36 protein-coding genes and 3 pseudogenes (1 of these 39 running past the window's edge) are annotated in these 57,671 nt (G+C 68.8%); 25 read left to right on the top strand and 14 right to left on the bottom strand.

What is annotated here, in order from left to right; all coding sequences use genetic code 11:
• From ABD481_RS21350 to ABD481_RS21340, 3 genes are all read right to left on the bottom strand, one after another.
• Positions 1-1,500, bottom strand: partial view of an IPT/TIG domain-containing protein gene (locus ABD481_RS21350; RefSeq protein WP_344667481.1) — the 5' portion only. The gene continues 1,092 nt to the left of window position 1, outside the view; the window shows 1,500 of its 2,592 coding nt (coding positions 1-1,500); it begins with the start codon at positions 1,498-1,500; its stop codon lies off the left edge, out of view.
• A 209-nt stretch (positions 1,501-1,709) separates the two neighbouring features.
• Positions 1,710-2,246 (bottom strand): hypothetical protein, encoded by a 537-nt coding sequence (locus tag ABD481_RS21345; RefSeq protein WP_344667480.1) that lies wholly within the window; start codon positions 2,244-2,246, stop codon positions 1,710-1,712.
• A 275-nt stretch (positions 2,247-2,521) separates the two neighbouring features.
• Positions 2,522-4,126: a YVTN family beta-propeller repeat protein gene (locus ABD481_RS21340; protein ID WP_344667479.1), complete on the bottom strand. Its 1,605-nt coding sequence runs from the start codon at positions 4,124-4,126 to the stop codon at positions 2,522-2,524.
• Between the two features lie 790 nt (positions 4,127-4,916).
• Between ABD481_RS21340 and ABD481_RS21335 the strand changes: the two genes are divergently transcribed.
• The 3 genes from ABD481_RS21335 (at position 4,917) to ABD481_RS21325 (ending at position 6,675) form a co-directional block, all read left to right on the top strand.
• Complete coding sequence (locus ABD481_RS21335) at positions 4,917-5,480, top strand: hypothetical protein (protein WP_344667478.1); 564 nt, start codon at positions 4,917-4,919, stop codon at positions 5,478-5,480.
• An 81-nt stretch (positions 5,481-5,561) separates the two neighbouring features.
• A complete protein-coding gene (locus tag ABD481_RS21330) occupies positions 5,562-5,849 on the top strand; it encodes a hypothetical protein (protein ID WP_344667477.1) in 288 nt (95 codons plus the stop codon).
• 256 nt (positions 5,850-6,105) lie between these two features.
• Complete coding sequence (locus ABD481_RS21325; RefSeq protein ID WP_344667476.1) at positions 6,106-6,675, top strand: hypothetical protein; 570 nt, start codon at positions 6,106-6,108, stop codon at positions 6,673-6,675.
• On the opposite strand, the gene ABD481_RS47415 is transcribed toward ABD481_RS21325, so the two are convergent.
• Positions 6,588-6,986 carry a transposase gene (locus ABD481_RS47415; protein ID WP_425559243.1) on the bottom strand — a complete coding sequence of 133 codons (399 nt, stop codon included), beginning with the start codon at positions 6,984-6,986 and terminating at the stop codon, positions 6,588-6,590. The genes ABD481_RS21325 and ABD481_RS47415 overlap by 88 nt on opposite strands.
• Positions 6,987-7,669: 683 nt before the next feature.
• On the opposite strand from ABD481_RS47415, the gene ABD481_RS21320 reads away from it, so the two are divergent.
• The 8 genes and pseudogenes from ABD481_RS21320 (at position 7,670) to ABD481_RS21285 (ending at position 23,081) form a co-directional block, all read left to right on the top strand.
• Positions 7,670-17,389, top strand: a complete 9,720-nt coding sequence (locus tag ABD481_RS21320) for a LamG-like jellyroll fold domain-containing protein (protein WP_344667475.1) — start codon at positions 7,670-7,672, stop codon at positions 17,387-17,389.
• Positions 17,390-17,391: 2 nt separating this feature from the next.
• The gene (locus ABD481_RS21315; RefSeq protein WP_344667474.1) at positions 17,392-17,865 is read left to right on the top strand and encodes a hypothetical protein; all 474 of its coding nucleotides are present in this window, start codon (positions 17,392-17,394) and stop codon (positions 17,863-17,865) included.
• A gap of 197 nt (positions 17,866-18,062) precedes the next feature.
• Positions 18,063-18,829 (top strand): annotated as a pseudogene (locus ABD481_RS21310) (integrase core domain-containing protein).
• 87 nt (positions 18,830-18,916) lie between these two features.
• Entirely contained in the window at positions 18,917-20,386 is a 1,470-nt protein-coding gene (locus ABD481_RS21305) for a hypothetical protein (RefSeq protein WP_344667473.1), read from the top strand.
• A gap of 122 nt (positions 20,387-20,508) precedes the next feature.
• The gene (locus tag ABD481_RS21300; RefSeq protein ID WP_344667472.1) at positions 20,509-21,279 is read left to right on the top strand and encodes a transposase; all 771 of its coding nucleotides are present in this window, start codon (positions 20,509-20,511) and stop codon (positions 21,277-21,279) included.
• A complete protein-coding gene (locus ABD481_RS21295) occupies positions 21,264-21,515 on the top strand; it encodes a transposase (RefSeq protein WP_344667471.1) in 252 nt (83 codons plus the stop codon). Before ABD481_RS21300 ends, ABD481_RS21295 begins: the two co-directional genes overlap by 16 nt.
• Before the next feature lie 478 nt (positions 21,516-21,993).
• A complete protein-coding gene (locus ABD481_RS21290) occupies positions 21,994-22,191 on the top strand; it encodes a hypothetical protein (protein WP_344667470.1) in 198 nt (65 codons plus the stop codon).
• A 47-nt stretch (positions 22,192-22,238) separates the two neighbouring features.
• On the top strand, positions 22,239-23,081 hold the full coding sequence (locus tag ABD481_RS21285) for a hypothetical protein (protein ID WP_344667469.1): 843 nt from the start codon (positions 22,239-22,241) through the stop codon (positions 23,079-23,081).
• Positions 23,082-23,351: 270 nt separating this feature from the next.
• On the opposite strand, the pseudogene ABD481_RS21280 reads toward ABD481_RS21285, so the two are convergent.
• Positions 23,352-24,334: pseudogene (locus ABD481_RS21280) on the bottom strand (transposase).
• A gap of 331 nt (positions 24,335-24,665) precedes the next feature.
• Here ABD481_RS21280 and ABD481_RS21275 point away from each other — a divergent pair.
• The 6 genes and pseudogenes from ABD481_RS21275 (at position 24,666) to ABD481_RS21250 (ending at position 31,924) form a co-directional block, all read left to right on the top strand.
• A complete protein-coding gene (locus tag ABD481_RS21275; RefSeq protein WP_344667468.1) occupies positions 24,666-26,345 on the top strand; it encodes a DUF7507 domain-containing protein in 1,680 nt (559 codons plus the stop codon).
• A gap of 174 nt (positions 26,346-26,519) precedes the next feature.
• Positions 26,520-26,951 (top strand): DUF7507 domain-containing protein, encoded by a 432-nt coding sequence (locus tag ABD481_RS21270; RefSeq protein WP_344667467.1) that lies wholly within the window; start codon positions 26,520-26,522, stop codon positions 26,949-26,951.
• Between the two features lie 12 nt (positions 26,952-26,963).
• Positions 26,964-27,356 (top strand): annotated as a pseudogene (locus ABD481_RS21265) (DUF7507 domain-containing protein); the annotation flags it as partial.
• 694 nt (positions 27,357-28,050) lie between these two features.
• Positions 28,051-29,184 (top strand): substrate-binding domain-containing protein, encoded by a 1,134-nt coding sequence (locus ABD481_RS21260; RefSeq protein WP_344667465.1) that lies wholly within the window; start codon positions 28,051-28,053, stop codon positions 29,182-29,184.
• Positions 29,181-30,821 carry a sugar ABC transporter ATP-binding protein gene (locus ABD481_RS21255; RefSeq protein WP_344667464.1) on the top strand — a complete coding sequence of 547 codons (1,641 nt, stop codon included), beginning with the start codon at positions 29,181-29,183 and terminating at the stop codon, positions 30,819-30,821. Before ABD481_RS21260 ends, ABD481_RS21255 begins: the two co-directional genes overlap by 4 nt.
• Positions 30,818-31,924: an ABC transporter permease gene (locus ABD481_RS21250; RefSeq protein ID WP_344667463.1), complete on the top strand. Its 1,107-nt coding sequence runs from the start codon at positions 30,818-30,820 to the stop codon at positions 31,922-31,924. Before ABD481_RS21255 ends, ABD481_RS21250 begins: the two co-directional genes overlap by 4 nt.
• Positions 31,925-32,093: 169 nt before the next feature.
• Here the strand turns inward: ABD481_RS21250 and ABD481_RS21245 are convergent, their stop codons facing one another.
• On the bottom strand, positions 32,094-32,588 hold the full coding sequence (locus tag ABD481_RS21245; protein ID WP_344667462.1) for an Lrp/AsnC family transcriptional regulator: 495 nt from the start codon (positions 32,586-32,588) through the stop codon (positions 32,094-32,096).
• 203 nt (positions 32,589-32,791) lie between these two features.
• On the opposite strand from ABD481_RS21245, the gene ABD481_RS21240 reads away from it, so the two are divergent.
• Positions 32,792-35,161 (top strand): transketolase-like TK C-terminal-containing protein, encoded by a 2,370-nt coding sequence (locus ABD481_RS21240; protein WP_344667461.1) that lies wholly within the window; start codon positions 32,792-32,794, stop codon positions 35,159-35,161.
• A gap of 295 nt (positions 35,162-35,456) precedes the next feature.
• Here ABD481_RS21240 and ABD481_RS21235 read toward each other — a convergent pair whose 3' ends face one another.
• The 4 genes from ABD481_RS21235 to ABD481_RS21220 all read right to left on the bottom strand — a co-directional run bounded on the left by ABD481_RS21235 (position 35,457) and on the right by ABD481_RS21220 (position 39,107).
• Entirely contained in the window at positions 35,457-36,452 is a 996-nt protein-coding gene (locus tag ABD481_RS21235) for an amidohydrolase family protein (protein WP_344667460.1), read from the bottom strand.
• Positions 36,453-36,542: 90 nt separating this feature from the next.
• Complete coding sequence (locus tag ABD481_RS21230) at positions 36,543-38,003, bottom strand: aldehyde dehydrogenase family protein (RefSeq protein ID WP_344667459.1); 1,461 nt, start codon at positions 38,001-38,003, stop codon at positions 36,543-36,545.
• 52 nt (positions 38,004-38,055) lie between these two features.
• Positions 38,056-38,625 (bottom strand): VOC family protein, encoded by a 570-nt coding sequence (locus ABD481_RS21225; protein WP_344667458.1) that lies wholly within the window; start codon positions 38,623-38,625, stop codon positions 38,056-38,058.
• A 50-nt stretch (positions 38,626-38,675) separates the two neighbouring features.
• Positions 38,676-39,107, bottom strand: coding sequence for an HIT family protein (locus tag ABD481_RS21220; protein WP_344667457.1), 432 nt, complete (start codon positions 39,105-39,107; stop codon positions 38,676-38,678).
• 189 nt (positions 39,108-39,296) lie between these two features.
• Between ABD481_RS21220 and ABD481_RS21215 the strand changes: the two genes are divergently transcribed.
• The 3 genes from ABD481_RS21215 to ABD481_RS21205 all read left to right on the top strand — a co-directional run bounded on the left by ABD481_RS21215 (position 39,297) and on the right by ABD481_RS21205 (position 42,136).
• Positions 39,297-39,956, top strand: a complete 660-nt coding sequence (locus tag ABD481_RS21215) for a GntR family transcriptional regulator (protein WP_344667535.1) — start codon at positions 39,297-39,299, stop codon at positions 39,954-39,956.
• Positions 39,957-40,083: 127 nt separating this feature from the next.
• On the top strand, positions 40,084-41,259 hold the full coding sequence (locus tag ABD481_RS21210; protein WP_344667456.1) for an amidohydrolase family protein: 1,176 nt from the start codon (positions 40,084-40,086) through the stop codon (positions 41,257-41,259).
• A gap of 34 nt (positions 41,260-41,293) precedes the next feature.
• Positions 41,294-42,136, top strand: coding sequence for a fumarylacetoacetate hydrolase family protein (locus ABD481_RS21205; protein ID WP_344667455.1), 843 nt, complete (start codon positions 41,294-41,296; stop codon positions 42,134-42,136).
• 66 nt (positions 42,137-42,202) lie between these two features.
• Here ABD481_RS21205 and ABD481_RS21200 read toward each other — a convergent pair whose 3' ends face one another.
• The 4 genes from ABD481_RS21200 to ABD481_RS21185 form a co-directional block, all read right to left on the bottom strand.
• On the bottom strand, positions 42,203-43,792 hold the full coding sequence (locus ABD481_RS21200; protein WP_344667454.1) for an FAD-dependent monooxygenase: 1,590 nt from the start codon (positions 43,790-43,792) through the stop codon (positions 42,203-42,205).
• Positions 43,762-44,661, bottom strand: a complete 900-nt coding sequence (locus ABD481_RS21195) for an alpha/beta hydrolase (protein ID WP_344667453.1) — start codon at positions 44,659-44,661, stop codon at positions 43,762-43,764. The genes ABD481_RS21200 and ABD481_RS21195 overlap by 31 nt, the downstream gene beginning before the upstream one ends.
• Before the next feature lie 172 nt (positions 44,662-44,833).
• Positions 44,834-45,634 (bottom strand): IclR family transcriptional regulator, encoded by an 801-nt coding sequence (locus ABD481_RS21190; protein ID WP_344667452.1) that lies wholly within the window; start codon positions 45,632-45,634, stop codon positions 44,834-44,836.
• A 9-nt stretch (positions 45,635-45,643) separates the two neighbouring features.
• Complete coding sequence (locus ABD481_RS21185) at positions 45,644-47,164, bottom strand: bifunctional 3-(3-hydroxy-phenyl)propionate/3-hydroxycinnamic acid hydroxylase (RefSeq protein WP_344667451.1); 1,521 nt, start codon at positions 47,162-47,164, stop codon at positions 45,644-45,646.
• 134 nt (positions 47,165-47,298) lie between these two features.
• Here ABD481_RS21185 and ABD481_RS21180 point away from each other — a divergent pair, with 134 nt between their 5' ends.
• The 4 genes from ABD481_RS21180 to ABD481_RS21165 form a co-directional block, all read left to right on the top strand.
• Positions 47,299-48,258, top strand: a complete 960-nt coding sequence (locus ABD481_RS21180; RefSeq protein ID WP_344667450.1) for an amidohydrolase family protein — start codon at positions 47,299-47,301, stop codon at positions 48,256-48,258.
• A gap of 802 nt (positions 48,259-49,060) precedes the next feature.
• On the top strand, positions 49,061-52,264 hold the full coding sequence (locus ABD481_RS21175; RefSeq protein WP_344667449.1) for a glycoside hydrolase family 3 C-terminal domain-containing protein: 3,204 nt from the start codon (positions 49,061-49,063) through the stop codon (positions 52,262-52,264).
• 129 nt (positions 52,265-52,393) lie between these two features.
• Complete coding sequence (locus tag ABD481_RS21170; protein ID WP_344667448.1) at positions 52,394-55,528, top strand: TIM-barrel domain-containing protein; 3,135 nt, start codon at positions 52,394-52,396, stop codon at positions 55,526-55,528.
• 1,224 nt (positions 55,529-56,752) lie between these two features.
• Positions 56,753-57,671, top strand: a 919-nt coding sequence (locus ABD481_RS21165; protein WP_344667447.1) for an AAA family ATPase, incomplete at its 3' end; no start/stop codon positions are given.

Genomic DNA, 57,671 nt, shown 5'->3' with positions numbered 1-57,671 from the left:
CACGGTGCCGGCGCTGTGCGCGGGAGCGGTGGCGGTGATGGAGGTGCTGGAGACCACGGTGTACGAGGTGGCCGCGGTGCCGCCGAAGCTGACTGCCGTGGCGCCGGTGAACCCGGTACCGGTGATCGTGACGCTGGCGCCGCCGGCCGCAGGGCCGTGATTCGGGCTGAGCCCGGTGACCGCTGGAGCGGGCACATCATAGGTGTAGTGATCTGCGGATCCTGTGGGACTGGTGCCGCCGGCGGTGGCGACCGTGACGTCCACGGTGCCGGAGCTGTGCGCGGGGGCGGTGGCGGTGATCGAGGTGTCGGACACCACAGTGAACGAGGTAGCAGCGGTGCCACCGAAGCTGACCGCCGTGGCGCCGGTGAACCCGGTACCGGTGATCGTGACACTGGTGCCACCGGCCGCCGGGCCGTGGGTCGGGCTGAGCCCGGTGACCGCCGGAACCGGCATACTGGCCGGCAGCGCAGCGATCGCCACCCCGGTCGGGACGTTGCCGACCGGCACAGTCGCGGTGACGGTGTTGGTCGCGCTGTCGATCACCGACACCGTGTTGTCACTGATATTGGTCACGTACACGCCGGCACCATCCGGGGTGATCGCTGTCCAGTATGCCGAGGTGCCTACGGCGACGGTCGCGGTGACGGTGTTGCTCGTGGTGTCGATCACCGACACCGAGCCGTCACCGTAGTTGGCCACGTACACGGCGGCGCCGTTGGGTGTGATCGCCACACCGTAGGGGCTGTTGCCGACCGGGAGGTTCGCGGTGACCGTGTTGCTCGCGATGTCGATCACCGACACCACGTTAGAGCCGTAGTCGGTCACGTAGGCAGTGGCTCCATTCGGGGTGATCGCCACCCCGGACGGGCCGGCACCGAGTCCGATGGTCGCGGTGACGGTGTTGCTCGCGGTATTGATCACCGACACCGTGTTGTCGCCGCTGTCGGTCACGTACACGGCGGCGCCGCTTGGAGTGACGGCCGCCGCGACCGGTTGGTTGCCGACGGGGATGGTCGCGGTGACGCTGTTGGTCGCGGTGTCGATCACCGACACCGACTGGCCCAACAGGTTGGCCACATAGACGGCGGAACCGTCCGGGGTGACCGCCATCTGCTCCGGAGCGTTACCGACGGGGATTGTCGCGGTGACGCTGTTGCTCGAGGTGTCGATCACCGACACCGTGTTCGCCAGATTGTTGGCCACGTACGCGGCAGTGCCGTTCGGGTTCGACGCCACCGCTATCGGGCCGCCGCCGACTCCGATGGTCGCGGTGACGGTGTTGGTCGCGGTGTCGATCACCGAGACGGTAGCGGCGCCGGTATTGGCGACGTAGGCCAAGGTCGTGGTGGTGGAGGCCGACGCCGGTGCGGCGGGTGCCGTGACGGCCAGGGCGCCGAGCAGCGCGCCGGTGGTGAGCGCCGCCAGCCTGCGCCGGGCACGATGCCGCAGGCGCGTGCGCGGGCGTGGCGTGCCCGCCTGAGCAAGGTCGGATGGCATGGGGAATTCCCTCCCTGATCTAGCTGTGTGGTGCTCCGGGTTTCGACGGCACGGCCCGGTAGGACGTGCCCGGCGCGCCGCGGTGCGTTCGGTACTGGCGCGCGGTCCCGCGTACTGGCGCGCAGTCCCGCGACGGGGCCTGGCGCGCATGCGGCTGAAACAGTGCCTCGCAATCAGCCGAATCCCGCCCGAGCGGGACAGCTGGCAGCTCAGGAGGTGATCTCCAGGAGCAGCGTGGTCGTGAGCCCGGGAACGGTCCCGAGGCCGAGATCGCAGGTGAGGATCGAGGTCGCCGGACCGACCTCCGTGTCGACCACGGAGTCCCCGGCGAACAGCCCGGCCGTCACCTGACCGGTGATGACCGTGGTGGTGGTGGCGCCGGCGACGCTGGAGACGCGCTGGCCCGTGATGGCCGAGGTCTGTCCGGTGTTCCAGGTGATGGTCTTGTGGACCGTTCCGCTGCCGAGCAGATCCAGGCAGGAGAAGCCGGGTGCCGTGTAGGAGAAGGAGACACCGCCGGAGGTCAGTGCCGGGACGCTGGTGGACACGCAGGGTTCGTAGTCGAAGCTGCGCGACGTGGTGACCGTCTGGGAAGTCGCGGTCAACGCGGGGGAGTAGGTGGCGTTCGCGCTGCCGGCGCAGGTGACGTCGAGGGTGCTCGCAGAAGCGGGCGCGGCGGCCGTCAACGAGGTGGCGGCGAGGATGGCGACACTGAATGACGCTGCCAGAACTGGTCGGATACGCATGCGTGCTCCATTTCCGGCTGGCGGGCCGTGGCTCGTCCAGCCTTGATCACGGTGGATGGTCGGCGGATGGCGGATGGCGGATGGGACGGGAACCGGTCACGGTGGGGCCGAGTCGGACTCGCTCAGCTCGACGGCCTGTCGCGCGTGGAGCACCGCGGGGTCGGCACCGATAGGAGCCGTTCCCGTCCAGACGGTCGAGTCGATTCCGGACGCGGCCAGGATCGGCCTGCCGAGGCCAGGTGATTTGCGTGCCTCGAACAGCCGGACCTTCCGTGTCAGAGCTTGATCAGGCTGCCGTGTGCGGTGGCCGGGGCCAGGGTGGGGGTTCCGGCGAAGGCGGCTGTGTAGGAGCCGTGGAGCAGGATCGAGGTCAGGGGGCAGGGGCCGTAGCAGGCTGCGATGCCGTGGGCGTCGGTGGTGGCGGTGCACACCACGTCATCGCCGACGGTGAAGGTGACGGGCTGCCCGGCCAGGGGCTGTCCGGTGGTGGTGTCGGTGAGGGTGGCTTGCGGGTGCAGGGTGATGGTCAGGCCGCCGGAGAGGGAGAACAGCAGCGGTCCGGCGTCAAGCGCGGTGGAGTCTGGAGTGTAGGTGTAGCGGTCGCCGGTCCCGGTGGCACTGGTGCCTGCGGTGTTGGTCACGGTGATGTCCACGGCTCCGGTGGTGGTGGAGGCCGGGGCGGTGGCGGTGATCTGGGTGTCGGACACCACGGTGAACGACGAGGCGGCTGTGGAGCCGAAGCTGACGGCGGTGGCGCCGGTGAACCCGGTGCCGGTCAGGGTGACCGAGGTGCCGCCGGCAACCGGGCCGTTGTTGGGGCTGGTGCTGGTCACGGTCGGCGGCGAGGCCAGTTTGGCGAAGGCCATCCCGTACGGGTTGTCGAACCCGGTGATGGTGCTGGTGATGGTGTTCGTCGCGGGGTCGATCACCGAGACGGTGTTGGCGTACTGGTTGGAGACGTAGACGGTGCCGTTGTCGGGGTTGACCACCACCTCGGTCGGGCCGCCACTGTCCAGGATGGTGGCGGTGGCGGTGCTCGTCGCGGTGTCGATCACCGAGATCGCGCCGCTCGATTTGTTGGCGACGTAGACGGTGCTGCCGGAGGGGCTGAGGGTGATCCCGCTGGGGCCGGCACCGACGCCGATGGTGCCGGTGACGGTGTTGGTGGCGGTGTCGATCACCGAGATGCTGGCGGAGCCGCTGTTGGCGACGTAGGCGGTGCTGCCGGTCGGGCTGATGGTGACCCCAACCGGGTGGGTGCCGACGCCGATGGTGGCGGTGACGGTGTTGGTCGCGGTGTTGATCACCGACACGGTGTTGCTGTTGAGGTTGGTGACGTAGGCGGTGGCGCCGGAGGGGCTGAACGCCACGGACTCCGGCGATGACCCGACGCCGATGGTGGCGGTGATGGTGTAGGTCGCGGTGTTGATCACCGAGACGGTGTTGCTGAAAAGGTTGGTGACGTACACGGTGGCGCCGGACGGGTTGACTGCCACGCCCCATGGTGCACGGGCGGAGTGCACCCTGCCGATGGGCATGTTCGTCGCGGTGTCGATCACCACGACCTCGTCGTTGGCGTAGCCGGTGAGGTAGGCGGTCTTGCCCGACGGGCTGACGGCCAACCCGACCGAGGAGTTGCCGCCGTAGATGGTGCCGGTGATCGCGTTCGTCGCGGTGTCGACCACCGCGATGTTGCCAGGGACGCTGTTGACCACGAGCAGCTCGGTGACGCCGGCGGCCGCGTGCGCCGGAGCGGCGGCCGTCGTCATGCCGAGCACGGTCATAGTGCTGAGCAGTGCGCCGCTGGCGAGCGTCGCCAGCCCGCGCCGGGCACGGTCCCGCCGGCGTGGCGGTGCCGCGAGGGCATGGTGGGATAACACGGTAAGTCCCCTCCCTGATAAGGATGCAGCAGGCGCTCCGGGCCACGACGCCATGGCTTGGCAAGGCGCTGCCCGAGGCGCTGCGGTGCATACGACACCCGCGCGCGGGCCGGTGATGGGCTTAGCGCACAGGCGGCTAGAACTGTGACCCCCAGTCGGCCGGGCCCGCCCAGCAGAGACCGGCCTCAGACCGGTGCACCCCGTGCGGTTCGGCGACTCAAGACCTCCCCAAGGGGCTCACGTCACTTCGTGAGTATCACGTCGCGACCACGCAGCGTCCAGTAGCGATTACGTGGCGGACTGTAACCGTTCAAGGCGGCTGACAAAGTGAACGAGGCCCGGCTCCCCGCCAGTCGCCCCGGCGCCACTGGGCATTTCATGAGACCTTGCATGGTGTTGATCAGGTGGATTGCCTGTCGGGTGCGCTGCGAACAGGGCGAATGCCTGGCGATCACCATGGATGAGACGCCCTGTGCCTCAAGCAATCCCACGCGCGCTGCTGGGCCCGTACCGCGGGAGCGCCTGGCGCACACCGCGCGCAACCAAGCAAATAAGAATACTGACTTGTCCGGACGTCGCCGGCTTGCAATGATGCCCCGCGGTACCCAAATCACCGAGGCTTCCCCCACAGCTCGGAAATGGGGCTTCACCCGCCTTCGCGCTCTGCTCGTCATCACCGCACAAGCAGGCGGCCTCGCTGCGGCCACCGCCTCGGTGACCGAGAGCCGTACGCGAGTCCCGGCCGACCCGACCACCCAGCCGTATCCGCGTCCCGAAACGGAACCTGCCGATGAGTCGCACCCCGCGCCCGCTCCGCCGTCTGCCCGCGCCCGTCGGCCGGTCGGCCACCGCAGCGGTCGTGCTCGCCGCCGCCTGGCTGCTGCCGCTCCCGACCGCACACGCCGCGAGTTCTACCACTTGCACCGGCACTAGCCAGCTCACCTACAGCCCTGGCCTCAAACTCACCCCGCGGAACGTCACCTTTACCGAGAACGACACCATCGGCACCTGCACCTCCACCGATACCACCCTCACTAGCGCCGACACCCTCACCTACAGCTACCCCATCGCAGGCGCGACCTGCGACGACATCTCAGCCGCCACCAACACCGGCGAACTGGTTATGCACTGGAACAACGGCCAGACCTCCACCCTCAACGGCCTGGTCGGCGAAGAGACCATCACCGACGGCATCCTGCAGGACACCGCCACCGGCACCGTCATCGCCGGCGAGTTCAACGGCGCCGCAGCCGTCATCAACTGGACCTACATCGTCAATCCTCTGGCGTGCCTCAGCACCGGCGGCCTCACTACCCTGAACGGCACAGTCCTCGTCCAAATCAGCGGCGCGTGACCCTGGCAGAGCGAACCCTGCAACCGCTGGACTTCACCGGCGGCGGCAACTGACCGCGCAGCACGAGCCTCAGACTCGTCGGTGCGCCACCGCACGAAGGACTTCGCGATGGCCGGCATCCGGCACGCCACCGCGTCCCGCACCCGATCGGCCCGCCGCCTAGCGGCCAGTTCGGCTGCCGCCCTGGCCTCCGCATGCAACACCCTGTTTCCCGCCGAAGCCGCGCACGCCGCGGTCGACCCCTTCACCTTCACCTTCACCTGCACCTGTACCGGCACCAGCGACCTCGCCCACAGCCTCGGCCTGACCTACACCCCGCAGACCGCGACCCACCGAGACCAACTCCTACACCTCGTGCACGTCCACTGACGGCACCAGCACCAGCGGGTACATCTCCGGCTCCTTCACCGAGACCGAGGCCACCATCGTGGGCGAATCCAGCGATTCGTCGGCACCGGGACCGTCACCTCCGGCGAGTTCACCGGCGACACCGCCGTCTTCCCCTGGGCCACCTGCCGCCCAGTTCCCTGGACTGCCTGGCCCTGGCGGCCTGACCAGCTAAGACGGCACCCGCATCAGCGACATCACCGGCGTCTGAGCACCAACAAGCCAAGGAGAACGACAAATGGACACGGCTCGACACCAGGACACGAAGCGGCCAGCACGAACCCAGGCGGCGCGCCGATCGGCGGCGGCAATCCTGCTGGCCGCGGGATGCACCTTGCTTCCCGTCCCGGCCGCTCACGCGGTCGACGCGACCACCTGCACCGGCACCTCCAGCGTCAGCTACAGCCCCGGCCTGACCCTCACCTCACAGACCGTCACCTTGGCTGAGACCGACACCTTCACGTCCTGCACCTCCACCGACCCCACCATCACCGGACTCCCCACCAGCCCCTACACCTACCCGATCCCGAACGCCTCCTGTAACAGCGTGCAGTACGCCGCCGGCAACACACTGGTCCCCCACTGGAACAACGGGCAGACCTCCACCATCAGCGGCGTGACCTACACCACGACCAACACCGCCGGCATCACCCAGACCCTCGGCACCGGCACCATCACTGCAGGGGAATTCACCGGCGACATCGCCGTCATCAGCTGGAGCTACCCCCTCGTCAACCCCCTGTTGTGCCTTCTGCCCGGCGGACTAGCCAGCCAGAACGGCACCATCATCTTCGAAGTCACCGGCTGACCAGGCAAACTCGCCGGGGATGCCCCCTTTTTGCGCGCTCCTGCCACCTGTTGATGCGCCCGCACGATTGTGGAATCCACCGACACCAACCAGTCTGAGTCCCCCTCAGCGTCGGCCTCGGCCACCAACGCCGTGAACACCTGTGCCCACGTGCTATCGATCGCCCAGTTCCGCAGCCGCGTGTACACACCCTTCCACGAGCCGAATCGTTCAGGGATGTCCATCCACGGCAGACCAGTCCGGTACCTCCACGCGATCGCGTCAATCACCTCACGATGATCCCGCCAGTGACCACCACGCTGGGAGGCCAACCACCAGCCAGCCGCATCCCCAACCTCACGCGGCAGTATAAATAGCCAGCTATGCGACGAGCCGCTTGCCTGGCTATTTGCGGCGCGGGCTGCGACAGGCTGCGATGAGATTCGCTGGGGCCCGCGACAGTGCTCTCTCGGAGGCTTGACCTGTGAATATGAAGCGTCCGCCTAAATCACCGGATCAGACCCCGTAGCCGCATTTCGAACCGGCACGCGCATCACCGAGAGCCCAGCGCACGCTTCGGTCGTTGCTAACCCGTGTGCCGTTCGGGATTCATGCCATGGACGCTCAACGGCTGAAGGATCCCCAAGATCGAGTCTGTACCAGACTGTTGAGGAGCTCGTCGGTGGCCAGGTGTGTGAAGCGGAAGCCTGTGTGGACGCGTCGTTTGGCGGTTCTTGTTGTCGCCTCGATGGTGACCACAGCGGTGCTGCAGGGCGGGCCTTCGACTGTGTCGGCCTTCGCCGCGGGTGATCGCAACACGTCGAGTGCGCCGGTGCAACGCTCCGGCTCCGCTGCGGGACTTACCCATACCGTCGACACGGTTGCGACTGCGGCGCCCCAGGGTGCCACGGTTGCTAAGGGGGGCGGTAAGAAGCCTGATACGCACAAGGCGGCCGACCCGGTCGGGCCTCCGACCACGACGCATCCCTCGGGGCCGGCCGAGACCGGTGCCGTCGTGGACGCGCCGAGTGGGGCGAAGCGTTCCGCAGCGAAGTCCAACCAGAAGCAGGCCGATGGTCGGAGTCGGTTCGACGCGGCCAAGAGCACCGAGGTCGTCGCCCAGCGGACGGAGACGTCCACCACCTTCCGGAACCCCGACGGTTCGTTCACTCTGCGCCAATATTCGCAGCCGGTCCACGTGCGTCAGGCAGACGGGTCCTGGGCGGACGTCGACACGACGCTGAAGCGGGACGCGAAGGGGCAGTTGGCGCCGAGTACCGTCGCGATGCGGGCCGAGGTGGCCGGCTCCTCGGACAGCCCGGCTTTCGAGAGCTTTACCATCGACGACGCGCACCGCGTCGACTTTGCGCTCAGCGGGGCCGCGACCGTGCCGGCCGCGGTCGACGGATCGTCGGCGACCTTCGCCGGGGTCTTCCCGCAAACCGACATTACGGTGACCGCCGGTGCGAGCTCTCTCAAGGAGACGTTGGTGCTGCGGTCGCGCGGCGCCGGCAACAGCTGGACCTTCCCGATCCACGCAGTGGGGCTGACGCCGACGATCGACGCCGACGGCAGCGTCGCTTTCACCGATGCGTCAGGAACCATCAGGGCTCTGGTGCCGCCTGGCACGATGCAGGACTCCGCGAAGACGCCGACCGCCAAGTCGTACAGCACCGCTGTCACCTATTCGCTGGTGACCCTCGACGGCGGCACCGCCTTGCGGGTGACCGCCGACCGCGCTTGGCTGGACGATCCGGCACGGGTGTTCCCGGTGTCGGTCGACCCCACCATCAACGCCCCGGTCAACGCCACGTCCGCAACCTATGTCGACAACTTCAGCAACAAGAACCATTCGTCGAACAGCACGATGATGGTGGGCAACGACGGCACCGGGAAGACCTATAACTCGTTCCTGGCGTTCAGCAACTTGGCGAGCAGTCTGCAGAACGCCTGGGTCACCAGCGCCGCCCTGCACTTGTACCAGACCTCCGCCGTCTCGGCCACACCGGTCGTCGCCTCGCCGATCACCAGCTCATGGAACGTCGCCACCCTCGCGGCGTGGCCCGGGCCCAGCCTCGGCGGCCCGATCGGAAACTACGGTGCCACCGGCCAGGGCTGGATATCGCTGGCGCTGACCCCGGACTTCTTGAACGGCTGCACCCACGGCCAGTCGGTATCCTCCTGCGGGATCGGGCTGACCGCCGAGACCGCGGACACACAGGGTTTCAAGATATTCGCCTCGGTTACCGGCAGCCAGAATCTCCCGTGGCTCGACATCAATTACACGCCGTACTCGGCGACCTATGTCGACGCCACCCCGGTCGTCATCGACCCGCCGATCACCAATGTGCAGAGCGGTGCCGTCACGGTCACGGTGACCAACCACGGTTCGGCCACGTGGAGTCCGACCAGCGGGGATCGGCTCGGCTACCACGTCTATGACCACAACGGCGCCGACCTCGGCATTGCCGGGGCCACGACGCAGATCCCCGCGACCGTGCCGCCCAATGGATCCGTCGCCGTGACCGGCATCATCGGGGCGCTTGCGCCGGCCGACTACACGGTCTGCTGGGACATGATCGATCCGGCGGGCAACTGGTATTCCGCCGACTCGGCCACCAACCCCGCCGGGTGCCTCGCGGTGACGGTGAACGACGTCGCCCCGGTCGTCGACCGTCTGTATCCGGGCTACGGCTACGTTTTCTCGACTCTGACGCCGACACTCACCGCTTCGGCGCACGACCCGGATCAGTGGCCTGACACCAACCTGCAGTACCGGTTCACGCTCTATTCGCCGCAGTGGCCTTACGGATATACCAGTCCCTTGAGCGCGAACTCCGTATGGACGGTCCCGGCAGGTGTGCTGGGGTGGGGCGACTCCTTCACCTGGTACGTCAAGGCGACTCAGAGCAACGGTGTGACCAGCGGGCAGTCGGAGACGGTCAGGAACTCGGTCCGGATCCCGCAGCCGACGATCTTGTCGCACCTGGGCGGCGGCGGCGCCGATACCTACGGGGCTGACTCTTACACCGGTAACTACACCACGTCCGCGACGGACGCCGTGGTCCCCACTGTCGGTCCGAGTCTGCAGGTCCAGCGCACTTACAACAGCCTCGACTCGCGTACCGACGCGCTGTTCGGTGAGGGCTGGTCGAGCGTGTTCGACGCCAATGTCAAGACGCTGTCAAGCGGATCGGTCCAGGTGCGGTATCCGAACGGCCAGGGCGTGGTTTTCGGGCTCAATCCGAACGGCTCCTTCAGCACTCCGCCGGGCCGGCAGGCAACTCTGACCAAAGCGTCCGACGGCTCGGGTACTTTCACTCTGGTCGACAAAGACGGATCTCGCTTCTCGTTCGGAGCTGACGGCAAGCTCAGTGCCGTGGCGGATGTGCAGGGCCGCGCGATCACGCTGGCGTACGACGAGGGGGGCACGTTCAGCACCGTCACCTCGTCGGTGTCGCACCGTGCCCTGCATTTCACGTGGGTGCAGTCGAGCAGGGGCAATTCTCATGTGTCTTCGGTGTCGACCGACCCGCTCGTCTCCGGGACGCCGTCGTCGGCGCTGACCTGGACCTACAGCTACAACCAAGACGATCTCGTCAAGGTGTGCCCGCCGACCTCGACCACGGCGTGTACCGGATACGGTTACACGGCCGGCTCGCACTTGCGCTCGGAACTGCTCGACGCCAACCCTGACAGCTATCTGCGGCTCGCTGATGCGGTCACGCCGACGAACACCGTCCTGTCCGACGAGGTTTCGCAGAACACGCTGTCGCTGTCGCAGGCGAGAGCCATCAACGTCGCCACCACCAGTGACGTTCTGTCCGGGAACGACTCGGACACCGGGTTGGCTTTCAATGGGACGAGTTCCTACGTGACGGCGCCCAACGCGTTGGGCGGAGGCAGCAGTCTGGCGACCGTCGAGCTCTGGTTCAAGACGACGACCCCCGGCGGTGTGCTGTTCGCCGACCAGGGCGGCGGTGTCACCAGCACTTTCGGGAGCGGCGACACCGTTAATCCCGCGTTGTACATCGGCCAGGACGGGCATGTGCACGGGGCGTTCACGGAGGCCGGGAGCTCCCAGATACAGATGGATAGCCACACCGTCGTCACTGATGGGAAATGGCACCACATCGCTCTGGTCGCCGAGACCGGCGACCAGGCGCTGTATCTCGACGGCCTGCAATGTGACTCCGCCGTCCCGGCCGTGACCGCGCCCACGGCCTACACGCGGGTGGTGGGAGCGGGATGGATCCGGCCCACCTACGCCTCCGCGCCGGCCACCGCGCAGGCGTGGTACTTCCGTGGTGAGATCTCGAACTTCGCATACTTCAGTCGAAGCCTGACGTATCCGGACATCATCAACCACTATGACACGAACTCTCCACGCTTCCCGGCGGCTAAGCAGCTGACTTCCATCACCTTGCCGTCCGGCAAGTCGTATGCGACGATCGGCTACGCCACGGGCCAGGACCGGGTCGGCACCTTGACCGACCAGAACGGCGGAACGTGGAAGCCTGGCAAGCCGTCCGTGTCGCGGCCGAAGATCTCCTACGCGGACCAGGTCCTCGGCAGCCACCCGATCGACTACTTTCGCCTCAACGAGGCGTCCGGAACCGTTGCCCACTCGGCCGTGTATCAGGACACGGTGGCCCGGAACGCTGCTGTGTCCAACGTTCAGTGGGGTGCGTACGGGTCGATCTATCTCAGTGGTGACAGCGCGGCTTCCTTCAACGGTTCGAACTCCTACGTGCAGCTGCCCACGGGCGAGATTCCGGGCCAGGGCCGGATCACGGTCGAGATCGGTTTCCAGACGTCGAGCGCCGGCACGCTGATCGCGATGCAGGATCGGGGCCTGACCGACGTCCAGAGTCCCGCCAACGCCACACCGCTGCTCTACGTGGGCGCCGACGGCAAGGTGCACGCGAACGTCCCGGGGTCGGGCAGCCACCCGCTGATCGGCAAGGTGTCGAACGACAACAGGTGGCATGACGTCATCTTCAGCTACGACACCACCGGTGGGTTCGCCACGCTGTACGAGGACGGGGCGAAGGTCGAGGACACCCTCGAGTACGCGACCGTTCCGGTCGTTCAGAACTACGTGTACGTCGGCGCCGGATACGTCGCCCCGTCGCTGCCGTCCGCGCCGTCCAACGCCCGTGGCTACTTCAACGGCTTGATAGGGCAGGTGTCGATCTACGGTGCCGGCGGTGACCACATCGACCCTTATCTGCGCTGGTCCGCCGTCAGCCTGGCGGATCAGACCACGCTGGAGACCACGGTCGCCGTGACCGACCCGGCGAACAACAAGGTCACCTACACCTACGATCCGGGCAACGGCGGGCGCATCACCTCCCGCACCGACCAGCTCGGCGGCTTCTCGGCCTACCAGTACGACGACCGCGGTTACCTGAACGTCATCAGCGATCCGGACGGGCACAGCACCTCGTACTCGTTCGACGAGAACGGCAATCCGGTGTCGACGACGACTTGTGCCTCACCGTCGTCCTGCCAGACGTCGACGGCTGCGTACGTCGGCGATGTCAACTCTTTGGCGATCACCGATCCGCGGTTCGGCCTGCGCGACAGTCAGACCGACGCGGCCGGGGCGAAGACCTCGTACACCTATGACGCGGCCGGCGACCTGCTGACGACCGCCGCTCCGTCCTCGAGCGCGTTCCCCAATGGCCGCACGACGCGCAGCACTTACACGGTGGCGGGCAGCACGTCCTCCTGCGCCAGCGGGACGGCCCCAGGGGGCCTGCTCGCGAGCACCACGACGCCGGGCGGGGCGAAGACCTCGTACACCTACTACGCGAACGGTGACCTATGTCAGGTCACCGACGCCACGGGGCTGGTCACCTCCTACACCTACGACGTGCTGGGCCGCTCCACCGTCCGGACCGTGACCTGGCCGACCGGCCCGGCGGGAGGCCTGACCACCCGTACCACGTACGACGGGCAGAACCGGATCTGGCTGGTTGCCGATCCGACGACGACCGACCAGGTCAGTGGGCTGACCCATATCGGCAATCACTGGACGTCCTACGATGTGGACGGCAACATCACCGGTGAGCAGATCTACGACTCCGGCGGCGGGGACGCCGGAGGAGACGCGCCTCGGATGAGCACAGCGACGTACGATGCTCACAACCACGTCGCAACAGTGACCGACGCCGTCAGCAACGTCACCAAGTACACCGCCTACGACCTGTTCGGCAACGTCACCTCGATGACCGACAGCGGTGGCAACGTCTTCACGGCAGCCTACGGTCCCACCGGTCAGCATTGGAGCACGACGCTGACCGGGTACACCGGCGATCCGGTGAGCCAGACCGCGCCGCGCGACGTCGTCATCGCCTCCTACGCCTATGACCCGGCGGGTCGGCTGGCGACGTCCACTGACGCGATGGGTCGTACCCACCACTACCGCTACTTCGACGACGGGCGGGTCGTGCAGGAGACCTTCGACGGTTTCCACAACGCCGACGGGACCACCCGCACGGTCGACATGGCCGACTTCACCTATGACTCCGCAGGGCGGGTGCTCTCGGCGGTCAAGGGCGGCGGCAAGAACTCGATGCAGTACACGTACGACGACTCCGGCCGCCTCGTCTCCACGCTGGACGGCACTGGCCTGGTCACCGAGTTCACGGATGACGCCGATGGGAACCACACCCGGATCGCCCGGCACGACCAGTCGGTTCTGAATCCCACGACCGCCAACAGCAGCATCACGGACGCGACCTACGATCCGCTCGGGCGGACCGTGTCGCAGACGTTGCACGGCGGTCTGCTCGGGAACATCGTGGAAGCCACGACCTGGACGCTGGACGCGCGCGGCCTGCCGTTGACGTCGGTCAGCCCGCGGGGCAACGACGCCGGCGCCACAGCGTCCGCGTACACCACCGACTACGTCTATGACGAGGCGGGGCGGTTGGTGAAGACCGTTGCTCCGCCGGTGTCGGCGGAGACCGGCGGCAACCCGGCCACCACGGTGCGACCGACCACGGTCGAAGGCTTCGACACCTACGGCGACCTGGTCGAGCACCGCGATCCGGACGGCCGTACCTCGGTCACCGGCTACGACCAGCTGGGCCGCCAGATCACGCGCCAGGACGCGGGGTACATCCCGCCCGGCGCCGGTGCCGCGCTGAACGCGCAGACGGTGACCGCGTACACCGCCCTCGGGCAGGTCAAGACGGTCACCGACGGGCTGAACAACGTCACCTCCTACCGCTACGACCAGCTGGGGCGCCTGGCCACGACGACGGACCCGCTGGTCGCCGGGGCGGCCGCGGCAGGGGTTTGGCACTACACGTACGACCTGGACGGCGAGCAGCTCAGCGCCATCGATCCGACCGGCGCCCAGGTCCAGGCCACGTATGACGACCTGGGGCGGATAGCCACCTCGACGTCGGTGGAACGGAGCCCGGCGGGCGCGTTCACCACGCAGTACGGGTACGACGACGCCGGGAACCCGGTGAGCATCACTGACCCGCTGCAGAACAAGACGACCGCCGTCTATGACGCCGGGAACCGCTTGACGTCGCGGACCGACCCGGCGCTGAACACGACGAAGACCGCCTACAACTACCTGTCCCTGCCGCTGTCGGTCACCGCGCCGGACGGCACGGCCAAGACCGCGAGCTACGGGCCGGACGGCCAGCAGTACGCGACCAGCCTGCTGGACTCCCACGGCACGGTGCTGAGCACGACCAGGGTCGCCTACGACTCCGCGGGCAACCAGATCGGGCAGACCGATCCGAACGGGGCGGTGTGGACGCGGTCCTTCGACGCGCTGAACCGGATCACCCAGCAGGTCGAGCCGGTCACCGACACCACGTCGATCATCAAGACGTTCGGCTATGACGCCGCGGGTAACCAGACCCGGTTCACTGACGGGCGGGGCGCGAACTTCATCACCACGTACAACGGCTGGGGGCTCCCGGAATCCGGGATCGAGCCGGCGACGTCGGCGTTCCCGAACGCGGCCGATCGGACCTGGACGACCACGTACGACGCGAACCGGCGGCCCACGATCCTGGCAGAGCCGGGCGGTGTGAAGCGGACCGAGTCGTACGACGCGCTGGGTCGACTGACCGGGGAGACCGGCACTGGCGCTGAGGCCGCCACCGCGGCGCACACCTACAAGTACGACCTGGCCGGCCGACTGCTGTCCGTCGCGGCACCGGGCGGCGACGACACCTTCGGGTACGACGATCGCGGCGACCTGACCTCGACGGCGGGGCCGTCGGGCACGTCCTCGTTCCAGTACGACGGTGACGGCCAGATGCTCTCGCGCACCGACGCCTCGGGGACGGCGACGTACCAGTACGACGCCGACGGGCGCCTCAAGACGCTGAACGAGCCGCTCACCGGAACGCAGGCGGCGTTGGGCTACGACACGGTCGGCGAGCTGACCAGTGTCAACTACGGCACCGGCGGCGCCACCCGGAAGCTGGACTACGACGGTCTCCACCGGATCACCGCGGACACGCTGAAGAACCCGGCCGGAGCGGTTGAGGCGTCGATCGGGTACGGCTACGACACCATCGGGCACCTGACATCCAAGACCACGACCGGCACCGCCGGGGCTGCGGCCAACACCTATACGTACGACTACAACGGTCGGCTGACCAGCTGGAACAACGGCGCCACCGTCACCGGCTACGGATACGACGCCTCGGGCAACCGGACGTCGGCCGGCGGCGTCACCGCGACGTTCGATGCCCGTGACCGGCTGCTGAACGCCGGCAGCACGAGCTACACCTATACCGCGCGCGGGACGCGGTCGTCGCAGACGGTCGGCGGCACCACGTCCGCCAGCACCTACGACGCGTTCGACCGGCTGATCACCGATGGTTCCACGACCAACGTCTACGACGGCCTGGACCGGCTCGTCACCAGCGGCGCCACGCATCTGGCATACAGCGGGACGGGCAACACCATCGCCTCCGACGGTACCTCGCTGTACAGCCGCGATCCGAGCGGCGGCGTGGTCGGCGTCAAGACCGGTGCCGCCGGCACGGCGGCCTTCGCGCTGACCGATCGGCACACCGACCTGGTGGCGACGTTCACCGCGACCGGCAGCACGCTGACCGGCTCGACGGCGTACGACCCGTTCGGCAAGAAGCTCGCGAGCAGCGGGACGCAGCCGTCGGTGGGCTTCCAATCCGAGTGGACGGACCCGGACAGCGGCAAGGTCAACATGGCCGCCCGCTGGTTCGACCCGGCCACCGGGGCCTTCACCAGCCGCGACACCGCGGGCGACAGCGACGCGAACCGCTACGCCTACGGCTCGCAGGATCCGCTGGACACCACCGACCCGAGCGGCCACTGCTGGGTCTGCATCGGCGCCCTGATCGGCGCGGTCGCCGGTGCGGTGATCGGCGGCATCAGCTACACGATCAGCTGGGCGACCGACGACAACGTCAAATGGTCGTGGAGCGAGTTCGGCAAGAAGGTCGCCAAGGGCGCCGTCACCGGCGCGATCTTCGGCGCCACCGCTGCGATGGGCCCGTTCGGCCAGGCGCTCGGCGGTGCGCTGTCCGAGGAAGCCGCGTTCGCCATGGACTGCGCCGCAGGCCACAAATGCACCCTGGAAGGCGCGGTCAAGGCCGCGCTGGCCGGTGGTGCGGCGGGCCTGGCCGCTTACGGCCTGGGCCGGGCCGGCGGAGCGGTGTGGCGGCTGCTGCGCGAATCGCTCGAGGTCGACGCCGAGATAACAGCCGAGCAGGTGGTCGACGCCGTCGCCCAGGACGCCGAGCACCAACTCGAAGTGGACGCCGCCACCAAGGCGGCCGAACAAGCCGCTGCGAAGGCGGCGGCGAAACACGCTACTGAAAAGGCGGCCGCGGAGGCCGCAGCCAGGGACGCCGAGGTCGTAGCAGCCAAGAAGGCTGCCGAAGCCGCCGCGGCGGAGGCCAAGCGCAAGGCCGAGGAGGCGGCCGCGAAGAAGGCCGCCGAAGAGGCCCATCAGCGCTGGCTGGCCTCGCCCGCGGGCCGCGCCACCCAAGCCGCGAGCAACGAAGGTCCCGACGTTGCCGCGGCCCAGGCCCGCCACGCCGCAGACAGCACAGTGCCGGCCTCGAGCCTGCCCACCGAGACCACCCCGTCCCTGGCCGAGAACCTCTCCAGCGCCGGCTACACCGTGGCCGACAACGCCGCCCCGGTTGTCTCCTCCGGCGCTGAGGAGTCCGCGGCCGGGGTGGCCGTCCACGACACCGCGGCCGATCCCTCCTCCGGCGGGCTCGGCGGCCCCTCCGACGTGCCCCAGGCCGGCGGAAGCTGGGCGGGCAGCGGCGGAAGGTCGGGCTTCAACCAGGCCATGGAGGGCGCTCGCAACTGGGCGAGCAACCAGGCTCTGCTCCGCAGGATGATGGGCATGCCCATGGAGGTCTGGTCGGCCAACCGTGCCCTGGCAAAGTCGCTCAACGGCGCCGCCCCGGAAGCCAACGCCACCGTCGAGACATTGAAGACAATGCGGCACGGGAACAGCGCCATGGCCTCGAAGGCGGAGGGTGCGACCGCCCTTTCGGACGAGGACTTGTTGGCGTCGGTGTTCCATCCGAAGGACAAGCAGTTCATCGCGACGAACCCGGATGTGACCGACGAACTCGGACAGGGCAACCACCGGATGGCGCAGCTTCTCGCCCGAGCAATAGCCGGAAAGAGCGACATCATCACGTGGGACACTGAGATCTTCATCCACTATGTGAAACGAGAGGGCTAGGAATGCGCTGGCGTAACCGGTTCCAGTGGCCCCGCGAAGTGGCGGGTGGCCGCATGTTCCGCAGTGATATCAAGGTGTTGGCGACCACGGATCTGGACCGCTTGACCGAGGCAGCCGTCTCGAATCCGCGATGGAGCGCAGAGGGACGTCCCGACTGGCTGCGCCGAAACCGCGACGAGATCAAGAGCATCTTCATGACCATCTACGGCTCGGAAGGCCGCAACGTCCTCCGCTGCCTGGTCATGATCAAGATGAATGACGACGCGACGTGGAAGTTCACGCTGGACCTTGACCGGGCTGACTTCGAACGACTGCCGGACGCCTCGCCGGCACAAGTCGTCAGCCTCGCCCATGCACACCTCTACACATATCCCAGCCTCGACCTCGACCCGGAGCAGCAGGCAGGATGGGACCGGGCCATGGAAGCGGCGGTTCAGAGCGCGCTGAAGCGGGAGCGACCATCAGCGGGAGAGTGATCTGAGCTTGCCGACACGGCGCGCGGGTTGTTTGCGATCGAGCATTGACGCTGTCAGTGCACAGGACATCGAGGCGGCGCCGTGGCCGATCCCTCCTCCGGTGGGGTCGGCGGCCCTGTCGAGTTCCATAACTAGCGTATAGCTGCTGACCGGGGGTGTTGCCGGTGGCAGGGGAGTAGCCGGGATGGTTGTCGATCGTGTGGTTTCGGTTGCTGTATTTGATCCTCATCCGTGTTGTCGGTTGGTTGGCTCTGCTCGCCCGATCTTCCGCGTGGAGGGACGTGGAGCTCTTGGTGCTGCGTCAGGAGAATGCGGTGTTGCTCTGCCGCAGGTGGCGCCAGCCTCGTCTGTCGGGGCGTCCGCCGATCCCCGACGATCTCGTCGCTGTGATCGTGCGGATGGCTAGGAGGATCCGGGCTGGGGTTATACGCGGATCCAGGGCGAGCTGCGCCGACTGGGCCGCCGGGTCGGCGCTTCCCCGATCCGCCGGGTACTCCGCGCGCATCGGATCCCGCCAGCTCCGAAGCGCATCAATGACGTGTCCTGGCGGAAGTTCCTGCGTGGCCAAGCCGGCACAATGCTGGCCACGGATTTCTTTCACGTGGACTGCGCGGTGACGTTGCGGCGGTTCTATGTCTTCTTCGTCATGGAGGTCGGAACCCGCAGCGTCCGCATCCTCGGGGTCACAGCGCGCCCGTAGTGCCTGCGAACCAACGCCTATGCCGAACGATTTGTGCTGACCACCCGGACTGAATGCACCGACCGGATGCTGGTCTTCGGTGAACGTCATCTGCGGGCTGTCCTGAACCGCTACGTCCAGCACTACAACACCGGCCGGCCCCACCGTAGCCTCGGCCTTCGCGCACCCGCCGACGACCCGAACGTCATCCCGTTCCCCGCTCAGCGGATACGCCGCGAACCAGTCCTCGGCGGACTGACCAACGAGTACCACAGGGCCTCGTAGCTGATCCCGAAGTCGCAGGTCAGACCATGGACAGCGTTTTGGAACCCCACAGGCAGTATATGGAAGCTCGCCTGGCATCCTGACCCCATGGACGCTGACGCCCCGCCCCCGGTCCACCTCGGCAAAGTGATGGACGGTCTGGCGACGAACCCCGCCCTGCCGGCGGCGATGGTCCGGCGCCTGTTCGCATGGCGGCGGGGAATGGGGAAGGTAGCAGGACGCCCGGACCTCACCGACGACATGATCGCCGAGATCATCGAGCTCGACGACCACTGGCTCCTGCATAGCTTGGCGCTCAACAAGGTGCTCCCGGACCGCTTCCGCATCCAACTCGCCGCACACCGAGACAAGGGGGTGCGGGCAGCGCTCGTCATCCAGGCCGCGACCGCGCCGAGGGCGATGCTGGAGCAGCTCATCGCCGACCCCGATCTGCGAGTCCGCGAGTATCTGGCCCAAGGCAGTGACATACCGCCCGACCTGCGGGCCCGCCTCGCCGCCGATCCTGACCCGGCGATCCGCGCCGAATTGGCGAAGCACTGGACCCAAGCGCCCGAACAGGTCCGGCGGATCCTGCTGACCGATCCCGAGCCCACAGTCCGTGCCGCAGCCTGTTCGACCTACTTCGCGCACGTGCCCCACCCGATACCACCCGCGGATCTGATGCCGGCGCTCTTGGCGGATCCGGTGACCCGAGCAGGCGCGGTGATCCACGCTGTTCTCGACGCGGACATGCTGCGGCAGCTCGCCGAGGATCCGGCCAGCGAGGTGCGTGCCGAACTCGCCCGGCATCCCGACCTGCCACCCTCGGTCCGCGACGTCCTCGCCGTCGATCCGGCCATGGGTGTTCGGGTGAAGGTGTTCGCCCGGCCCGACACGCCCGATCACGTGCGGGCACAGATCCACGCCTCGATCCATGACCCGTCGCGTTCGACCGCCGACTCGGACGTCGACGACGACGAAACCTTTCTACGCTGGGTCGAGGACACCTTCGCCCCCATGGAACTGCGGATCCTGCGCCTGGACTGGGTCACTGCTGATCCGCTACCGCATATCGACTCGCCCTATGTCAGCTTCCGAGCCTCCGCGGCACGCAACAAATCCCTTCCCGCCGACGCGGTCGCCCGGCTGCTCGACGACGAGCAGGAGATGGTTCGCCTCACCATGGCTCACACCGCCCCGCACCTGGTCGATCCAGCCACCGCTGAGAGCATCGAGCGTCGTTACCGCAGACGGGACAAGTTCACGTTCTGGTGGGACATGCAGGAGGTCTTGACGTTCCCCCAAGAAGTCCTGCGCCGCTTCGCCACCGACCCTGAACCCAGGCTGCGCTCCTTCGCGCCCCGCGATCCGGACCTGCCTTCGGACCTCGCCGAGAAGCTGGCCTGCGACCCCGCAGACCGTGCGCGTCGCACCGTCGCGGGCCACCGCAACCTTCCGCTCCCAGCCCTGCTCCGGCTCCTCGCAGACTCATCAGAGCACGTTGCGGAGGCTGCCGGCGCCTCACCGTTCCTGCCCGTCGAACATATGGAACGGCTGCTGGCCCTGGCGGGCCTCTAAGAGGCAGGCCGCTGCCTCAAAGCGCCCATGAACCGGCCCCGAAGACGGACGCAAGACGGCGAACCGATGCCAGTTCAAGTTGAAGGCGCTTTAGTAAGGTTTGGCTCCAGGCGCATCCCGGCGTGACGGTCGTATGCCGAGATCGCGGCGGCGCCTACGCCGACGGCGCCCGGCGCGGAGCACCCGAGGCGCTTCAGGTCGCTGACCGGTTCCGTCTGTGGAAGAACCTCGGCGAGCACGTGAAGAAGACCGTCACCGCGCACCACGGCTGCCTGCGGCAGGCCGCGGACGACGCACTGGCTGAAGCTCAGCAGGTCTGGGCGCAGCGCCCCGGCCCCGAACAGCTCACTGCTGTCGCAGCCGAGCGGCGGGTGGACGACACGGTGATCGCCCGGCGCATCAGGCGGATGCTCGCCGAGGTCCATGAGCTGAAGGCCGCCGGGATGGGGATGCGGCGGATCAAGCGCGCCACCGGGCTGGCCAAGGCCACCGTCGCCCGCTACGACAAAGCTGAGACCGTCGAGGAGTTGCTCGTCATCACGCGCACCGGCAAGTCGAGCCTGCTGGACGAGTACAAGCCTTCTATCCACGAGCGGTTCAACGCCGGTGTCACGAACGTCCGGCAGACCTGGACCGAGATCGGCGAGTTGGGCTGCAAGGCTGCCTACGGGACGCTGCGGGACTATCTGAGACCGTTCCGCGAGGTCGGCATCGCCCCGCCGGCCAGGCCCGCGGCACCGAAGATCGGCGAGGCTACGACCTGGCTGCTGACCCACCCCGACAACCTCGACGAAGACGAGACGACCAAGTCAAGCAGGTCAAGGCCGCCTGGCCGGAACTGGACGCCGTCGCCGAGCTCGTCGGACGCTTCGCGCACATGCTCACCGAGCTGAAAGGACAGAACCTCGCAGCGTGGATGACCGAGGTCGAGGCCAGCGACCTGCCGCACCTGAAGACCTTCGTCAACGGACCCCGTCACGACCACGACGCCGTCCTCAACGGCCTCACACTTGAGCACAATTCCGGCGCCGTCGAAGGCGCCGTGAACCGACTGAAGGTCTATCAGCGGCAAATGTATGGCCGTGCGAACTTCGATCTACTTCGCAAGCGCGTCCGGCTGGCCCCGTGACCAGTTCGATCACGGAATGGGCCAGATCCAGATCCACTTCAAACCGCTACAGAAAATCGACCTTGATCAGGCCCTTGTGGCCCAGTTGCGGGATGCAACTGGAATGCACCGTGGATCAATCCTGGACCATCTAGGTAACAGGCCGTCAGGGTGTGTGGACTAATGAGGTTCGGCTTCAATGAAACGACAGTTCACTGACATGGTTGACCCGACTCGCTCTGTGCCCCCGGCGGGGCTCCATGCAGATCGGTCCATGTTTCCAGCATTGCGCAAGTCGTTGACCTGTGGTCTTTCAAAATCGCGATGAGGTGGGTGTTGCCCTGATCCGCGGAGGGGGTCGGTGGAGCGACCCCCTTGGACGATCCGAAAACAAGCATCCCCTGAGGGGCTCGCGGCGCAGCGGCGTCTGCTGTCAGAGTTCTTACACAGCATCACGAGGCTGGTCACTGGTTCGCTATTCAAAAGCTGGAGACAACCCATGTCGGGTCCCCGACCCGTTCAGGTCGACTTTCAGGCCGTTGTGCGCCGGTGGGAGGAGGTCGATTTCGAGGAAATGCAGGTGGAGTTTGTTCCTGATGATCCCGAGGACCTGGCGTTCGTCGACGTGATGAGCGAGGCGGTCAGTGTCTCCAACGTCGCGGTGAAGGACATCTTCGGAGAACGGCCGTCTCAGTAGACGGGGCCTCGGTGCTGCTGAAGCGTCCCTTCACTGAGGATGCTCCTGTGAGGTGGCTGACCGTGTTTGCTCGGGAGCTGGAATCGCGGGAGTCCAGCGGCGTTATCCGACCCGTGGTGGGCGTTCGCTCGCCGTGGTCATCGCTTCGGCCTGTGCACCCGTTCCCGGCTGCCTTTATCGCGCTGGACGAGGAACTGGTCTCGGGCGGCGCCGGGCTGGCGGCGGACGTGGTTGTGAGCGGTAGTGCACTCGACTGGTGTCGGCAGGCAGCGAACTGGGTCAATGAAACCGGTGGCGACTTGAATGTCGATAGCCGGGGCCTCAACCAGCGGGTGGCTGTGGACGGCGCTGCCCGGTACATGCTGCGGGGCTTGCATGTCGATGCCAACGCTTACGTGAGCAGCGCTGATGCTGATGCCGGCCGGGCGGCACACGCGACAGTTTCACGCAACGGCCAGCTCGTGTGCCAGTTGTACAATGCAGATCCGGTTCTAGCGGCACAGCTTGAACGCGTGCGTGAGATGTTGACTGCTGACCCGGCAGTCACTCGCCTCGGATTCGTCCTCGGGACTCAGCGCCGGGTGCTCGATTGGCTCGCTCTGGAGTCGCGCTGGCCGGCGTTGGGCAGCTTGACTCCTCCGTTGTTTCGCCGCAATGACCCGATCTGGAGCAGCCAGGTGCCGGACGCCTGCGGCATCCAGCTGCTGACTCAGCGGCACCTCGACCGAGCGGCCGATCTGTCGGCATGGCAGGTCGAGGAGCTCTGCCCAGGGAGGTACCTCGTCGAAGCGGCAGACGTCGAGGGCTGGTACGGGCCGCACGGTCCTAGCGAGTCCACCCTTGCCCAAGCGAGATCCGACTTCGGCGCGATGATCGTCGACCCTGCATAGCTGGGGTGAGGCGGGCCTGGTTCGCGACGTAGTGGCTTACTCCGTTGACAGAGCGCGACCACACTGAAACTGTCGCAGTGGTCTGATTTGCTGTCTTAAGCGGGGGTTCCGATGGCCAGACGTCAGATCGTGGGCGTTGCGCTCCTGATGATCGGCGCTGTCCTTGCTGGATCGGGGCCCGCCGGGGCGGTGGTCATGCCAGCTGCCGCTGTCCGGACTTTGCAGTCCGAACGCTCAATTCTCAGCGCCCCGCAGGATGTTAGTGCCGCATCAGGCAACGTTTGCCTTGGCGTTTGCCTTGGCGACGATGTGGCGGAGGCGGAGATCGTCTGCGTGTCGGTTCCGCCAGATGATGTAGCGGCGGATCATGCTGGCCTGTTCCTTGTGGCTGGCATGATCCGTCCCGTCCAGGGCGAAGTAGCGTAGCGCGGTGAACTGGGCTTCGATGCGGTTGAGCCACGAGGAGTTGGCCGGGGTGTAGGCGATCTCGACGTTGCTGGCCTGGGCCCAGCCCGCCACCCGGCGGCAGCGCTTGGTGGTCAGGTGCGGGGAGAAGTTGTCGCAGACCATCGCGATCCGCATCTCCGGCGGGTAGAGGGTGCGCAGGCAGCGCAGGACTCCAGGAACAGGGTGCGGTTCTTGCGGCGTTTGACGTGCCCGAACAGATGGTCGCGGGTCAGGTCGTAGGCGGCGAACAGGTGCCGGACGCCGTCGTTGCGGTTGTAGGTGGCCCGGCGTCGGGGACGCGGATCCCGGTCGGGGTCTTTGTGCTTGCCGCCGATCACCGCCCAGTGCCGGCCGGGGTGCGGCATCAGGTTCAACGGCCCGAACTCGTCCAGGCAGAACACGACCACCCCCTCGGCGACCAGAAAGTCCGCGAGCTCGGACAGGCTCCAGGTCGAGAACGGCAGGCCGTGCTCGACCGGCCTGGACTTCGCGATCTTCTTGATCTCCCGGCGTTCAGGCAGATCGAACGTGCGCGGACGGCCGCCGGCATACTTCGGGTACAGCCAGTTGAAGCCGTCGGTGTTGAAGTTGTGGATGACATCACGCACCCGGTCCTCGCTGGTGAACGTGACCTCGGCGATCCTCGCCACCGGCATCTTCTGCGCTGACAGCAGCACCATCTGCGCCCGCCGCCAGGTCACCACCGACCCCGTGCCACGCCGCACTATCCGCAGCAGCCGACGACCTTCATCGTCATCGATCTCCCGAACCTGAACCCGCTCCGCCGTCGCCCAAGTCCGATACATCCACCCTGCCGGCGGCACTCACCACACCGACAGGGCGAATGTTGCCTGCTACGGCACTAGCCTGCGGTCAGACACGCGTCGTGGATAGGGGCAGCCGGGGATCATGCGGCGTTCGTCCCTGCCGTGGCCGTAGGTGTATCGCGCCGGGTACTGCCGCACTTGACCCTCGGTCAAATAGGTCAGCGCCGATGCACTGAAAGTGCAGGTCGCCGCGCCAGCGAGGACGCTTCAATAAGGATATAGACATACTGTTGGCCTTCCCGGTGCTTGTCTGCGGCGCTCCCGGAGCGCCTGGCCACCCGGGGCGAATGCGGATCGGTACCCTCGCGCCATGGCGAAGATCGTTGCTCGGGTCCTGGTGGCGTGTGCTCTCACGTGTTTCAGTGGCCTGCTACCGGCGTCCAGCGCCGTCGCGGCCCCTTCGTCAGGACACGCGGTCGCGGCCCCTGCGTCCGGGCACAAGGTCGCGGCCTCTGCGTCCGGACACGCGGTCGTGGCCCGGCGGGTGATTCCCAAGCCGCGGCAGGTGCTGGCCGGGCCGGGCTCGCCGCTGCTGACCGAGAACTTCGCCGGCTCGACTGTCGCGGACCCGGGCTTCGTGCCGCTTAACAATGCTTGCCTCACCGGTGCCTCCACGACTCCGCCGGGCGGGATGTCGAGGCTCGGCCCGTGCAGCGGGGCGGGTGAGAGCGCCGGCCCCGTGCCGCCGGCCGGTGTCACCCCGGGGTATCTGCAGCTGACCGACAGCAGCAATGACGGCCTCGGCAGTGTGCTGTACAACCGTCCGCTGCCCGGCAACGGGGGTTTGCAGGTCAGCTTCACGCAGTACCAGTACGGTGGAAACACCGGTGCCGACGGTATCGGGTTCTACCTGGTGGACGGCTCGGCCAACCTCACTTCGGCGGGCGGCTTCGGTGGCTCGCTCGGCTACGCGCAGCACAATGGCGCTCCGGGCGTGGTCGACGGATACCTCGGCGTCGGCCTCGACGCGTATGGCAATTACACCAACGACAGCGAGCAGCGCGGGACCGGGTGCCAGCCGCCGGACGTGTCGCCGGTCGTCGTCCAGCCGCTGCTCACGCCGAACGCGGTTGGTCTGCGCGGTCCGGGCAACGGCCAGAACGGGTACTGCTACCTGGCCGCGTCCATCACGCCCGACGCGTCGGCGCCCAGCAAATTCAGGTCGACCCTGCCCGGGAGCCTGCGGTCGGCCGGCACGAGCCCGGCGGCGGCGGCGCGCACGGTGCGGGTCACCGTGACCCCGGACGAGTTCCCCACGGTGACCGTGGAAATCGACTTCAGAGACGGTGCCGGTTTCCAGACCGTGTTCGCCCACCAGATGACGACCGCGGCGCCGCCCACCTATAAGTTCGGGCTGTCCGCGTCGACCGGCTTCTACAACGACGTCCACCTGATCGGTGACATGAGTGCGTCGTCGTTGGTCCCGCTCGACGAGTTGAACCTGGTCAAGACCGTCGTGAATCAGCAGTCCAGCTACCAGGTCGGCGACACGGTCCACTACCAGTTCCTGGTCACGAACACCGGAACCGACCCGCTGAACACGGTCTCGGTCGACGACCCGTCGGTGTCGAACATCTCCTGCCCCTCCACGACGCTCGGCACAGCGGGATCGGCCACCGCGTCCATGGTGTGTACGGGCAGCCACGTGGTCACCGCGGCGGACGCGTTGGCCGGGCCGACATACACGAACACCGCGCAGGCCACAGCGACATCGGCTGTCAGCGCGGAGCCGCTGACCTCGAACCAGTCCTCGGCCCAGGTCGACGTGACGAGCGCGCAGTTGCAGCTGTCGAAGTCGGCTTCACCGACGACGGTGCACCGCGGCGACAAGGTCGGCTACACGCTGACCGTGACCAACAACAGCACCTTCGCCCTGAACCCGGCCACCGCGAGCGATGACCTGAGCGGCGTGCTGAGCGGCGCGACGTACGACAACGACGTCCAAGCGAGCAGCGGATCCGCCACGGTCACCGGCTCGACGCTTGCCTGATCGGGGCCGCTGGCCGCGGGAGCTTCGGCGACCATCACGTATTCGGTCACCGCCGATGAACCGCCAGGTGCGCAGCCGGTCACACTGGCCAATGCGTTCTCCTCCACGATTCTGGGGTCGACTTGCGTTCCGGCCGGTGGGGGAACAGCTACCGCGCTGCCTTGTACGACGAACGTGACGGTGCAGCCGACCGGGCAGCTGACGGTGACGAAGTCCGCGAACCCGACGACGGTGACCGCCGCCGGCCAGCACGTGGTCTACAGCTTCGAGGTGTCCAACCCCGGGCATGTCACCATCACCGACCTCGGGGTGACCGACACGGCGTTCTCCGGCACCGGTTCCACGCCGGTGATCACTTGTCCGGTGACGACGTTGGCGCCGGGCGGGTCGACGACCTGCACCGCTTCGTACATCGTCACGCAGGCGGATGTCGATGCTGGTCAGATCGCGAATACCGCGGTGGCGCACGGATCCTCGCCGACCGGGGACGCGGTGGACAGTCCGCCGTCGTCCGCGACGGTGACGGCCAAGCACACGCCGTCGTTGACGGTGTCGAAGTCGGCGACGCCGGCGACGGTGAACGACGCCGGCGATGTGATCTCGTAGTCCTTCGAGGTCGTCAACACCGGCAACGTGACTCTGACCGGCGTGACCGTGACGGACTCGATGACCCCGCGTGCCGGTCTGAACCTGGCGGTGACCTGCCCGGCCGACATCTTGGTCCCGGGTGCCCGGATGACGTGCACCAGCGCCCCGTACACCGTCACCGAGGCCGACATCCGGGCCGGTTCGATCGGCGACCAGGCGGTGGTCGTCGGGCGCGCGCCGACGCCGCCTGGCGGGAGTGTCGAGGCCCACAGCAACCGTCTGGTCCTGCCGGTCCGGGCCACACTCCCGGGCACCGGCGCCACGCACCTGCTCGACCAGGCCGAAGCGGCCTGCGCCGCCGTCGTCCTCGGCCTGGCGATGATCGCCGCGGCCCGCCGACGCCACGCGGGACGGGCCGGCTGAGCCTGGAGCCCTTAGGCGGGGGGCGGGGAAACCCAAGCAATGAGCGGTGCCGGCTGACGCGCGCCTCAGCCGGCACCGACAGCGCTGTCAGGAGATTGCCATAAGGAATATCAGCAGACTGACGCCGTCGGCGGCGTGCGCAGGACGCGATCGCCGAGATCCACTATCTGGCTACCCAGCCGAGGACGTATCACTGGGTGCTGGAGGCCCAGCTGAATGGTCATGGCCACCTTGCCTGGGCTCGGTTGGCGTCCCGGTGACTTGGGCCAACACCCCTTTGCCGAGCACAGCGCATTGAGAAGCAGCCGAAACAAACGGCAGGGCAAGGGTCGACCAGCTGATCCGCGGCTCCGGATTCACCTCGCGCAGCGCCGTGACCCTGGCGCAGCGCCGTGACCCCTCGCGCAGCGTGAGTATCCCAACGTCCATCTCGCGCCGAGGACCGGGCCAACAACACCAGCCAAGCAAGTACTTGAAGGAAGATCAGTTACAGCAGTCGCAGAGCAGTGACTACCGATCTAGGTGCAGATCGCCCACATCGAATTCGCTGCCCGAGGAATCATGATCGCGGCGAGCCGTTGCTGTTATCACATATATTTGCTAACGTCCCCTCGCGCGGCGTGCCGGAGCTCACGACTTCCGGTGGCGCGCTGTTTGCCCGCACCACGGTCATCCGCAACCGAGGGAGTTGGACATGCGTTGTATACATTTCATCGGGGGCCGCGGAGTGCTGATTGGCCTCGCAGCCATCGCACTCACCGTGGCTGGTTGCAGTAGCGGCAAGTCGTCAGTCCCGACCGCTTCGACGGGGGGTGGCGCCGCTGCACTCGCCGCGGCGAAGGCGGCGATCGCCCCGTACACCGGGCATCCGAGCGCTTTCCCGGGGACTGCGAAGTTGGCCTCGCTGCCGAAGGCGGGCAGCACCTTCGCCTTCATGCAGTGCTCGTCCCCGGTCTGCTCGATCTTCGCCGAGTTGCTGGCCGCGCCGACCCAGAAGCTGGGCGTCAAGCTCGTGAACATCAACTCGGGCTCGTCGTCGACGACAGCGCAGGCCGCGGCCGCCAGCATCCTGGCGCTCGACCCGGCCGCCGTGCTCGTCGCCGCTTCGAATCCGCAGATCTACGGTGGCTACCTGAAGCAGATGGCTGACGCCGGTTCGGTCATCGCCGGCGGCGGGACTGTCGGCGGTAAGCCGTACGGCGTCCAGGACGCGGTCGGCGGCGAACACAGCGACGCCCTGGCCGGATCGCTGATGGCCGACTGGGTGACGGTGAACAAGGGGCCGGGCGCGAACGTGGTGTTCTTCGGGACGCCCGAACTCACTTTCTCCCCCGTCATGCAGGACGGCTTCGCCAAGGAGCTGTCGAAGAACTGCCCGAGCTGCAGGGTCGGATTCCAGCAGCTGTCGGTCACGACCTTCGGCACGACCGCGCCCAGCCAGGTGATCAGCTACTTGCAGTCCCACCCGAGCACCGACACGGTGGTGTTCGCGTCGATGGAGGGCGCCACCGGCTTGGCCGCCGCGCTGCGCAACGCGCACCTCAGTCCGGCCACACTCGGCTTCGCCCCCACCGCCAGCAATTTGCAGGACATCGCGCAGGGCGGCCTCACGGCGGGACTCGCTCTGGACTTCAACGTGCAGATATGGGCGCAGGTCAATCTGGCGGCGCGGTTGATCGCCAAGCAGACCACTCCGGAATCCGACCTCGAGCCGGACATGCAGTTCCTCTCCAAGAGCGATCTCGCCGGTGTCGACGTGTCCCACGGCTGGACCGGCTACCCCGATGTCGCCCAGCGGTACGCCGCGCTGTGGGGGCTGTCCGGGTGATCGAGGACCACGCGGCGAGCACCTCGCCGGTCCGGCCTGCCTCAGGCCGGACGCTCCTGCGGGTATCGCACCTTTCGAAGTCGTTCACCGCCACGAAGGCCCTGAACGATGTCTCGCTCGAAGTCGCGGCCGGCGAGGTACTCGCCATCGTGGGCCAGAACGGCTCCGGCAAGTCGACCCTGGTCAAGCTGCTCGCGGGCATCCATCAGCCCGACCCTGGCGGGGTCATCGAGGTGAGCGACGGATCGGGGCGGCTGGTCCCGCTCGGGCAGGAAGGGCACCGGCTGCACTTCATCCATCAGGACCTCGGGCTGCTGCCGATGCTCAGCACGACCGAGAACCTCGATCTCGGCCGTCCGCTCGGGACCCGGTGGATCCTGCCGGCCCGGCGCGGTGCGGAGCACGCTCGAGCCGCCGAACTCACCCGGCATTTCGGTGCCGCGATCGACGTCCGCGCGCCGGTGGCCCGCCTCTCCTCCGCGGAGCGGGCCATCGTGGCCATCGCCAGGGCGCTGGACGGATGGCGGCATCCGGAGAACGTGCTCGTCCTTGACGAGCCGACCACCGCCTTCCACCGCGACGAGGTGGGACGCCTGTTCGACGCGGTCCGACGGGTCGTGGCGCTCGGCGCCGGTGTCATCTTCATCTCCCACCGGCTCGACGAGGTCCGCGCGCTCGCCGACCGGGTCGTCGTCCTGCGCGACGGCCGCCACGTCGCCGAGGCGCCGGCGGGTCACCTCGACGACGCCGCGCTGGTCCGCGCGATCGTCGGCACCGACGTCCGCACCGACGTCCGCACCGACGTCCGCACCGCCGTCCGCACCGCCGTCCGCACCACCGGGCCGGCCGGATCAGCGGCCGGACCGGTGGTCCTCGCGGTCGACGGCCTGGGCGGCGAGCACGTGCACGACGTCACCTTCAGCTTGCGGGCCGGTGAGGTCGCCGGTGTCTCCGGGGTGCTCGGTTCCGGCCGCGAACACCTGAACTCGCTGATCTTCGGGGTCGACCGGCCGAGCCGCGGCCGAATCACGCTTGGCAACGACCGCATCCGCACAGGCGACGTGACGGCTGCCATCGAACAAGGTGTGGCCTTCGTGCCGGCCGATCGCCATCGGCTGGGCGCGGTGCTGCCGATGAGCGCGCGCGAGAACCTCACGTTGCCCAGGCTGCGCGGCGTCCGCCGCCGGCTGGGCGCCATCGACCGGCGCGACGAGGCGGCCGTCACGCGCCGCTGGATCGGGGAGGTCGACTTGCGGCCTGCTCTGCCGGACCGGCCGCTGGCGACGTTCAGCGGCGGCAACCAACAGAAGATCGTCCTGGCGAAATGGCTGCGGACCAACCCCCGACTGCTCCTGCTCGACGAGCCGACCCAAGGCGTCGACGTCGGGGCGAAGGCCGCCATCTACCAGCTCGTCCAGCGGGCCGCAGCGCAGGGAACCGCGGTGCTCGTCGCCTCCTCCGACGCCAAGGAACTCACGTCCCTGTGCGACCGGGTGCTGCTTATGGACCAGGGCCGGGTGGTCGGCGAGCTCAGCGGTGAGGCGCTCACCGAGACAGCACTGATCCACGCCGCGCTCGCGACCGGGGTTTCCGGCCAAGCCGCTGATTCCACGCCCGAAGGAGGTACCGCTTCATGACAACCGCCGCTCCGCGACGATTCGAGCCCGTCGCCCCTGATCCCGATCCGGCACGCCGGCCGCTTTTCGTCCGCATCCGCCGCTCGACATCGGTCCGCGACATCAGCGCGGTCTACCTGTTCGCCGCTCTGTTCGTCATCTTCGCGCTGTGGGAACCGGACACCTTCCTCACCCTGCGGACCTGGCAGGTCCTGCTGGACAACCAGGCGATCATCGGTCTGGTCGCGCTCGGGCTCGTCGTCTCGCTGTCGGCGGGGGTGGTCGACCTCGCCGTCGGCTCCGAAGCGGGGTTCGGCGGCATCGTCGTGGCCTGGCTCCTGGCCAGGCACGGCGTGCCGATCCCGCTGGCCATTCTGCTCAGCCTGCTCGCCGGTGCGCTCGTCGGAGTCGTCGTGGCCCTGCTGATCGTCCGAGCGCGGATCATCTCGCTGATCGCCACCCTGGCCATGAGCTCCATCCTGATCGCCGTGATCGACTGGATCTCCGGCAGCCAGCAGATCCTCGACCTCGGCCAGCCGTTCCAGAAGATCGCCACCGACGAGCTGTTCGGCCTGGCCTACCCGGTGTACATCCTCGCCCTCGTCGCCCTGGTCGTGTGGTACTTCCTCGAACGCACCGCACTGGGCCGCCGCATCCGCGCCACCGGCGGGAACCTCGAAGCGGCCCGGCTGGCGGGGGTGCGGACCTCACGGATCATCGTCACGTCCACCGTCGCCTGCGGCGTGATCACCGCCGGAGCCGGCGTGCTCGCCAGCTCCCAGCTGGCCACGGGCGATCCGACGATCGCGCAGTCGTATCTGCTTCCCGCCTTCGCCGCGGCCTTCCTGGGCTCCACCCAGTTCCACGGTGGTCGCTTCAACGTCGCCGGCACCCTGCTCGCAGTACTCGTACTCGCGGTCGGGGTCACGGGACTCCAGCTTGCCGGGGCACCCATCTGGCTACCGGATCTGTTCAACGGTATCGCGCTGCTGGCCGCCGTCGGCTTCGCGCAGTTCCAAAAACGGCCGACCACGCGTACGGCCGCGATCCGGCGCATCCTGAGGCCGCGCGACGGCCTCGATCAGGAGGCTGTCACGAAGCCGAGCGCCCAGGCCAGGGCGTAGTCGTGGGCGCGGTGGTGGCCGCCGGCTGCCCGTTCCCGATCCGCCACTCGCCGGTCGTGCTCTGCACGCTGTTGACGGCGAACTGCCCGCCGGCCAAGCACCGGCACGGCGCCTCAGCAGGGCTTCGGGCCATGTGGGTGAGGACACCGCCGCCGCAGCGAAGGTCATCTCATCGCTGTTTGCCCGATCGCTCGGCGGCACGTTGTAGTAGGGGAGTGACCCGGTAGTCGAGCAGCTCGCGCATGACCAGCGCGGTGTTCGACCGTTCCACGCCGGGGATGCCGAGGATCTGGCCCGCGATGCGGTACAGGTCGTCGGCGTCGGTGGCCACGACGTGGATCAGCAGGTCGGCTTCCCCCGACAGGCCGTGGACTTGCAGCACCTCGGGGACGGCGGCGAGGGCCGCGGCGACCTCGTCGAGTCGACGCTGGACGACGCGGGTGGTGATGAAGGCCGTCAGCGGATAGCCGAGTGCGGCCGGGCTGATGCGGCGTTCGAACGAGCCCACGGTCTGGGAGGTCTCCAGCGCGGTCAGGCGGGCCTGCACAGTGTTGCGGCTGAGGCCGGCTATTTCGGCGAGGGCGACGGACGTGGCTCTGGGGTGGGCATTCAAGGCGAGGAGCAGCCGGGCGTCGGCGGCGGTGATCCGGGCGGGGTTGGGCATCGTGCACACTTCCTCACGGCTTGAAGCGGCAGTTTGGGCATCCTGCACTGTTATAACACAGGTCCTTGCACGCATCACGACGTAATGGTGTGCTGTGGGGCGACAGCAGCCGGTCGGATGTCCTCGAAGCACGATCCGGTGCTGGTCCCCGTCCACCGCCCGTCCCGCTGCCGGACGGGCCGTGAGGAGAGGTGTGTCCGCGCATGACGATCGCCCCGATCCGTGCCATGCATTCCGCAGAGCAGTCCGCAGAGGAGTCCACCGTGGAGCCACGACCGGCGGATGACGCCGTTTTCGCGACCCGGCGCGACATCGAGGGCCGCCTTTTGTGGCTCTCCACCGCGATCGTGCATCACGCCAACCGGGTACGGCCCAACGCGTCCGGGATCAAGGTGGGCGGCCATCAGGCCTCGTCCGCGTCGATGGTGTCGATCATGACCGCGCTGTGGTTCGGCCGGCTCCGGGCTGAGGACCGGGTGTCGGTCAAGCCGCACGCCTCGCCGGTCCTGCACGCGATCAACTTCCTCCAGGGACGTCTGGACGCCGCCCACCTTCCGACGCTGCGCGCGTTCGGCGGACTGCAGAGCTACCCGAGCCGCTCGAAGGATCCCGACCAGGTCGACTACTCCACCGGTTCGGTCGGCATAGGGGCCACCGCGACCGTCTGGGGGGCGATCGCCCGGCGGTACGTCTCCGAAGACGCCGGCCGTCCGGCCGGACGGCAGTACGCGCTGGTCGGTGACGCCGAGCTGGACGAGGGAGCGATCTGGGAGGCCGTGCTGGACCCGCAGGTCGCCGGGCTCGGCGAACTGGTCTGGATCGTCGATCTGAACCGGCAGTCTCTGGACCGTGTCGTGCCCGGGGCCGCTGCGGACCGGTTGCAGCAGATGTTCGCTTCAGCCGGTTGGCAGGTGCTTACCGTCAAGTACGGCGCGCTGCTGGAGGGGTTGTTCGAGCGCGTGGGCGGCGCCGCGCTGCGTGAGCGCCTGGACGCGATGTCCAACCCCGAGTATCAGCGCCTGTTGCGGTGCACCGCCGGCGAGCTGCGTGAGCGGCTGCCCGGGGCGGGCCCGCAGGCCGAAGCGGTCGCTGGGCTGCTCGGTCAGCTCGACGACGCGACCCTGCTGGCGGCCTTGCGCAATCTGGGCGGTCACGACCTGGCCGCACTCGACGGCGCCCTCGCAGCGATCGACGACCGCCGCCCCACGGTGATCTTCGCCTACACGGTCAAGGGCTACGGCCTGCCCACCCAAGGTCATCCGCAGAATCACTCCGCCCTGTTGACGGACGCGCAGTACGACGAGCTGGCAGCGAGCCTGGGCATGGATCCGCGGCATCCCTGGGAGCGGTTCCCCGCCGAAACGGCGGCCGGCCGCTTGTGCGCGCAGACGGCCGCGCGGCTGGAGCGGACGGCCGTCGCCGCCGTCGCCCCGTCGCCGGTGCCTGTGGACATCGGCCGGACCCCGACCGGCAGCGCCACCACCCAGGCCGCCCTCGGCCGGGTCCTGCTGGATCTGACCAGGGCCGCGCCGGAGACGGCGCGCCGCATCGTCACGGTCAGCCCCGACGTCAGCTCGAGCACGAACATGGGCGGCTGGGTGAACAAGGTCGGGGTCTGGGCGCCGTCCGAACGGGTCGACTGGTTCCACGACGACGCCGAGACGGTGCTGCACTGGCGGGAGAAGCCCACCGGCCAGCACATCGAACTCGGCATCGCCGAGACGAACCTGGTCGGCCTGCTCGGCGAGCTCGGCGCGACCTGGAGCCGGTGGGGCCGGCCGCTGCTGCCCATCGGCGTGCTCTACGACCCGTTCGTGCAGCGTGCGCTGGAGCCCTGGTCCTTCGGCATCTACGCCGGCGGCCAGTCCATCCTCGTCGGCACGCCGTCCGGGGTGACCCTCGCCCCCGAAGGGGGAGCCCACCAGTCGATCACCACGCCCTCGCTCGGCATCGAGCAGCCGGGCTGCACGACCTGGGAACCGGCATTCGCGATCGACACCGAATGGACCCTGCTGGCCGCGCTTTCCAGGCTGGGGCGGTCCGACGGCGGATCGGCGTATCTGCGGCTGTCCACCCGGCCGGTCGACCAGTCGCTGGCGATGGTGCCGACCGACCCGGCCGCCCGTGAGCGCCGCCGCCGCCAGGCCGTCGCCGGCGCCTACCTGCTGCATCGCGCCGAAGCTCCGCAGGTCACCATCGTCGCGATGGGTGCGCTGGTCACCGAGGCGGTACAGGCCGCGCAGCGCCTCGCCCAGCAGGGCGTCCCGGCGGACGTCGTCTGCGTCACCAGCCCGGGCCTGCTGTTCCAGGCCCTGCAAGCCCGCCACGGCCAGGGGACCGGTGAGAGTTGGATCCTCGATCAGGCTTTCCCCGCCGACCGCGCCACCCCGATGGTCACCGTCCTGGACGGCCATCCGCACACCCTGGCCTTCCTCGCGGGCATCCACCAGGTCGCCTCACGCACGCTGGGTGTCAGTCGGTTCGGTCAGTCCGGGTCACTCCAGGACGTATACCGTCATCACGGCATCGACACTGACAGCATCATCAGCGCCGCGCTGGATCTCGCCCTGTGAAGGAAGACCTGTCGAGCACCGCCGGTCCTCTGCTCCAGATCCATATCGGCAGTACCCGCCCTACCCGGATCGGGCCGATCTTGAACGAGCCGCACCATCCGAAGCTGCGGAACTACACGCACCAGCACACACGCGACGTCAACATCCCGTTCGCCGCGCAGAAGCTCACCGAGGACAAGCGGGTCGCACCGGACCCCGGTCTGGACCAAGCCGCCGTGCTCATGCTCGACGAGCCGGCGCGGCTGACCGGCCTCCTACGATCCGGATTCCGGCATCAGCTGACACCCGGATTCCGTCACAGCCGCAGCAGACGCTCCGCGTTCTTGTGCGCGATCTGGTGCTTGGTCTCCTCGGAGATGTCGGCGCCCTCGAAGAACGGCAGGGCGCCCTCGTTGCCCACGAAGGGGTAGTCGACCGCGAACACGATGCGCTCGACGGGCACCGTCTCCAAGCAGAACCGGAGCTGAGCCAGACCGAACAGGCCGCTGGGAGCGATGTAGACGTTCTGCTCGAAGTATTCGCGGAAGGAGCGCTCGAGCCCGGTGGCCGCCCGCGGGAGCGCCTCATCGACGCGGTCCAGGTAGAACGGGATCATCTCGCCCCAGTGGCCGAGGATGATCTGCAGATCCGGATAGCGGTCGAACACGCCGGAATGGACCAGGTGCAGGAAGTGCACTGCGGTCTCCTGATGCCAGCCCCAGGCCGCGGTCTGCAGACGTGCGGAGACCACTGGAGAGAGCCCGCCCATGTAGTTGGCGTCGGTGACGGCTCGGGGTGGGACGCCGGGGTGCAGGAAGATCGGCACGTCCAGTGCGGCAGCCTTGGCCAGCACCGGTTCGAAGCGCGGGGCGTCCAGGAACTCGCCGTCGGTACGGCCGAAGATCATGGTGCCGACGAACCCGTGCTCGCTGACGCAGCGGTCGAGTTCGTCGGCGGCGGCCTGGGGAACGGCCGTGGGCAGGGACGCGAAGGCGGCGAACCGGTCCGGGTAGGCGCGGGTCGCGGCGGCGGTTTTGTCGTTCGCCGCGCGCACCAGGCCGGCGGCGACATCGGCCGGCAGCTGCTGCGCCCCGAGACATGAAAGCACCTGCATGCTGATCCCGCCGGCGTCCATGGCGGCGATCCGGCCCTCGGCCAGGTCCGTCAGCGCCTCGGGGGAGGGCGTATAGGGCAGGCCGCTTCCCGGTGCGAAGGCGGCGCCGAAGTCGGGGCTGAGCAGGTTGGCCGCGGGCGCGGCCGCTTTGCTGAGCGCCGGATCGGCGAAGTGCTCCTCCACCGCGATGATCTTCACTGGGGCGCACCTTTCCTTGCTGCGAGATCGCCTCGGGATGGCTGCGAGACGGTGGTCACGAGCGGCCGGCGGCGGGGCCGCCGGCCGTCATCAGTGCCCTGTTGCGATGTAGTCCTGGGTGATCTGCTTGTACTCCAGGAAGTCCTCGATGCTGGCCAGCCCGCCGAGGCGGCCGACGCCGCTGGACTTGTAGCCGCCCTCCTCGAACTCGATCGTCAGGTTCGCCCAGCTGTTGATCGAGACGAGCCCGGCGTCCAGGCGCCGCGCGACGCGCAGCGGCCGGTCGGCGTCGCGCGACCAGACGCAGGCGCTCAGGCCGTACTCGGTGTCGTTGGCCAGTGCGATTGCCTCGTCCTCGGTGGCGAACGTCTGCACCGTCTGGACCGGTCCGAACGTCTCCTCCTGCACGATGGGCAGCGTCGAGTCCGTCACCGCCAGCAGCGTCGGGTGGTAGAACGCCCCGCCGGCCAGAGCCGGGTCGGTGCTGGGCCCGCCACGGACGATGACCTCCGCGCCGGCCGCGATGGCCGCCTGCACAGCGGCGTCGACACGCGCGACCGAGGCGGCGTCGATCAGCGGGCCGATCCGGCTGGCCGGGTCGGCCGCCGGACCGGGGCGCACGTCCTGCAGCCGCTTGGCCAGAGCGGAGATGACGTCCTGCGCGACGCCCTCCTGGACCAGGACACGGCTTCCGGTCATGCAGAACTGGCCGGCGAAGACCGTCGAGGACGCCACCGCCGTGGCCACGGCCGCGTCGAGATCGGCATCGTCGAACACCAGGTGCGGGGTCTTCCCGCCGAGTTCCAGGCCGACCCGCTTGAACAACCCCGCGGCCTGCTGGGCGACCATACGACCGGTCCGGGTGCTGCCGGTGAAGCTGACCACCGGCACGGCGGGGGAGGCCACCAGCAGTCGCGCCACCTCGGACCCGGACTCGACGACGACGTTGACCGCGCCCGCCGGGATCTCCGGGACCGTACTGAGGATCCGGCACATGAGCGCGGCGGTCTGCGCGGCTTGTGCCGGCATCTTCACGACCGCGGTGCACCCGGCGGCCAGCGCCGGAGCCAGGGCCCGGATACACAGGTAAGCCGGGGAGTTCCACGGCACGATCAGCCCGGCGACGCCGACGGGCTGCCGGATCACCATGGCCTGACGCCCGGGCTGGGTGTCGGTGACGCGGCCGTGCGGCTGCACCGCCAAGCCCGCGGCGAAACGCAGGGCGCGAAGGATGAAATGGGCCTCGAAACCGGCCTCGGGCCGCAGCTTGCCGTTCTCCCGGCACAGTGTGTCGACGACCTCGTCCATCCTGGCCGCGTAGGCGTCGGCCAGATGGCTCAGGGCCGCCGCGCGCAGCATCGGGTCCCGGCTCCAGTCCGTGTGGGCGAAACAGCGGGACGCGGCGTCGATCGCCGCCTGCCCCTGCTCGGCGCCGCCGTCCGCGTAATCGCCGATCACCTGTCCGGTAGCCGGGTTCCGGCTGGTGGCGGTGCGCGCGGAGCCGACCCACGCGCCGTCTATCCAATGCTGTACCGAGATGTGCTCGCTCATGACGGCTTCCTTTGATCGCGACGCATCAGGACCGGGACATGGAGATGGATTTCTAGCCCGCGCCGAGCAGAACCTTGATGGGCGCGGGCAAGTCTGCCTGCACGGACCAGGCCCGATCGGTCAGCTCCTCGACCGACGCCCCGTCCCGGCGCGCGGCCAGCAGCGCTTCGGGGTCGAAGGCCGGACCGACGGAGTCGGCGGCGTACTCAGGCCCGTTCATGTACCCGGTGGCCTCATCCGGCTCGGCGAAGTTGTCGATCTGCATCTCGACGAAGTTGCCGTCCGGGTCCTGGTAGTACAGCGAGGTCGTCACGCCGTGCGCGATGCACACGGCCGGTGCGATCCCCTGGTCGCGGAGCAGGACGTAGCGGTCCAGCAGGTCGTCGAGACCGGAGAAGGTGTAGGCGACGTGGTGCATGCACGCGGTGTTCGGGCTCTTGCGCTCCAGCGGCCCGGGCGGATTGAGCAGCGCGATCCGGTGGTGCTCCTCGTCGAAGGTGATGAAGGTGAGTGCGTCGTCCTCATAGACGACGTGGCCGTCCAGGACGGTGCAGTACCAGTCCCGCATGGCGGCCGGCTGGCCGGTCTGGAACACGACGTGCGCGAATTTCGGGGTGGGCATCGTGGTGACCTCCTTCGATGATCTTGGTATCGGGTTCGATGAGCTTGGTATCAGGACGACTGGTAGGCGCTGCGCACCTTGGGCAGCAGCAGGGCGGCAGCCGTAGGATCGGCTATTTCCCCGCGCAGCTTGAGGATGTCGCCGTTACGCCGTTCGGGGGGTACCTGCGCGCCGCGGGCCGCGATCAACGCGTGGAAGTGGCGGTAGTTCTCCCCGAACGACAGCAGGTAGGTGGCCGGCGCGCCGGTGGCCTCGGTCACCGCTGCCACGAGGTCGCGCGCCCGCTGTCCGAAGGTGGCCAGCTCGTCCTCGTTCAGCCCAGTGATCCGCTCGGCGTGGCGCCTGGCCCGCAGGATGAACCAGCCGGGCACGTCGTAGCCGGGCACGATCTCGGCCGCCCACAGTGGGTCGCTGAACACCTGGGCTTCCTCCGGGCCCTGCTCGAGTCGGCACATCAGGCAGTCGCTGATATCGCTGGTCATGTTTCACCTTTCGCAGCGGGACCGGGTTTCGAGGCCGCGGCCCACGTCGCCGCGTTACCGGCCCTGCCAGTGTTATCACATATAGCATGCCATCGGTGGGCGTCCGAAAGCTATACTTGATATCGACTTCAGGTTCGGCCGATGAAGGGATCCCACGTGGCGCCGACGACCGGCCGGGCCGTTCAGCCCATCACATCGCGCTCGGTGGTGGAGCAGTCCACCGACGAGCTGCGCCGCGCGATCCTGGCCGGCACCCTGGCCCCGGGCTCCGAGTACTCCCTGCGCGAGCTGGCCGGGATGCTGGCCGTCAGTTTCATCCCGATCCGCGAGGCCCTGCGCAGCCTGGAGAGCGAGGGGCTGGTCATCACCCGGCCCGGCCGCAGCGTCCTGATCGCGCCGCTGGACCTGGAGGACCTGCACGGCATCTACCGGCTGCGGCGCGTCGTCGAGCCGGAGATCGCCCGCCGTTCGTGCCTGTTGCTCAGTGACGCCGACCTGGAGCGCCTGCAAGGCCAGGCGGCGGGCTTCGGCGAGGTCGGCCAGGGCATGGAGGACATCTACGACGGCCACCACGACTTCCACCTCGCGCTGCTCTCGCCGGCCGCCAGCACGTGGGACCTGCGGATGTTGATCACACTGTGGCGGGCCGCCGAGCGTTACATCCGGATCGGCTTCGGCCAGCTGGACCCCGACCCGGTCGAGCACGAGCGGCGCGGACGGGCCCACCTGGACCTGGTCGCCGCGTTCCGCACCCGGGAACCCGACGTCGTCGCCGACGCCATCGAGCAGCACCTGGCCCGCAACGAGCAGATCGCCCAGGCCGCCCTGGCCGAGCAGCCCGCTCGGTAACGCCCGGTAACGTCCGGCACCGTCCGGTGGTGCCGGGCGGTTTTCGCCTCTTGCTGTTATCAAATATCATAGCTAGGTTCTGTGCCGCACGCTCCGGTACTTCCTTCCGCGAGAGGACACCAAGACGATGTGCAGCACGGAGTGGACGAGGCGGTACTTCCTGAAGAACGCGGCCGCCGCCGCGGGCGCGGTCGCCGCGGTTCCCGGCGTGGCCTTCGCGGCCCCGCGCAGCACCCCGCCGCAGGCCCGCGTCACCCTGACCAACGTGCGCGTCTTCGACGGCCGGACGGTGGGCGCCCCGACGTCGGTCACCATCGAGAACGGCGTGATCGGGTTCAGCCCGCTGGGCACGCGAACCATCGACGCCAAGGGCGCGGTCCTGCTGCCCGGGCTGATCGACGCCCACGTACACCTGACCGACGTCACCACCTTGCAGCAGCTCACCGCGCATGGCGTGACCACCGCCATGGACATGGCCGGCTGGCCCGCCTCGCACGTCGACTCGCTGCGCCACCAGGCCGGCCTGACCGACATCCGCAGCGCCGGGGTCCCGGCCGCCGAGCCCGGCAGCATCCAGTCCCACCTGCCCGGCTTCCCGGCATCAGCGCTACTGACCAGTCCGCAGCAGGCATTGCCGTTCGTGGCCGCCCGGGTGACCGAGGGCTCGGACTACGTCAAGGTGATCGTGGACGTGCCGGGACTGAGCCCGGACATCATCGAGGCGCTGGCCCGGGCGGCCCACGCCTACGGCAGGGCCCTGATGGCGCACGCCGTCTCGGCGCAGGCCATCGACATCGCGCTGGACGCGGGTGCCGACATGGTCCACCACACCCCGCTGGACGTGGCGCTCGACCCCGGCACGGTGGCGCAGTACAAGGCAGGCGGGCGCGTGTCCGTGCCCACGCTGACGATGATGCAGGGCTTCGCCCAGCTGGGTATCCCCGGCCTGGACTACGCCGCCGCCAGCGGCAGCGTCGTCGCATTGCACCAAGCCGGCGTCACGATCCTGGCCGGTACCGACGCCAACCTCACACCGGGCATCCCGGTCCAGCCGGCCTACGGCGCCAGCCTGCACCAGGAGCTGAAGCTGCTGGTCCAAGCCGGACTGAGCAACGTCGAGGCGCTGCGCGCGGCCACCGTGGTCCCTGCCGCCGCCTTCGGCCTGTACGACCGGGGCGTCATCCGCCCCGGTGCCCGCGCCGACCTGGTCCTGATCGGCGGCGACCCGACCACCGACATCACCGCCACTGGCGACATCCAGCGGGTCTGGGCCGCCGGCGTCGAATATCCGCTCACCGCCTGACCGGTGACAAAGAACAGAGAACAAGGAGAACCTGATGCGTATCGCGAACGTGGACGGAAGACTGGCCCTTGTCCGTGGGGACCGCGCAGTGGACGTCGAGAAGGCCAGCGGCGGGGAGTTCGCCGCCGACCCGCAGGCCGTCTACGCCCACTGGGCACGGTTCCGAGCCTGGGCCGAGGGCGTCGAACTGCCGGACGGCGAGCCCTTCGCCGCCGAGGACCTCGGCTCCCCGGCCCCCGCGCCGGCGCAGGTGTTCGGCATCGGGCTCAACTATCGCGACCACGCGGGGGAATCCGGGTTCGAGGTGCCCGAGGGCCTGCCGCCGGTGTTCACCAAGTTCCGTTCGAGCATCGCCGGGCCGGTCACGCAGGTCCGCGTCCCCGAGGGCGGCAACATCGACTGGGAGGTGGAACTGGTCGTCGTGATCGGCGCCGAGGCCCGGGACGTGCCGCGGGAGCAGGGCTGGGACTACGTGGCCGGCCTGACGGTCGGGCAGGACCTGTCCGACCGCCTCGCCCAGTTCCAGGGGCCGGCGCCGCAGTTCAGCCTGGCCAAGTCGCTGCCGGGATTCGGGCCGATGGGCCCGTGGCTGGTCACCCCGGACGAGTTCAGTGACCCCGACGACCTGGCGCTGCGCTGCTCGCTGAACGGCGAGGAGATGCAGAGCAGCCGCACCAAGGAGCTGATCTTCCCGGTGTCGGCGCTGGTCGCGCGGCTGTCCTCGCTGCTGCCGCTCCACCCCGGTGACGTCATCTTCACCGGGACACCCGCCGGGGTCGGGCTCAGCCGGACCCCGCCGCGCTGGCTGGTCCCCGGTGACGTCCTGGTCAGCGAAGTCGAGGGAATCGGCACGCTGCGGCAGACCTTCGTCGCCTGATATACGTCGGTCCCGGTTCCGCCCGTGCTTGTCGGGCGGGACCGGGACTCATTCGTTGTGCCGTGGTCAGACCCCGCCGCGGACCTGGTCGATCAGCTTGCGGGCGTCCGGCACTCCGGCGCCCTGCCATGCGACGACCTGATCGGGACGCACCAGCACCAGCGGCGCGGTGGACGACGCCGCCAGATCCAGACGGGTCACCGGGACGCCGCAGGTCTCGGCGGCCTGCTCGAAGGCATCGGCCTGCGCCCGGGCGTCCGGCCCGGCCAGCAACGACAGGTCGGGGCCGAGGACGTCGAACAGGGACCGGCCGTCGGACAGCTGACGGTGCGCCAGCCGTCGGCCCACCGCTGCGGTGCCGAGGTCGCCGGGAATGACCGGCGAGCTGTCGATCCGCTGCTCCAGAACCAGCTCCAGCGAGTGGAACTCAGCTGTCTTGGTCTCCTGGATCCGCCGTCCCGCGGCCTCCCGGGCCCGGGCGCCGGCCGCGTCGGCGTCGTCGAGGTTGTCAGCGAGCAGCTCGGTCGACAGGACCCGCATGTTCGCGCTCGCCTCGGCGATCACCCGTTCCTGGATCGGACGGCGCTCGGCCTCGTAGCTGTTCAGCAGCTGCTCTCCGCCCCAGCCGGCCAGTACCGCGGCGATCTTCCAACCCAGATCGACCGCGTCGCCGATACCGGTGTTCAGGCCGTGACCGCCGAACGGCGGGTTCAGGTGCGCGGCGTCGCCGGCCAGGAACACCCGACGATCGCGCATCCGGTCCACGATCTGCATCCGCGCGGTCCACGGGTCGGTGGACAGCACCTCGGCCTCGACCGCGGTCCCGGCCAGGGCGTCGATGATCCGGTGCGCGCTGTTCCGCCCCGCCTCGGCTCCGACACCGAAGGCGATCGCCCACCACGTATCGGTGCGGTCCAGCGGTCCGACCAGCGCGGGGGCATCAGCGTTGACGACCCAGTACTGCACCGCGGGCCCGTGCCCGACGTGCTTCCACAGCTCCCGGCTGCGGAAGACCATGCCGAAGTTGGGCCGCAACGCCTGCCCGCCGACGTAGGCCGAGCCGATCTGCTCGCGCACCACGCTGCGCGGGCCGTCGCAGCCGAGCACGTAGTCCGCGGTGACCTCGAACCGTTCCCCGGCCTCGTTCTCGATCGCGGCCGTGGCCCGCTCCTCGTCCTGATGAACGGCCGCCACGCGAGCGCCGAGCAGCAGCTCGCAAGGTTCGAGCTCGGCAACGTGCGCACGCAGGACCTCCTCCAGCACATACTGCGGAGCCTGCTGCCCGGTCTCGGCGAACCGATCTCCCTGGGTGCTCAGGCCCAGCACGCCGGTGAAGCGTGAGAGCTCCCACCCGCTCAACGACGTGCAGAACACGACGTCCTGCGACCAGGACACCGGCAGCGGGGCCCGCTCACGCAGGCGATCGGCCAGGCCCCAGCGGCGCAGGTGCTCCATCGTGCGCACGTTGAGCGTCTTGCAGCGCGGCCGGGCCGTCGACACCTGGCGCCGAGGCTCCACGACCAGGCAGCCGACGCCGCGGCGGCCCAGCTCCACGGCGGCCGCCAGGCCCACCGGGCCGCCGCCGGCGATCAGGACCGGTACATGAGCGGGGCGGGAGCCGGACATCAGCGCGCGCTTCCACCCTGCTCGGCCCACTGCGCGCACTCCTGGGCGAAGGCCAACTGCCGCAGGTGCAGCGCATGCCCGAGGCGGTGGTGGTCGATGCTGTGGCCGGTGCTCCTCGCGACGCCCGCCTGCACGAACGGCGCGGCGGTGAACAGCGCCGCGAAGCTCGCCACATTGTCCGCGCTGCTGTCCCACAACGCGTCGTGCTCGGCCAGCATGTTGTGCAGCGGGACGCGCACCCGCGGGGCCAGGCCGGGCAACTGCTCGCGCGGCCACGCCGGAGCCTGGATCAGCTCGCGGACCGGTGTCGGCGCGTACGAGGCGTGAGCCTGGACCCGCGCCTGCTCGTTCCAGGTCTGCGCGGGCCCGAACATCACCTTGTCGCGCTCGTCGTAGGGCAGGTCGACGGTCAGATCGGCGGGCAGCGAACCCAACGCCTCAGCCGCGCCGCCCGGCGGGATCACCGAGCCCATGCCGGTCGCCGACACGCCGATCAGACCGAAGCCCGGCTGCGCCGCGGCGACCATCAGCGCGATCATGCCGCCGATCGAGTGACCGACCAGGAACACCCGCACGGCGCCCTCGTACGAGGCGACCTGGCTGATCGCGGCGGACAGCAGTTCGGCGTGGCGGCCGAACGTGTTCTGCTCCGGCGGCAGGGGCGTGCTCCCGCCGTAGCCGGGTCGGTCGAAAGCGATCACCCGGTAGCCGTGCGCGGCGGCGGTGTCCAGGAACGACCCGTCGGCTGAGCCCGCGACGTCGAAGTATCGTGCGGTGTAGGTCCCGCCGTGCAAAGCGACCACCAGCGGCTTCGCCGCGGCCGGGTCCGACCCGGCGGCCAAAGCGGTGATGGTGTGTCCGTCGACCTCGACGGTCAGAGTCTCGCGCCCTGTGGGCATCTTCGAACCTGTCTGTGCGGCCGCCTCCGCGACGAGGCGGCGAAGCTGACGTGGGAGTAGCTCCGGCTCGGCGCCGTCAGCGCGAGCCTAGGCGCTATATGTGATAACAGCAAGGGGGGTGCGGGGTCGGGGCCCGGGCCGGAGCCAGGTCGGAGCCCGGCCCGGCGCGGGATCAGACCGGCGGATTGCCCAGGTCGGTGGCCGCGGCGCGCGCCGTGTTCAGTAGTTCGGCGGCGAGCACGGGCAGCTGGTCCTCGGGAGCCTCGCGGGATGGCATGGCGAGGGCCACGACCAGCGGGAGGGAGTCGCCGGCTCCGAAAACCGGGGCGGCGAGGGACGTCACGCCGGGGATGACGCCGCCGGTGGTGAGCGCGAAGCCGCGATCGAGGACCTCGGCGCGCAGCGCGGCCAGCCGCGCGGTGTCCGGGACGGCGCTGGAGGCGGCGTCCGCCTGCGCGCTGAGCACCGGGGCGGTGAGGGTTTCGGGGAGATGCGCCAGGTAGGCGAGCCCGACCGCCGAGTTCAGCAGCGGCATGGTCGCTCCGACCCGGACGGTGATCGGCAGCGCGTGCGCGCCGTATTCCCAGCGCACGATCACCGGACCGTGGTCGCCCCACACCGCCAGGTTCACGGCGTGCCCGGTGCGCTCCCGCAACTCCGGCAGGTGCTCGGTGACCAGCGAGACCTCGTCCAGTCGGCGCAGCGACTCCACGCCCAGGCGCCGCATCGCCGGCCCCAGGTCGTACAGGCCGGTGGTGGGTGACCGGGCGATCAGCCCGACGCGCGCCAGGCTGACCAGATACCGATGCACCTTGCTGGGCTGCATGCCGCTGGCGGCCGCGACCTGCGTCAGGCTCATCGGCCCGCGGCCCTCCTCCAGCGCGCGCAGCGGCAGCATCGCCAGCTCGACCGACTGGATGCCCTGGCGGGCGTCCGACGACGGCTCGCGCTCGGCCGCGTTGTCCTCGCTCACTGGCGCATCCTACTGTCCGGTGAGGGCGGCCAGTTCTTCGGCGAGAACCCTGACCTCGGCGGCTGACGAGGCGGTGCCGAAGACGTAGAAGTCGGGGCGCACGGCGACCGCCTGGCATCCCAGTTCGGAGAACCACCTCGTGTAGCTCCCTTCGATGTCGTCCACTTCGCGGCCGAAGCTGATGACTCTTACCCCTGCCTCCTGAAGCCGCTCGGCGGTGGTCCGGTCCAGTGCGGCCGCGGCCTGCGGCATGAGCAGTAGATGAAAGCCCGCGCCGACGACCTGATCCAGCAGCGCACGGCACGTTCCGTCGTCGACGACGCCCTGGATCGACAGCCCACCCCGGCCCGGACCGGAGGCGAGTGCGAACAATCCGTCGGCCAGCCCCGGGAAGCGCAATGCCTGAGGGGCCGCGGCGGTCTGCTCCCTGGCGGCCAGCAGCGCACGGTCACGTTCGGCGGCCAGTTCCGGGTCGCGGATGGTCTGCCGGCGTCCCAGTTCGACACCCTTTTCGGTGACGCTGCGTACGTGCGGCTCGCGCTCGCGCTGGTAGGTGGCGAGGATGTCCGGACCGGCCTTGGCCCGCAGGACCAGGTCCAGCTTGAACGCCAGGTTCTGGGCGTCGCGGATGCCAGAACACATACCCTGCCCCAGGAAGGGCGGCATCTGGTGCGCCGCGTCCCCGGCCAGCAGAATCCGGCCCCGGCGCCACTCACGGGCGATCAGAGACCGGAACGTGTAGGTCGCCACCCGGATCAGGTCGGCGTCGTCAGGCTCCAGATATGCCGCGACCCGCCGCCAGACGCGAGCGGGATCCTGCTGCGTCTGGAAGTCCTCCTCGGAATCGAGCATGAAGCTGAACCGGTGGTGGGTGCGGCCGATGGAGATGACCGAGGTGGGACCCGCCGGGTCACCGATCTGCAGGGCCGGCGGGATCGCCACTGGCCGCCGCAGCCGGAAGTCGCAGACCATCCAGGGCTCGGAGAAGCCGTAGTCGTCCAGGTCGATGTCCAGGGCCTGCCGGACGAAGCTGTTGCCGCCGTCGCAGGCCACCAGGTAGTCGGCGGTGAGCTGCTCAGGACCCTGCGTGCCAGCCACCTCAACGGCCACGGCGTGGTCGTCGTACTTCAGCGCGGTCACCGGGCTGGCATGCAGGACGCGCACATTCGGCAGCGAACGACACAGGTCGTCCAGAGCTTTCTCCAAATAGGGCTGGTACATCATGTACCACTCGGCCCAGCCGCTACGCCCCACAGCCGCGAAGTGCTGCTCCAACAGCAGCTCGCCGGAGGCGTTGCGCCACTGGTAGTCCGGCTGTGCACGGAGGTCGGGCAGCAAGGCCTCATCAACGCCCAGAGCTGCCAAGGTGCGCATCGTCTCATCATCGAAACTGGCTGCGCGAGGCAAGTTGTAGAGCCCTGTGTACCGCTCCACCACGGACACGGTATGCCCGGCCCGGCCCAGCAGCGCGGCGGTGACCATGCCCACCGGGCCGTATCCGACCACGATGACGTCCTGCTGCCGCGTCATGCGGACTCCTTCCCGCTCCGCGGCCGGCCCGCGGGCGTCCGCCGCGGCCGCGATCTTCCCTCAGGGCTGCCAGTGCCGTACGGTACGTTTCACTATTGAGGAAGTCAATGAACATTAGTGAATCGGAGAGGGTCATGCGGACGATCGGCCTGGAGGAGCACTTCGTCACTCCCGAACTGGCGGCCTACGGCGCCGGCTCGGCGTCCATCGCCCAGCCGGCCCGCTGGCGCGAGGCGTCGCGTCACCTGCTCGAACTCGGCGAGCAGCGGCTCGCCGCGATGGACGCCGCCGGTCTGGATGTGCAGGTGCTGTCGCTGAACTCGCCCGGCATCCAGGCCGAATCGGACCCGGCCACCGCCGTGACCCGCGCCGCCGCCGTGAACGATCTGCTGGCCACGGCGATCGCCGGGCACCCGGACCGCTTCGCAGGCTTCGCGGCCCTGCCGCTGCAGGACCCGGACGCCGCGGCCCGGGAGTTGGAGCGCGCGGTGACCCAGCTCGGACTGCGCGGCGCGCTCGTCAACGCCCACACCCAGGGCCGCTACCTCGACGATCCGGCACTGCGCGGAGTATGGGAACGCGCCGAGGGTCTGAACGTCCCGCTCTACTTGCACCCGGCCAACGGCGTCGACACCCCGCACGTGATCCAGGGCCACCCCGAACTCGTCGGCCCGATGTGGAGCTGGGGCACCGACACCGCCACCCACGTCCTGCGCCTGATCTTCGGCGGCGTCTTCGACGACTTCCCCCAAGCCAAACTGCTGCTGGGCCACATGGGAGAAGGACTGCCCTACGCACTGTGGCGTCTGGACTCCCGCTGGGACTTCCACAATCACCACGGCATCGAACTGGCCCGGGAGAAGCCGTCCGAGTACTTGCGCCACAACCTCTACATCACCACCAGCGGCGTCTGCTCCGCCGCGCCGCTGCTGTGCGCGCTGCTCGCTCTCGGCCCCGAACACATCCTGTTCGGCACCGACCACCCCTTCGAGGACATGAGCACCGCTACCGAATTCCTGCGGACCGCCCCAGTCAGCGAAGCCGACCGGGCCAAAATCGCGCACCTGAACGCCGAACAGCTGCTCGGACTCTGACAGAGGAATTGGTGGGACGGCAATCGATGCGATGGACCCTCTCCCGTCGCTTCGCCACCCGCGATGATCTCGCCAACGCCGCCTTCGCCGACCGCGGAAACTCCTACGCTTGAGCCGCCGCCCAGGCTCTCGTCGACGAAGATCCCTGGCGCAGCTTCGCCTCGGCTGCATCCAGGCCATTTCCGCCATGCAGGTCGCCGTGCCGAGCTGTACGACGAAGCCCTCGAACTCATCGTCCGCGGCAAGACCACCGGCCACCTGCGCGAAGACTCCATCCACCGCGACCTGCCCATCACATCCTGCTGATGGCCAACGCCGGCGTCATCAACGGCGGACGGCGGACGGCGGACGGCAAAGCGTAAGTGTGAACGTTAACTCGTGATGGATTTTCTGCCTCATCTCGACTGCGTCAAGCGGCGCTGGGCGTGAAGCGCCATCGCCTCGAAGGGTCGCGCCGGGGGAGCGGCACACGGGGCCCGCAGGGGCGCCGATCCGGCGGGGAGTCCGCTGATCTGGCCACCATCTACGAGTGTTGTCGATATCCGGTATGGCATTGCCCATGCCGGATACCGCAGTGCAAGGGGCGGGGCGGCCGGGCCGGGAGGCGGGCCTGCCTGCGGGCGCCACCTCCCGCGGCGATGGGCCTGCTTGACAGGATCCTTACTCCGTACTCTACTCAACATGCGGCGTGTGCGAACGTTCACATTTCGGTAGTCCGGGCAGTGCCGCGGGGCGGTGTCCGTCGCATCTCGACGTCGCGTAGACGGCAGGACATCGGTGTCCGCAGCGTCCAGGAGGATTCATGTCACGAAGGCATCTCCGCTCCAAAACCTCGATCGGCGCCTTGGCACTGGCAGTCACTGCCGCAGCCGTTATGGGTGCCGCGCCGAGGGCGGCCGACGCAGCGGTTCCCGCCTCGGCGGCGACGGCCTGCCCGTGGGTGGGCTCGACCGCGCCGATCCCCACCCGCGTCAGCCAGCTGATCGCCCGTATGACCGTGGCTCAGGAGGTCACGCTTGCCACCGGCGCTTCGGGCTCGAGCTATGTCGGGTTGACCCCCGCCATCGGAGCCCTGTGCATTCCGGCGCTCAACCTCGAGGACGGTCCCGCCGGCGTCGCCGACGGGATGACCGGGGTGACGCAGCTTCCCGCCCCCGTGGCGGCGGCCTCCACGTGGGACACCGCCGCGCTGGGACGGTATGGGCAGGTCATCGGTGCCGAGGAGGCGTCGAAGGGTGCGACGGTCGATCTCGGGCCGACCATCAACATCGTGCGCGATCCGCGCTGGGGCCGGGCCTTCGAGTCGATCGGCGAGGATCCCTATCTGAACGGGGTGCTCGGGGCCGCCGACATCCGGGGAGTGCAGTCCACCGGGGTGATGGCGCAGGTCAAGCATCTGGCCGTCTACAACCAGGAGACCAATCGCAACACGCCCTCCGACAACGCGATCGTCGACGCGCGCACGCTGCAGGAGATCTACCTGCCCGCGTTCTCGCAGTCGATCGGCGCGGGCGCAGCGTCGTCGGTGATGTGCTCCTACACCACCATCAACGGCACCTACGCCTGCCAGAACCCGACGATCCTCAACGGCTTCTTGCACACCCAGTCCGGCTACAACGGCTTCGTCACCTCCGACTGGGGCGCGACGCACGCGACCGCCGCGTCGGAGAATGCGGGGCTCGACCAGGACATGCCCGGCGACGACGGCTTCTACGGCAGCGCTCTGATCGCGGCTGTGAACAACGGCCAGGTCTCCAAAGCCACGCTGGACGCCTCGACGGCCCGGATCCTGACCCAGATGTTCGCCTTCGGCGTCTTCGACAAGCCGACGCAGGGCTCGCCCGCCCAGACCGCGACCTCCGCCGCCCACGTGACCACCGCCCGCCAGGTCGCCGAGGAGGGCACGGTCCTGCTGAAGAACTCCGGCGCCCTGCTCCCGCTGACGTCCTCGACGCACTCGATCGCAGTCATCGGCGCCGAGGCCTCGACTGGCGTGCTGAGCGCGGGCGGCGGCAGCGCGGGGGTCAACTCCGACAGCACCGTCACGCCGCTGGACGGCATCACGTCCCGTGCGGGCAGCGGCGTGACGGTGACGTACAACAGCGGCTCGTCGACCAGCTCGGCGGCGTCGACCGCCGCTGCCGCAAATGTCGCGGTGGTGTTCGTCGGCAAGATCGAGTACGAAGGTGGTGACCTGTCGAGTATCGACCTGTCGAGCGCCGACAACGCGCTGATCTCGGCCGTCGCGGCCGCCAATCCGCACACGGTCGTGGTCCTGAACACCGGTTCGGCGGTCGCGATGCCGTGGCTGTCCTCGGTGGCGGGTGTCTTCGAGGCATGGTATCCCGGGCAGGAGGACGGCAACGCGATCGCCGCGCTGCTGTTCGGCGACGTCAACCCGTCCGGCCACCTGCCGGTGACCTTCCCGACGTCCCTGTCGCAGGTTCCTGCGAACACCGCGGCGCAGTGGCCGGGCACCGGGGGCACCGTTCAGTACTCGGAGGGCCTTGACGTCGGGTACCGCTCGTACGACGCGCGCGGCCAGACGCCGCTGTTTCCCTTCGGGTTCGGCCTGTCGTACACCTCGTTCGCGTTCAGCAACCTGAGTGTCAGTGCCCTGACCAAGGGCGGCTCGGCCACGGTGACCGCGACGGTGACGAACACCGGCACCCGGGCTGGCGCCGACGTCGCGCAGCTCTACGTTGCCGATCCGGCCTCGTCCGGTGAGCCGCCCAAGCAGCTGCAGGGCTTCGCTCGGGTCGATCTCGCGGCCGGCGCCAGCACTACGGTCTCGTTCCCGCTGACGCAGACCAGTCTCCAGCACTGGAACACCGCCACCTCGGGCTGGACCACCGATGCCGGCGCCTACGGCATCCGCGTCGGCGACTCGGTCTTGAACCTGCCCCTGTCGGGCACGCTGACCGTGACCGCGAGCCAGATCGGCCGGCCGGTCACCGTCACCAACCCCGGCCCGCAGGAGGGCGTCGCCGGCCGCGCGGTCTCCCTCGCTGTGGCGGCCCAGGACTCGACCAGCGGTCAGACGCCGACGTTCACCGCGACCGGGCTCCCCGCCGGGGTGAGCATCTCCGGCACCGGCACGATCAGCGGCACCCCGACCGCCGCCGGCACGACGACCGTCACCGTCACCGCGACGGACGCCATCGGCGCCTTCGCCCAGACCTCGTTCCTGTGGACCGTGACCGCGTCCGGTACCGGCCTGCCCACCACGCCGCTGGTCGGACAATCGGGACTGTGTCTGGACCTGTCGGCGGCCGACAACACCAACGGCACCAAGGTCGACGTCTACCCCTGCAACGGCACCAGCGCGCAGCTGTGGACCGAGCTGTCCGACGGAACCGTGCGCACCGGCGGCAAGTGCCTGGACGCCGTCTCGGGAGGCACCGCCAACGGAACATTGGTGAGTCTCTACGACTGCAACGGCACCGGCGCCCAGATCTGGCAGCCCGGCGCGAACGGCTCACTGGTCAATCCGCAGTCCGGCAGGTGTCTGGACGATCCGGGCGGGTCGACGACCGCGGGCACCCAGGTCGACCTCTGGGACTGCAACGGCGGGGCCAACCAGTCCTGGCTGGCGCCGACGGGCACCGGCACCGGCACCGGAAGCGCAGGACAGATCACCGGCATCGCCGGACTGTGCGTCGACGTCCGGTCGAGCTCCACCGCCGACGGGACACCGGTGCAGATCTACACCTGCAACGGTACCGGCGCCCAGCAGTGGACCGTCGCCGCCGGCGGGACGCTCCAGGCACTGGGCAAGTGCCTGGACGTGACCTCCGCCGGGACCGCCAACGGCACGCTCGTCCAGCTGTGGACGTGCAACGGCAGCGGCGCCCAGCAGTGGGCGTACAACACCGCGACCAAGGGGCTGAAGAACCCGGCATCCGGCCGATGCCTGGACGACCCGGCCGGCACCACCACCCTCGGCACCCAGCTGCAGATCTACGACTGCAACGGCACCGCCGCGCAACAGTGGAAGCTGCCGTAGGACCCGGACCAGCCACTCTCATTGCGGCACCGCGCCCACTGGCCGTCGCCCGGCGCCCGGAACCCTCGGGCCCGGGCGCCGGCCCCGAGCACAAGCCACCTGTGACCTGTCAGATCTGAGGAGCAGCCGATGTCCAGCCGATGGCGAGCCCTGCTCGCGATAGGAGCCCTGACCGCCGGGGCGAGCCAATGGAGCGGCGCGTCCGCGGCGCCGGCCGCGACGCCACCGGGCCAGGTGATCGACGGCCAAGCCCGCTTCGAGGTCCTGACCCCGACCCTGATCCGCCTCGAATACGCCGGGGACGGGAAGTTTCAGGATCTTGCCACGGTCAACGCGGTGAACCGCACTCTGCCCGCACCGTCCTACACCACCGACGTGACCTCCGACGGCTACCGGGAGATCCACACCGCCAACCTGCTCCTGCGCTACCGCCAGGGCTCCGGACCGTTCTCGTCGGCGAACCTGTCGGTCCAGCTGACCGTCGCGGGCCAGGCGCAGACGGCGCACCCGTCGTTCGTCGGCGGGGCGACGTGTCTGTTCGGCGCGCTGTGCGAGGCGGAGAACGCGACACCGGCCGGCGGCGCGAGCCAGGCGTCCGACCACGCTGGCTACACCGGCAGCGGCTTTGTTGCCGGGATCGAACAGACCGGCGCCGGCATCACCGCGCAGGTGAGTGCGGTGCCGTCGGCCGGGACGTATCCGCTGACCATCCGCTATGCCAACGCGCAGGGCGGCGACAACCAGACCACGACTCGAACCCTCAGCACCGTGATCAACGGCCAGGCCGGGCCGCGGTTCTCGCTGCCGCCCACCGCGAACTGGGACACCTGGGCCACCGCGACCGTGAACGTCCCGCTGAATGCGGGAACAGACACCGTGCAGATCCAGCAGGCAGGCTCCGACAGCGGCCACGTCAACATCGACAGCTTCGCCCTCACCGCTGCGGGTGCCTCCTACCCGTCTCCCACGCAGGCAGCCGGGGAGAGCACGCCCTACGGCTCAGGGCCCAGCGATGTGCTGGGCGGCTGGTATCGCGGCCTGGACAATCCGGCCGCGCTGCCGGTCCCGCTGCACCCGGGGATCCTGGACAAGAGCGGCTGGTACCTGCTCGACGACACGCAGACCGCCCTGCTCAACGCCGACGGCACGATCACGCAGCGCCCCGGGCACGCCGGGCAGGCGTATCAGGACGGGTACTTCTTCGGCTACGGGCACGACTACAAGCAGGGGCTGTCCGATCTCCACGCGCTGACGGGGCCGGCCGACCTGCTGCCGAAGTCGGCGTTCGGGGTCTGGTACTCCCGCTACTACCCGTACACCACGGCGGACTACGAGAACACGATCCTGCCCACCTTCCGCAGCCAGAAGACCCCTCTGGACTGGCTGGTGGTCGACACCGACTTCAAGGCGCCGAGCACCTGGGACGGCTGGAACTGGAACTCCTCGCTGTTCCCCGACCCCACCGGCTTCATGAACTGGACCAAACAGCAGCAGCTGGCGGTGACGCTCAACATCCACCCGAGCATCTCCGATGCCGACCCCAAGTTCGCCGCCACGAACGCCACGGCCGGCGGCCTGATCGCCGACGGCACCAACCAACACGTGTGGGACTGGAGCATCCCCAGCCAGCTCAAGTCGTACCTCGACCTGCACCAGCCGTTCGAGCAGCAGGGCGTGCGCGCCTGGTGGCTGGACTGGTGCTGCGACAACAGCCGCGCCTCGGCCCCCGGCATCACCCCCGACGCCTTCATCAACGCCGCCTACGCAGCCGACGGCAACAGCAAGGGCCTGCGAGGCTTCGCGTTCTCCCGGATGGGCGCCTCCTACCAGAACTACGGCGGCGCCTACCCCGCCGGGCCGTGGGCCGAACACCGCAGCACCCTGCAGTTCACCGGCGACACCCCGGCCACCTGGGACATGCTGAAATTCGAGTCCGGGTTCACCCAGGCCGAGGGCGCGATCGGCCTGCCCTACGTCAGCGACGACATCGGCAGCTACCACGGCGGCCACCTGGCTGACGATATGTACGTGCGCTGGGTACAGCTCGGCGCGTTCCAGCCGATCGAGCGCCTGCACTCCGACCACGGCGACCGCCTGCCGTGGAACTACGACGACGCCGCGCGCATCCCGGCAGAACAGTTCCTCAACCTGCGCGAAGCCCTCGTCCCGTACACCTACACGCTGGCCAAGCAGGCCCAGGACACCGGCGTGCCGATGCTGCGCTCGCTCTACCTGAACTACCCGGAGAGCCCGGAGGCGTACACGTACTCCAACGAGTACCTCTACGGCGACAACGTCCTGGTCTCCCCGATCACCTCGGCGAACGACGCCAACGGCAACGGCTCGGTCACCACCTGGTTCCCGCCGGGCACGTGGACCGACTACTTCACCGGCAAGACCTACACCGGCCCGAGCACGGCCACCATCACCGACGGCCTGAACGCGATGCCGGTCTTCCTGCGCAGCGGCGGCATCATGACCACGCGCACCAACTACGTCGACAACGCCCAGGCCCCCCTCAACCAGCTGACCGTCAACGCCGCAGCCGGCGCCGACGGAACGTTCAACCTCTACGAGGACGCCGGCGAAGGCCTCCAGTACCAGCAGGGCCAGTCCTCGACGACCACGCTCGGCTGGAACGACTCCGCCCATGCGCTGACCATCGGCGCGGCGGCCGGAACCTATCCCGGCGCGATCACATCACGCACCTACACGCTCAAACTGTCGAACGCCTCCGCGGCCTCCGCGGTGACCGTCGACGGCCAGCAGCTGCCGGCGTCGTCGTACTCGTACAACACGGCGTCGCGCACTTTGACCGTCACGACGGCCGCCCTGGCCACAGCCACTGCGCACACAGTGAGCCTCACGCCGGGCGCCACTGCCGCCGTCGGCCCGATCACTGGGAACGCATCGAAGTGCGTCGACGTCCGGGCCTCCGCCACCGCGAACGGCACCGCCGTCCAGCTCTACGCCTGCAACGCCACCGCAGCTCAGCAGTGGACGGCCATCGGCGACGGCTCGCTGCGAGCGCTCGGCAAGTGCATGGACGTCGCCGGCGGAGCCACCGCCAACGGCACACTCGTCCAGCTCTGGGACTGCAACGGCACCGGAGCTCAGCAATGGGTCCCCCAGCCCGACGGAACCGTGCGCAACCCCCAGTCCGGCCGCTGCCTCGACGACCCCAACGCCAACCCGGCAGACGGCACCCAACTCCAGATCTGGGACTGCAACACCACCGCAGCCCAGAAATGGAAACTTCCCTGATCGCGTGCGACAAGCGCTTCAGCGTTCTGATGCGCCTCTCCGGAATCAACGACGGCCTGTCCCACGGCCGTGCCCGACCGGGTTCACATACCCGGTGATCCCCTTCGGCCCAGAACACCGGACCGGAGGAAAGCCCGATCGGCATTCCTCCGGTCCGGTCCCCGCTCCACTCGTCCGAATCCCGTCAACGAATGGAGTCGCAATGAGATCAGCCAAGCGAGGGGCACCCCCCTGCCCACGGACTGGCAAGGCCGCGCGGCTCACAGTGGTGGGCGCCGTGCTGCGCGCCACGGCTTCATGACCGCAGTGGCACCTGGCGCACAGGCAGCGACCCTGATGTCGAACGGCGGGATGGCCCAGGTCACCCGCCGCTCGCCGTTCCACGACCACCAGGTCCCTGGGCAGCCTGAAGTCAGGCCAGGGCAGCCACCGGCTCTAATGAGGCCAGGTTGCCGGTGGTTTGCCAGCTCTGGCCTGGGTTTGCGCAGGCGGGGGACGTGACGGCGAGGCGGCCGTGCCCGGCGGCTCCGGGCCCGTTGGAGGACTGTGCGGCGAAGTTCGATCCGCTGTTCGCTTTGCCGGCCCAGCGACACCGCCCCATACAGACCACGGTCTCCGAGCCGGATTCGCCCCGGGCAGCGAACCGCGCACCCCCGCACCCACACCCGCTGCGAAGCAGTGATCACTGATTGAACGCTGACACGCCAAGCCCGTACGGGTAAGATCGGCCTGGGTCCGATCCGGAAATCGCACGTCGTGTGTATCACGGCGCCTCGCCACCCGAAGGTCCTACGGCGTGGCGTCCGGATCTGCGGGTATTGCCGAGGACGGAGACTATCGTGCGGGAACTGCACTCTGTGCTCCCTGCCTCGTTCATGTCCGTCGCTCGACTGGACGTCGACCTCGCCCGCAAGTCCAGCTGCCTCTGTAGCTGAGCGCGTCTCGCCTGCTGAGTCATCGCGGGTGGCTGTAGGACATCGCGGAGAACCGCAGTGCGGTATGCAGTCTCAATCTCCCTTCCAGATCGCGTCGGGCTATAGCAGGCCAATGCGATACCCGATCATGGATGTTCCCCACAGGTGCGCGCAGCTCGTTCGCGCGACGCCGGTTCGTCGGTCCGGGAGGATCCGTGAGTAGACCTTCGCGGCGAGTGGTGCCGCTCACCGCCTGCCACCGGTCCGTGATCCGCTTGCTTGTCCCTTCGACCAAGGCAGCCGTGCTCCCATGCTGACGGAGAACCACCTCAGGACCAAGGACCGTCGCGGGGACGTGCGCGTTCCACCGCTGTCGCTCACACCCGTGGAGCGGCCGGGGGAGTCCGGGCAGCTCGCGGACGCGCTGACCGAGAGTCTTCGCGGAGTCGGCCGCGCAGTGATCGTGTCGGGGCCGGTGGCCAGCGGCAAGACCGAACTGCTGCGCGGACTCGCGGATCGCGCGACGACACAGGGTGCTGTGGTTATCACGGCCACCGGCTCCGCGCCGGAGAAGGACTACCCGTTCGCCGTCGCCCGGCAGCTCGCGCAGGCCCTGCCGCTGGAGGACGGCGCCGCCCGGCGGCTCGCGCGGCTGCTCGACGAGGTCTCGTTTCCCGAGGAGGCCGCTGCCTCCCACGGCACGACGGCGGTCGCACGTGTGCACTACGAGCTGTGCTCGCACATCCTGCGGCTGGCCGAGCACGCGCCCATCGTGATCAGCGTCGACGACCTGCACTACGCCGACGCGCCCTCGGTGGAGTTCCTGCTCTACCTGCTGCGCCGGATCGGGATCGCCCGCGTCCTGTTGGTGCTGGCCGAAAACGAGCGCACGCCCGCCGCGCACCCGCTGTTCGGCGCGGAGCTTGACCGGCAGCCTCTGCACAGGCGGATCAGGCTGGAACTGCTGTCCTCGGCAGCGGTGGTCGACCTCTTCCGGCGGCAGGCCGGGCTGACCGACGTCGAGCGCCTCGCGGCTGAGGCCTACGCGATCAGCGGCGGAAATCCCTTGCTGGTCAACGCTTTGGTCGAGGACCTGTGGGCCGAGGCGCGCGGGCGGGCGGCCGAGCGGCTGGCGGCGCGCGTGCACGAACCGGCCGCGGAGCGTGCCGCGCAGCCGCAGCCGCAGCCGCCACCCCCGCCGCGGCAGCCGCAGCCGCCATCCCGGTCGC

The organism is Catenulispora yoronensis, from assembly GCF_039531695.1.
In the GTDB taxonomy this organism is placed as follows: Bacteria; Actinomycetota; Actinomycetes; order Streptomycetales; family Catenulisporaceae; genus Catenulispora; species Catenulispora yoronensis.
Note: the sequence above shows the minus strand (reverse complement) of the source record. Positions and strands in the feature narration are given on the sequence as shown.

Bases quoted from the DNA above. Each gene is read 5' to 3' on its own strand.
- ABD481_RS21345 (WP_344667480.1), bottom strand. From the start codon at position 2,246: ATGCGTATCCGACCAGTTCTGGCAGCGTCATTCAGTGTCGCCATCCTC.
- ABD481_RS21335 (WP_344667478.1), top strand. From the start codon at position 4,917: ATGAGTCGCACCCCGCGCCCGCTCCGCCGTCTGCCCGCGCCCGTCGGC.
- ABD481_RS21325 (WP_344667476.1), top strand. From the start codon at position 6,106: ATGGACACGGCTCGACACCAGGACACGAAGCGGCCAGCACGAACCCAG.
- ABD481_RS21315 (WP_344667474.1), top strand. From the start codon at position 17,392: ATGCGCTGGCGTAACCGGTTCCAGTGGCCCCGCGAAGTGGCGGGTGGC.
- ABD481_RS21305 (WP_344667473.1), top strand. From the start codon at position 18,917: ATGGACGCTGACGCCCCGCCCCCGGTCCACCTCGGCAAAGTGATGGAC.
- ABD481_RS21295 (WP_344667471.1), top strand. From the start codon at position 21,264: ATGCTCACCGAGCTGAAAGGACAGAACCTCGCAGCGTGGATGACCGAG.
- ABD481_RS21290 (WP_344667470.1), top strand. From the start codon at position 21,994: ATGTCGGGTCCCCGACCCGTTCAGGTCGACTTTCAGGCCGTTGTGCGC.
- ABD481_RS21275 (WP_344667468.1), top strand. From the start codon at position 24,666: ATGGCGAAGATCGTTGCTCGGGTCCTGGTGGCGTGTGCTCTCACGTGT.
- ABD481_RS21260 (WP_344667465.1), top strand. From the start codon at position 28,051: ATGCGTTGTATACATTTCATCGGGGGCCGCGGAGTGCTGATTGGCCTC.
- ABD481_RS21250 (WP_344667463.1), top strand. From the start codon at position 30,818: ATGACAACCGCCGCTCCGCGACGATTCGAGCCCGTCGCCCCTGATCCC.
- ABD481_RS21245 (WP_344667462.1), bottom strand. From the start codon at position 32,588: ATGCCCAACCCCGCCCGGATCACCGCCGCCGACGCCCGGCTGCTCCTC.
- ABD481_RS21240 (WP_344667461.1), top strand. From the start codon at position 32,792: ATGACGATCGCCCCGATCCGTGCCATGCATTCCGCAGAGCAGTCCGCA.
- ABD481_RS21230 (WP_344667459.1), bottom strand. From the start codon at position 38,003: ATGAGCGAGCACATCTCGGTACAGCATTGGATAGACGGCGCGTGGGTC.
- ABD481_RS21225 (WP_344667458.1), bottom strand. From the start codon at position 38,625: ATGCCCACCCCGAAATTCGCGCACGTCGTGTTCCAGACCGGCCAGCCG.
- ABD481_RS21220 (WP_344667457.1), bottom strand. From the start codon at position 39,107: ATGACCAGCGATATCAGCGACTGCCTGATGTGCCGACTCGAGCAGGGC.
- ABD481_RS21210 (WP_344667456.1), top strand. From the start codon at position 40,084: ATGTGCAGCACGGAGTGGACGAGGCGGTACTTCCTGAAGAACGCGGCC.
- ABD481_RS21205 (WP_344667455.1), top strand. From the start codon at position 41,294: ATGCGTATCGCGAACGTGGACGGAAGACTGGCCCTTGTCCGTGGGGAC.
- ABD481_RS21195 (WP_344667453.1), bottom strand. From the start codon at position 44,661: ATGCCCACAGGGCGCGAGACTCTGACCGTCGAGGTCGACGGACACACC.
- ABD481_RS21185 (WP_344667451.1), bottom strand. From the start codon at position 47,164: ATGACGCGGCAGCAGGACGTCATCGTGGTCGGATACGGCCCGGTGGGC.
- ABD481_RS21180 (WP_344667450.1), top strand. From the start codon at position 47,299: ATGCGGACGATCGGCCTGGAGGAGCACTTCGTCACTCCCGAACTGGCG.
- ABD481_RS21175 (WP_344667449.1), top strand. From the start codon at position 49,061: ATGTCACGAAGGCATCTCCGCTCCAAAACCTCGATCGGCGCCTTGGCA.
- ABD481_RS21170 (WP_344667448.1), top strand. From the start codon at position 52,394: ATGTCCAGCCGATGGCGAGCCCTGCTCGCGATAGGAGCCCTGACCGCC.